The organism is Zongyangia acetica, from assembly GCF_038739695.1.
GTDB classification, from domain to species: domain Bacteria; phylum Bacillota; class Clostridia; order Oscillospirales; family Ruminococcaceae; genus Zongyangia; species Zongyangia gallinarum.
In genome coordinates this window covers 1-55,754 of the sequence record NZ_JBBEWN010000016.1, presented here as the reverse complement: position 1 = coordinate 55,754, position 55,754 = coordinate 1, and the positions used below count along the sequence as shown (strand labels likewise).

Annotated in this window: 57 protein-coding genes and 3 pseudogenes; 36 read left to right on the top strand and 24 right to left on the bottom strand. The window is 53.4% G+C overall.

What is annotated here, in order from left to right; translation table 11 throughout:
- Nucleotides 1-312: 312 nt before the first annotated feature.
- The 11 genes and pseudogenes from WGC32_RS13080 to WGC32_RS13035 all read right to left on the bottom strand — a co-directional run bounded on the left by WGC32_RS13080 (nt 313) and on the right by WGC32_RS13035 (nt 10,790).
- Entirely contained in the window at nt 313-1,146 is an 834-nt protein-coding gene (locus WGC32_RS13080; protein WP_342682514.1) for a KilA-N domain-containing protein, read from the bottom strand.
- A complete protein-coding gene (locus WGC32_RS13075; protein ID WP_342682513.1) occupies nt 1,147-1,626 on the bottom strand; it encodes a low molecular weight protein-tyrosine-phosphatase in 480 nt (159 codons plus the stop codon).
- Nucleotides 1,627-1,714: 88 nt separating this feature from the next.
- Nucleotides 1,715-2,029: pseudogene (locus WGC32_RS15145) on the bottom strand (DUF1016 N-terminal domain-containing protein); the annotation flags it as partial.
- A 167-nt stretch (nt 2,030-2,196) separates the two neighbouring features.
- Nucleotides 2,197-2,943: a metallophosphoesterase family protein gene (locus WGC32_RS13070; RefSeq protein WP_342682510.1), complete on the bottom strand. Its 747-nt coding sequence runs from the start codon at nt 2,941-2,943 to the stop codon at nt 2,197-2,199.
- Nucleotides 2,944-2,966: 23 nt separating this feature from the next.
- Nucleotides 2,967-4,601, bottom strand: a complete 1,635-nt coding sequence (locus WGC32_RS13065; protein WP_342682509.1) for a recombinase family protein — start codon at nt 4,599-4,601, stop codon at nt 2,967-2,969.
- A complete protein-coding gene (locus tag WGC32_RS13060; protein ID WP_342682507.1) occupies nt 4,598-5,341 on the bottom strand; it encodes a recombinase family protein in 744 nt (247 codons plus the stop codon). Before WGC32_RS13060 ends, WGC32_RS13065 begins: the two co-directional genes overlap by 4 nt.
- On the bottom strand, nt 5,341-5,673 hold the full coding sequence (locus WGC32_RS13055; protein ID WP_342682505.1) for a hypothetical protein: 333 nt from the start codon (nt 5,671-5,673) through the stop codon (nt 5,341-5,343). Before WGC32_RS13055 ends, WGC32_RS13060 begins: the two co-directional genes overlap by 1 nt.
- A gap of 67 nt (nt 5,674-5,740) precedes the next feature.
- Nucleotides 5,741-6,427: a class I SAM-dependent methyltransferase gene (locus WGC32_RS13050; protein WP_342682503.1), complete on the bottom strand. Its 687-nt coding sequence runs from the start codon at nt 6,425-6,427 to the stop codon at nt 5,741-5,743.
- Between the two features lie 186 nt (nt 6,428-6,613).
- The gene (locus WGC32_RS13045) at nt 6,614-8,353 is read right to left on the bottom strand and encodes an ABC transporter ATP-binding protein (RefSeq protein ID WP_342682502.1); all 1,740 of its coding nucleotides are present in this window, start codon (nt 8,351-8,353) and stop codon (nt 6,614-6,616) included.
- Complete coding sequence (locus tag WGC32_RS13040; RefSeq protein WP_342682500.1) at nt 8,350-10,101, bottom strand: ABC transporter ATP-binding protein; 1,752 nt, start codon at nt 10,099-10,101, stop codon at nt 8,350-8,352. The genes WGC32_RS13045 and WGC32_RS13040 overlap by 4 nt, the downstream gene beginning before the upstream one ends.
- A 68-nt stretch (nt 10,102-10,169) precedes the next feature.
- Complete coding sequence (locus WGC32_RS13035; protein WP_342682498.1) at nt 10,170-10,790, bottom strand: TetR/AcrR family transcriptional regulator; 621 nt, start codon at nt 10,788-10,790, stop codon at nt 10,170-10,172.
- A gap of 166 nt (nt 10,791-10,956) precedes the next feature.
- On the opposite strand from WGC32_RS13035, the gene WGC32_RS13030 reads away from it, so the two are divergent.
- From WGC32_RS13030 to WGC32_RS12965, 14 genes are all read left to right on the top strand, one after another.
- Nucleotides 10,957-11,586 carry a TetR/AcrR family transcriptional regulator gene (locus WGC32_RS13030; RefSeq protein WP_342682497.1) on the top strand — a complete coding sequence of 210 codons (630 nt, stop codon included), beginning with the start codon at nt 10,957-10,959 and terminating at the stop codon, nt 11,584-11,586.
- Between the two features lie 75 nt (nt 11,587-11,661).
- On the top strand, nt 11,662-13,407 hold the full coding sequence (locus WGC32_RS13025; RefSeq protein WP_006572685.1) for an ABC transporter ATP-binding protein: 1,746 nt from the start codon (nt 11,662-11,664) through the stop codon (nt 13,405-13,407).
- Nucleotides 13,404-15,134 carry an ABC transporter ATP-binding protein gene (locus tag WGC32_RS13020; protein ID WP_342682494.1) on the top strand — a complete coding sequence of 577 codons (1,731 nt, stop codon included), beginning with the start codon at nt 13,404-13,406 and terminating at the stop codon, nt 15,132-15,134. Before WGC32_RS13025 ends, WGC32_RS13020 begins: the two co-directional genes overlap by 4 nt.
- A gap of 192 nt (nt 15,135-15,326) precedes the next feature.
- Nucleotides 15,327-16,172, top strand: a complete 846-nt coding sequence (locus tag WGC32_RS13015; protein ID WP_342682492.1) for a class I SAM-dependent methyltransferase — start codon at nt 15,327-15,329, stop codon at nt 16,170-16,172.
- Nucleotides 16,173-16,233: 61 nt separating this feature from the next.
- The gene (locus WGC32_RS13010; protein WP_342682490.1) at nt 16,234-16,749 is read left to right on the top strand and encodes a hypothetical protein; all 516 of its coding nucleotides are present in this window, start codon (nt 16,234-16,236) and stop codon (nt 16,747-16,749) included.
- A gap of 165 nt (nt 16,750-16,914) precedes the next feature.
- Nucleotides 16,915-17,730 (top strand): class I SAM-dependent methyltransferase, encoded by an 816-nt coding sequence (locus tag WGC32_RS13005; RefSeq protein WP_342682488.1) that lies wholly within the window; start codon nt 16,915-16,917, stop codon nt 17,728-17,730.
- A gap of 41 nt (nt 17,731-17,771) precedes the next feature.
- Complete coding sequence (locus WGC32_RS13000; RefSeq protein WP_342682486.1) at nt 17,772-18,587, top strand: class I SAM-dependent methyltransferase; 816 nt, start codon at nt 17,772-17,774, stop codon at nt 18,585-18,587.
- A gap of 24 nt (nt 18,588-18,611) precedes the next feature.
- Nucleotides 18,612-19,436 (top strand): class I SAM-dependent methyltransferase, encoded by an 825-nt coding sequence (locus WGC32_RS12995; RefSeq protein ID WP_342682485.1) that lies wholly within the window; start codon nt 18,612-18,614, stop codon nt 19,434-19,436.
- A 137-nt stretch (nt 19,437-19,573) separates the two neighbouring features.
- Nucleotides 19,574-20,173 (top strand): MptD family putative ECF transporter S component, encoded by a 600-nt coding sequence (locus tag WGC32_RS12990; protein WP_342682484.1) that lies wholly within the window; start codon nt 19,574-19,576, stop codon nt 20,171-20,173.
- A 1-nt stretch (nt 20,174) separates the two neighbouring features.
- Nucleotides 20,175-20,870, top strand: a complete 696-nt coding sequence (locus WGC32_RS12985) for an energy-coupling factor transporter transmembrane component T (RefSeq protein ID WP_342682482.1) — start codon at nt 20,175-20,177, stop codon at nt 20,868-20,870.
- Nucleotides 20,864-22,246 (top strand): ABC transporter ATP-binding protein, encoded by a 1,383-nt coding sequence (locus WGC32_RS12980; protein ID WP_342682480.1) that lies wholly within the window; start codon nt 20,864-20,866, stop codon nt 22,244-22,246. The genes WGC32_RS12985 and WGC32_RS12980 overlap by 7 nt, the downstream gene beginning before the upstream one ends.
- Nucleotides 22,247-22,264: 18 nt before the next feature.
- On the top strand, nt 22,265-23,245 hold the full coding sequence (locus tag WGC32_RS12975) for an AraC family transcriptional regulator (protein WP_342682478.1): 981 nt from the start codon (nt 22,265-22,267) through the stop codon (nt 23,243-23,245).
- A gap of 100 nt (nt 23,246-23,345) precedes the next feature.
- The gene (locus tag WGC32_RS12970; RefSeq protein ID WP_342682476.1) at nt 23,346-25,103 is read left to right on the top strand and encodes an ABC transporter ATP-binding protein; all 1,758 of its coding nucleotides are present in this window, start codon (nt 23,346-23,348) and stop codon (nt 25,101-25,103) included.
- 2 nt (nt 25,104-25,105) lie between these two features.
- Nucleotides 25,106-26,851, top strand: a complete 1,746-nt coding sequence (locus tag WGC32_RS12965; protein ID WP_342682474.1) for an ABC transporter ATP-binding protein — start codon at nt 25,106-25,108, stop codon at nt 26,849-26,851.
- Between the two features lie 74 nt (nt 26,852-26,925).
- Here WGC32_RS12965 and WGC32_RS12960 read toward each other — a convergent pair whose 3' ends face one another.
- Nucleotides 26,926-27,891, bottom strand: a complete 966-nt coding sequence (locus WGC32_RS12960; RefSeq protein ID WP_342682473.1) for a helix-turn-helix transcriptional regulator — start codon at nt 27,889-27,891, stop codon at nt 26,926-26,928.
- A gap of 189 nt (nt 27,892-28,080) precedes the next feature.
- Here WGC32_RS12960 and WGC32_RS12955 point away from each other — a divergent pair, with 189 nt between their 5' ends.
- Genes WGC32_RS12955 through WGC32_RS12945 form a run of 3 tightly spaced genes read left to right on the top strand, consistent with a single transcriptional unit; the run spans nt 28,081 to nt 30,924 of the window.
- Complete coding sequence (locus WGC32_RS12955) at nt 28,081-28,692, top strand: MptD family putative ECF transporter S component (RefSeq protein ID WP_342682472.1); 612 nt, start codon at nt 28,081-28,083, stop codon at nt 28,690-28,692.
- Entirely contained in the window at nt 28,689-29,459 is a 771-nt protein-coding gene (locus tag WGC32_RS12950; protein WP_342682470.1) for an energy-coupling factor transporter transmembrane component T, read from the top strand. Before WGC32_RS12955 ends, WGC32_RS12950 begins: the two co-directional genes overlap by 4 nt.
- On the top strand, nt 29,398-30,924 hold the full coding sequence (locus WGC32_RS12945; protein ID WP_342682468.1) for an ABC transporter ATP-binding protein: 1,527 nt from the start codon (nt 29,398-29,400) through the stop codon (nt 30,922-30,924). The genes WGC32_RS12950 and WGC32_RS12945 overlap by 62 nt, the downstream gene beginning before the upstream one ends.
- 46 nt (nt 30,925-30,970) lie before the next feature.
- Here WGC32_RS12945 and WGC32_RS12940 read toward each other — a convergent pair whose 3' ends face one another.
- From WGC32_RS12940 to WGC32_RS12930, 3 genes are read right to left on the bottom strand one after another with little or no spacing between them, the layout of a single operon-like run.
- On the bottom strand, nt 30,971-31,723 hold the full coding sequence (locus WGC32_RS12940) for an alpha/beta fold hydrolase (RefSeq protein ID WP_087294367.1): 753 nt from the start codon (nt 31,721-31,723) through the stop codon (nt 30,971-30,973).
- Nucleotides 31,720-32,175, bottom strand: coding sequence for an AraC family transcriptional regulator (locus WGC32_RS12935; protein WP_342682465.1), 456 nt, complete (start codon nt 32,173-32,175; stop codon nt 31,720-31,722). The genes WGC32_RS12940 and WGC32_RS12935 overlap by 4 nt, the downstream gene beginning before the upstream one ends.
- Nucleotides 32,118-32,726 (bottom strand): hypothetical protein, encoded by a 609-nt coding sequence (locus WGC32_RS12930; protein ID WP_342682463.1) that lies wholly within the window; start codon nt 32,724-32,726, stop codon nt 32,118-32,120. The genes WGC32_RS12935 and WGC32_RS12930 overlap by 58 nt, the downstream gene beginning before the upstream one ends.
- Before the next feature lie 169 nt (nt 32,727-32,895).
- Between WGC32_RS12930 and WGC32_RS12925 the strand changes: the two genes are divergently transcribed.
- Both WGC32_RS12925 and WGC32_RS12920 read left to right on the top strand, forming a co-directional pair.
- Nucleotides 32,896-34,659, top strand: coding sequence for an ABC transporter ATP-binding protein (locus WGC32_RS12925; RefSeq protein WP_342682461.1), 1,764 nt, complete (start codon nt 32,896-32,898; stop codon nt 34,657-34,659).
- Nucleotides 34,652-36,361, top strand: a complete 1,710-nt coding sequence (locus WGC32_RS12920) for an ABC transporter ATP-binding protein (RefSeq protein WP_342682459.1) — start codon at nt 34,652-34,654, stop codon at nt 36,359-36,361. Before WGC32_RS12925 ends, WGC32_RS12920 begins: the two co-directional genes overlap by 8 nt.
- Nucleotides 36,362-36,535: 174 nt before the next feature.
- Here WGC32_RS12920 and WGC32_RS12915 read toward each other — a convergent pair whose 3' ends face one another.
- From WGC32_RS12915 to WGC32_RS12895, 5 genes are all read right to left on the bottom strand, one after another.
- Complete coding sequence (locus tag WGC32_RS12915) at nt 36,536-37,003, bottom strand: hypothetical protein (RefSeq protein ID WP_342682458.1); 468 nt, start codon at nt 37,001-37,003, stop codon at nt 36,536-36,538.
- A gap of 16 nt (nt 37,004-37,019) precedes the next feature.
- The gene (locus WGC32_RS12910; protein ID WP_342682456.1) at nt 37,020-37,640 is read right to left on the bottom strand and encodes a DUF998 domain-containing protein; all 621 of its coding nucleotides are present in this window, start codon (nt 37,638-37,640) and stop codon (nt 37,020-37,022) included.
- A 19-nt stretch (nt 37,641-37,659) separates the two neighbouring features.
- A complete protein-coding gene (locus WGC32_RS12905; RefSeq protein WP_342682455.1) occupies nt 37,660-38,268 on the bottom strand; it encodes an L-2-amino-thiazoline-4-carboxylic acid hydrolase in 609 nt (202 codons plus the stop codon).
- The gene (locus WGC32_RS12900; protein ID WP_058964285.1) at nt 38,255-38,488 is read right to left on the bottom strand and encodes an AbrB/MazE/SpoVT family DNA-binding domain-containing protein; all 234 of its coding nucleotides are present in this window, start codon (nt 38,486-38,488) and stop codon (nt 38,255-38,257) included. The genes WGC32_RS12905 and WGC32_RS12900 overlap by 14 nt, the downstream gene beginning before the upstream one ends.
- 209 nt (nt 38,489-38,697) lie before the next feature.
- The gene (locus tag WGC32_RS12895; RefSeq protein WP_342682451.1) at nt 38,698-39,672 is read right to left on the bottom strand and encodes a helix-turn-helix domain-containing protein; all 975 of its coding nucleotides are present in this window, start codon (nt 39,670-39,672) and stop codon (nt 38,698-38,700) included.
- Between the two features lie 188 nt (nt 39,673-39,860).
- On the opposite strand from WGC32_RS12895, the gene WGC32_RS12890 reads away from it, so the two are divergent.
- The 14 genes and pseudogenes from WGC32_RS12890 to WGC32_RS12825 all read left to right on the top strand — a co-directional run bounded on the left by WGC32_RS12890 (nt 39,861) and on the right by WGC32_RS12825 (nt 52,842).
- On the top strand, nt 39,861-40,463 hold the full coding sequence (locus tag WGC32_RS12890) for an MptD family putative ECF transporter S component (protein WP_144232783.1): 603 nt from the start codon (nt 39,861-39,863) through the stop codon (nt 40,461-40,463).
- Nucleotides 40,460-41,149: an energy-coupling factor transporter transmembrane component T gene (locus WGC32_RS12885; RefSeq protein WP_342682447.1), complete on the top strand. Its 690-nt coding sequence runs from the start codon at nt 40,460-40,462 to the stop codon at nt 41,147-41,149. Before WGC32_RS12890 ends, WGC32_RS12885 begins: the two co-directional genes overlap by 4 nt.
- Entirely contained in the window at nt 41,146-42,543 is a 1,398-nt protein-coding gene (locus tag WGC32_RS12880; protein WP_342682445.1) for an ABC transporter ATP-binding protein, read from the top strand. The genes WGC32_RS12885 and WGC32_RS12880 overlap by 4 nt, the downstream gene beginning before the upstream one ends.
- Before the next feature lie 45 nt (nt 42,544-42,588).
- A complete protein-coding gene (locus WGC32_RS12875; protein ID WP_195279696.1) occupies nt 42,589-42,984 on the top strand; it encodes a metal-dependent transcriptional regulator in 396 nt (131 codons plus the stop codon).
- A 2-nt stretch (nt 42,985-42,986) separates the two neighbouring features.
- Nucleotides 42,987-43,406: a winged helix-turn-helix domain-containing protein gene (locus tag WGC32_RS12870; RefSeq protein WP_342682444.1), complete on the top strand. Its 420-nt coding sequence runs from the start codon at nt 42,987-42,989 to the stop codon at nt 43,404-43,406.
- A 277-nt stretch (nt 43,407-43,683) separates the two neighbouring features.
- Nucleotides 43,684-44,067: a hypothetical protein gene (locus tag WGC32_RS12865; protein WP_342682443.1), complete on the top strand. Its 384-nt coding sequence runs from the start codon at nt 43,684-43,686 to the stop codon at nt 44,065-44,067.
- A 154-nt stretch (nt 44,068-44,221) separates the two neighbouring features.
- Nucleotides 44,222-46,015 carry an ABC transporter ATP-binding protein gene (locus WGC32_RS12860; RefSeq protein ID WP_342682441.1) on the top strand — a complete coding sequence of 598 codons (1,794 nt, stop codon included), beginning with the start codon at nt 44,222-44,224 and terminating at the stop codon, nt 46,013-46,015.
- Nucleotides 45,984-47,762: pseudogene (locus WGC32_RS12855) on the top strand (ABC transporter ATP-binding protein). Before WGC32_RS12860 ends, WGC32_RS12855 begins: the two are co-directional and overlap by 32 nt.
- Before the next feature lie 175 nt (nt 47,763-47,937).
- Nucleotides 47,938-48,933 (top strand): helix-turn-helix domain-containing protein, encoded by a 996-nt coding sequence (locus tag WGC32_RS12850; protein WP_204884442.1) that lies wholly within the window; start codon nt 47,938-47,940, stop codon nt 48,931-48,933.
- Nucleotides 48,934-49,066: 133 nt separating this feature from the next.
- On the top strand, nt 49,067-49,672 hold the full coding sequence (locus WGC32_RS12845; protein ID WP_342682438.1) for an MptD family putative ECF transporter S component: 606 nt from the start codon (nt 49,067-49,069) through the stop codon (nt 49,670-49,672).
- 104 nt (nt 49,673-49,776) lie between these two features.
- On the top strand, nt 49,777-50,550 hold the full coding sequence (locus tag WGC32_RS12840; RefSeq protein ID WP_342682436.1) for an energy-coupling factor transporter transmembrane component T family protein: 774 nt from the start codon (nt 49,777-49,779) through the stop codon (nt 50,548-50,550).
- A gap of 2 nt (nt 50,551-50,552) precedes the next feature.
- The gene (locus tag WGC32_RS12835) at nt 50,553-52,019 is read left to right on the top strand and encodes an ABC transporter ATP-binding protein (RefSeq protein ID WP_342682435.1); all 1,467 of its coding nucleotides are present in this window, start codon (nt 50,553-50,555) and stop codon (nt 52,017-52,019) included.
- A 14-nt stretch (nt 52,020-52,033) separates the two neighbouring features.
- Nucleotides 52,034-52,429, top strand: coding sequence for a metal-dependent transcriptional regulator (locus tag WGC32_RS12830; protein ID WP_342682434.1), 396 nt, complete (start codon nt 52,034-52,036; stop codon nt 52,427-52,429).
- Nucleotides 52,426-52,842, top strand: a complete 417-nt coding sequence (locus WGC32_RS12825; protein WP_342682432.1) for a winged helix-turn-helix domain-containing protein — start codon at nt 52,426-52,428, stop codon at nt 52,840-52,842. Before WGC32_RS12830 ends, WGC32_RS12825 begins: the two co-directional genes overlap by 4 nt.
- A gap of 199 nt (nt 52,843-53,041) precedes the next feature.
- Here the strand turns inward: WGC32_RS12825 and WGC32_RS12820 are convergent, their stop codons facing one another.
- Nucleotides 53,042-53,299, bottom strand: a complete 258-nt coding sequence (locus tag WGC32_RS12820; protein WP_342682431.1) for a helix-turn-helix domain-containing protein — start codon at nt 53,297-53,299, stop codon at nt 53,042-53,044.
- Nucleotides 53,296-53,898, bottom strand: a pseudogene (locus tag WGC32_RS12815) (type IV secretory system conjugative DNA transfer family protein); the annotation flags it as partial. The pseudogene WGC32_RS12815 and the gene WGC32_RS12820, both read right to left, overlap by 4 nt.
- A gap of 120 nt (nt 53,899-54,018) precedes the next feature.
- Between WGC32_RS12815 and WGC32_RS12810 the strand changes: the two are divergent.
- Both WGC32_RS12810 and WGC32_RS12805 read left to right on the top strand, forming a co-directional pair.
- The gene (locus WGC32_RS12810; protein ID WP_342682430.1) at nt 54,019-54,459 is read left to right on the top strand and encodes a DUF1492 domain-containing protein; all 441 of its coding nucleotides are present in this window, start codon (nt 54,019-54,021) and stop codon (nt 54,457-54,459) included.
- A gap of 105 nt (nt 54,460-54,564) precedes the next feature.
- Nucleotides 54,565-54,783 carry a hypothetical protein gene (locus tag WGC32_RS12805; protein ID WP_342682429.1) on the top strand — a complete coding sequence of 73 codons (219 nt, stop codon included), beginning with the start codon at nt 54,565-54,567 and terminating at the stop codon, nt 54,781-54,783.
- An 18-nt stretch (nt 54,784-54,801) separates the two neighbouring features.
- On the opposite strand, the gene WGC32_RS12800 is transcribed toward WGC32_RS12805, so the two are convergent.
- Together WGC32_RS12800 and WGC32_RS12795 are read right to left on the bottom strand one after the other, a co-directional pair.
- Nucleotides 54,802-55,011, bottom strand: a complete 210-nt coding sequence (locus WGC32_RS12800) for a helix-turn-helix domain-containing protein (RefSeq protein WP_342682427.1) — start codon at nt 55,009-55,011, stop codon at nt 54,802-54,804.
- Between the two features lie 163 nt (nt 55,012-55,174).
- Entirely contained in the window at nt 55,175-55,303 is a 129-nt protein-coding gene (locus WGC32_RS12795) for a hypothetical protein (RefSeq protein ID WP_342682425.1), read from the bottom strand.
- Between the two features lie 137 nt (nt 55,304-55,440).
- Between WGC32_RS12795 and WGC32_RS12790 the strand changes: the two genes are divergently transcribed.
- The coding region (locus WGC32_RS12790) for a helix-turn-helix domain-containing protein (RefSeq protein ID WP_342682423.1) at nt 55,441-55,754 on the top strand (314 nt) is incomplete at its 3' end.

The following is a 55,754-nucleotide window of genomic DNA, read 5'->3' as shown; positions in this document are numbered from 1 at the left end:
ACCATCTGGCTGGCCGCCGTTTTAATTTTGAGATGCTCAGCGGCTTGATTTTGTGTTGCCTTTTTCGCTTCCCTAAAAATCTGAAATTTCTACTTGACTTTTATTAGCAGGTCTTTTCTTTATTAGTATGTACTTACATTATATCACAATATGATTGCTTTTAGATACAGAAGAATTTTGAAGGATTTTAGTCAATTTGATGAAAAGCAAAAAACCAGATGGAATTTATTCCATCTGGTTTTTGCTTGGAACATCACAACACTATAGATGCAACGGCCTTCGCCCACTCGCAAACGTCTTGCCTATTATTTTTTACTCCACAGGAGATAGTTCTTCGCTATGAGCCTCCAGAGCTTCGATGCGGTGATCCTGCGTCAAGATCTCCATCTGGCTGATGGCGATGGCGTTGAGCTTTGTCAGCCGCTCGGCCTGAGACATTCCTTCGCTGATGAACACGGCATTCAGGTTCTCCAGATTGGAAAGGCAGACCAGCTGAGAGACATTGGCGTAGTCACGGATATTCCCTTTCAGATCGGGATGGCTGTCCCGCCACTGCTTTGCAGTCATACCGAACAGGGCCATGTTCAACACATCGGCTTCACTGGCATACACCATGGAAATCTGCTTTGCGGAAAGCTCCGGCGGAATCAGGTTCTCCTTGATAGCATCTGTATGGATGCGGTAATTGATCTTGGCCAGATTTCGCTTGATGTCCCAGCCAAGCTGTTTCATTTCCTCAGCCTTGAGTCGTTCAAATTCTTTGATCAGATAGATTTTGAACTCAGGGCTGATCCACATGCCGAACTCAAAGGCAATGTCTTTGTAGGCATATGTACCGCCATATCTTCCGGCCTTTGCCCGCAGTCCAATTGCATGCGTCTTTTCAACCCACTCTTTGACGCTGAGTTTGTAGCTGTTCAAACCAGCCTGACTTCTAATTGCGGCGAATTCGCCATAATTAAAATCCGGGTTGTGGATCTGTTCCCATATCCCGAGGAATTCAACTGTGTTTCGGTTTCGCAGCCAGTCGGAGATGAAAAAGTCTCCGTCTTTCGCCCTGAGCATATCAGTCAGGGAGATATAATCCTTGTCGTCAATGGTGGTGACCGAAATTTCTGTCCCATGGACAATCAATTTATTATTCATTCAGAAATCACCTCCATGAATTGCTGATTGCAACTGGATATGGTGCAACAGCCCCCGGCAGCCTTCCTCCACATCCCGCCAGGTCGTGTCGAAATCGTCGGTGTACCACGGACCGGCCACCTCTCCGGGACGGTTGGTAAAGTCCATCAGCAGGTGCATCTTGTCGGCAAAATCGCCGCCGCAGATCCGGTACATACTCCGCAGGTTGGCTCGATCCATGCCAATCAGAAGGTCGTACTTCTCGTAATCGCTGTTCAGAAGCTGCCGGGCTCGTTTGCCGGAACAGTCGATGCCATGCTCGGACAGCTTGCGGCGAGCCGGCGGATACACCGGATTGCCGATCTCCTCGGTGCTGGTAGCTGCCGACTCGATTTGAATGCTCTGCTCCAGACCGGCTTTCTTCACCAGATCCTTCATGATAAACTCGGCCATCGGGCTTCTGCAAATATTGCCGTGGCAGAGAAAAAGTATCCTGATCATGCTCCGTACACTCCAACTCATTACTATCGCACTCAGTATAGCACGGAACCTCAGATTCGTCGAGTTGGATTTCCAGATGGGCGTCAGAATCGATTTTTCTCTGGAGTTCCACCTTTGACCAGCTAAAACGACCAGCGGCACGAAGATACCAGCGCCGCTCCTCCGGCTCCATGTCTGCTTCCAAAATGACTACATTCTGGGTCCAACTGATCTCCATGGCCAGGGCCAGCAACTCGGGGGTGTCCTCATACATCCGATAGAACTCCCGCATCCGGCGAAGGTTGCGCGGGGAGAAGCCGGCAGCATCGGGGAAACGGCTGTGCAGGTGTTCGGCTGCGGCCACAGCCGCGCCTTTCTCCGGCCTGGAGCAGACGATGCGGCCCAGTTCGTAGCAGAGTTTCATCTGGGGCAGCTCAGCGTTCAGCGCGGCGTCCAGGGCTGCAAACATGGCGGAATAATCGATATTTTTGCGGATGTTCATGGCTTCTCCTTTCCGGCAGAACCTGCCTTATTTAGAAACAGGCCAAGGAGAAGCACAGGAGGCGCCTCCTGCGTTTCTCTTTGGCCTGTTCACACCACTTGTACCATCTGCTCCCAGAGCAGGACGAAGCGGTCGTCGATGATTTTGTTGTCGTGGTAATGTCCGAACAGCCAGTAGTGGAACTTGGCTCGTTCTTTGACTTCCTCCAGGAAGCCGGTCAGGTGGTCGTGAACATATCCACCGTTTCCCAGTATGTCCACGATGCTGTTTGGGGCGCAGTGTGTGATCACATAGTCCATCTCATAGTGAATGCTTTCCAAGCTGTGCCGAGCTTCCTCATACTCGGATTTATCGGGAAGCTCTTGTTTCCACCAGGAGTGGTGGTTGACCCGGAATCGGGCGCCCATTCTGCGAAGGGCCCAGTATTGTTCTTCGTAATCGGGTGCTTTGGGGTTCAGAATACCGTCCTCGATATCATGGCTTCTGGCACCGCCCATGGTAAAGAAGGAGTATCCTTGCAGGTCAAAGACCTGCCCGCGCATCAGGTGGATCACATGAGGCCGGATTCGCTGAATCTTTCCGCCGTTCCATTCCTCTGTCGGGTATTTTCTCAGCAGGTCGAAGTTTTCATGGTTGCCGCTGATGAACAGCGTGGTAAAGGGCAGATCCTCCAGCCAGTCCAGATTCCGCTCCTCCTTCTTGCCCCCATCCCATACGCCGCCAAAATCTCCGCAGATGATCATGTAGTCTTCCTTGGTCATTCCGGCCTGCTCGGGGAAGTGTTCGGGTGCGAACCGCTGGAAGTTGCCATGGGTATCGCCGGTTGCATAGATCATTTCGGTTCACCTTCTTTTGCTTATTATATCATATCCTGCTCCACCTGAACGCCGCCGCGGAGGAACACCGTGATTTTCTCCGCTGAGTTGACCTTGACCGTATCCACCAGCTGCCGGATGAGAGCTTCATCCCATTCGCTGATGTGGGTGGACGCCTGAGCCATCGCGGCAGCCGCATCTTCAATGCGCCGTACAGCCTGAGCGTTGCTCTGACGCTGTTCTTCGATCAGGGCCCGCTTTTCTTTCAGTACGGCAGCCTCATTCATGACAGCTCTCAGCTGGGCGGTGCAGGCGGAGGCGTCCTCCGCTCGGGCAGCTTCTGCTACCAGCTCACGGGTCTGGTCGTTCAGCTCGTCCAGCCGCCGCTCAATATCGGCAAGGCTCATGCTCTCTCCTGGGACCGGAGCCAGCTCCATCTCCATGGCAGAGGTGATCTGCCGGATCAGCGTACTCTTTTGGCTCATGACGGAGTTGATGGCGGCGAGGATTGCCCTCTGGAGCGGTTCCTCGTCCAGTGTTGGTGAGTTGTGGCAGTACTTGGTGCCGTAGTCCAGCCGGCTGACACAGCGCCACACAACGCGCTTCCTGCCTTGCTTGGACCAGGTGCAGCGGCGGTACAGGGTGCCGCATTCGCCGCAGACAAGGCGCTCCGACAAGGCGTATTTGCTGGCATAGGATGTCATCCCCGTGGGGGCATTCTTTTTGGAAGGGCTTTTCCCGGCACTGCGCCGCGCCATCTCTGCCTGTACCGCATCGAAGGTTTTGCGCTCCACGATGCCCTCATGATGGTTCTGCACCAGATACATGGGGAGCTGCCCCGTGTTGCGGATGACCTTGCGGCTGATGCAGTCGCTGATGTAGGTCTTCTGGAGGAGGACATCTCCGCAATACTTCTCATTGGTCAGGATGCTTCGGATCGCCGTGATCGTCCATTGGGAGCCGCCGGTCACATTGGGGATCTGCTCCGCTTCCAGCCTGTCTTTGATCATCCGAAGGCTGGCTCCGCTCAAATACTGGTCATAGATCGAACGAACCACATCTGCTTGCTCCTGGATGATTTTCGGCTTGCCGTCCTCGCCTTTTTCATAGGCGTACAGCCGATTATACTGTATGATTGTCTTTCCCTCGCGCATGGCCTGCCGTTTGCCCCAGCGGACATTGGCGCTGATGCTCTCGCTTTCTGCCTGAGCGAAGGCTCCAAGCATGGTGATGAGGATCTCGCTGTCGGCTTCCAGCGTGTTGATGTTCTCCTTTTCGAAGATGACCGCAATGCCCAATTCCCGCAGGGCCCGGATGTAATTCAGGCAGTCCACCGTATTTCTGGCGAAGCGGGAGATGGATTTGGTCAGGACGATGTCGATCTTCTTCTGCTTGCACAGCCGGATCATCTTCAGGAATTCGGGCCGCTTCCGAGCCGATGTCCCTGTGATGCCCTCGTCTGCGAAGATCCCGGCCATGGTCCACTCCCGGTTGGTCATGATCTTGTCGGTGTAGTAGTTCTGCTGCGCCTCATAGCTGGTGAGCTGCTCCTCGTCATCAGTGGATACCCGGCAGTAGGCAGCCACGCGAAGCTGGCGCTGGATCGCCTGCCGGCTTGCGACCTCCGGCTTTGCGGGTATGGTGATGACTTTGGGCGGCTTTCTCTCATGCTGTTTCACTCCTTCCCAATTATTTGACCACTTTTTAGCTGGATATTCAGGGTTCCATCGTTATGACAATGGATGGCGGATACGGAACTTTGAAGCAGTTCTGCATCCAACGCAGTCATGGGCTGACGCCCGGAAAACACTCTGCGCAGACGAACCGTTTCGTATTCGCGGGAGTCGACGGCACTATACTGAGCCGCAGCGATGGACAGGATCAACGCCTTTGCGGCATCCTCGTCGATTGGCTGACATCCCATCACCCTGTCCAGCTCACGCTGCAGGTTCAGTTCAGTGGATTGATCAGGCGGCGCTGTTGCCGGAAGCCGGAGCTGTTCCGGCGATACGATCAGGCTGTTGAGCAGATCCAGCACCTGCCGCTCCATGCGCGCTGTCGATGGCCGCCCGCTGAAGCGGCGGAGGAGCTTCTGCGTGTCCGTTTTGGGAGCTGCCGTCTGCTTTGCGCTTCGCTTTTCCAGTGTTTTCTCCAGGGCTTCTCGATCAATGACCGGCGGATAGCCGCGCTCTCCCGTATAGCGGCTGTCTTCCAGAATTCGGGCAACCATGTTTTTGTTCCATAGCTTTCCCTCGTCATAGGGAATTGACTGTTCCCGAAGCTCCTCTACCAAGGTGTTGTAGGTGGCACCCGCAAGGTATTGTTGGAAGATGTACTCTACCAGCTTTGATTCCTGCGGATGGATGGCAATTTCGCCCATAACCACCCTATAGCCAAACGGCTGCTTCCGATTGCCCATCAGCGCACCGTCCTTTCTATGGTTTCAGCCAGCTCCAGCTCGTTTTTCAGGCGGAAGCGGATTCGCTCATTGCTTTCCACGATGATCGTTTCAACGAGCTCACCGAACAGCTCTGCGTCAAAGCTGTCAAGGAAGTCCGGGCCATCATTCAAGATTTCCATCAGCTCTCTTGTTTGGGCGATGGTGTTGTCGCCATCGACGGTCAGAAGACGCTCCTTTTTCAGCTTTACAGCGCGGAGCTGCTCGGCCAACTCATTGCTCTGGGATATAAAAATGTCAGGATCAATGAGGCCCTGTTGTTTCAGCGTGGCCAACATTGCGTACGGCGTCATTGACATGAGCCTCGCACATCCCGCACATCATTCCGTTGACTTCCACTGTGTGCTTCCACATGTTCTCTCACTCCTTCTTGACTTTTGGATCATCGAGCTGCGCGGACCGGACGGTGGTCTGCCGTGCCGCAGTCCGTTCATCCGGGATCTTCCTGGCTATCAGACAGCACAGCGGCACCAACGAACTTCCGAGAAGCTGATGGCGAACGATGGAATAGCCGCACTCGGACAGGTATGCCATCAGCTCCCCGGCAGTCCAGACATGGTACACCCGAAAGCCGGACAGCCCCATGAACCAGAGCCGGAGTCTGGCGCTTCGACTTTTGCCCCAGACAAAGGTTGGGGCGAACAGCCATCCCCCTGGCTTCAGAACCCGCCAGGCTTCCGCCAGAGCTTTTTCCGGGTGAGGCATGACATGGAGGGCGTTGGAGATCACAACCGCATCGAAGCTCTCCGGGCCGTAGGGCAGCTGGGTAGCGTCCTGGACGGAGAAATGGAGCCGGGACGAGTGCACCTGCTTTTTGGCCTGACGGATCATTTCGGCTGAAAAGTCGGTTGCCTCCCAGCTCCGGACACACGGAGACAGAGGGACGGACAGTTGACCTGTTCCGCAGGCCAACTCCAGCACATCCATGTCCCGTTTCAGAAAAGGACGCATTGCTTTGCAGATCTGCTGATAGGTCGCCTGAGAGCGGCGCATGAAGCCGGCGTAATGCCGTGAAAACCGCTCCCAAAACTGCTTGTTGTCATCCATACAATATGGTCACCTCAATGATGCGGTTAGCGTTTGCTAACTACATCATACTCTTTGTCGCATGAAATTGCAAGATGCCACTATATTGGATTTGTATGCCCCCCGGGATCAATCAAGGGAAGAAGCTGGAACGAAGAATGACCGGGACACGCATCCCGGTCATTCTTTTCTTTCGCGCCTCTGCCTTTACCGGCACCAACTGGTGGGATTGGAGCGGGCGGTGATGAAGCGGCGATAAATGCCCTCCTCCTCCATAAGTGTGTCGTGGGCGCCGGCCTGAACGATGCGCCCCTGGTCGATAACCAGGATCTCATCGGCGTGACGAATGGTATTGAGCCGGTGGGCAATGACCAGCAGGGTCTTGCCCCGGCACAGTTGGGTGATGGCCTCCTGGATGTAGCTCTCATTGTCGGCGTCCACGCTGGCAGTGGCCTCATCCAGAATGACGATGGGAGCATCCTTCAGAATGCAGCGGGCAATGGAGATTCGCTGTCGCTCTCCGCCGGATAGGCTGGCTCCACCTTCGCCGATGACCGTGTCAAAGCCGTCGGGCAGCTCCATGATGAAGTCATAGCATCGGGCTTTTCTGGCCGCCTCATAAACCTCCTCCCGTGTGGCGTCTGTCCGCCCCATGGCGATGTTGTTATAGACGGTATCCTGGAATAAGTAGACCCGCTGGAACACCATAGAGATCTGATCCATCAGATCAGAAAGAGAAATATCGCGGATATCCCTGCCCCGCACTAAGATTTGGCCCTGTTTGACATCCCAAAACCGGGAGAGCAGGTTGGCTACCGTACTTTTACCGCCGCCAGAGGGCCCCACCAGGGCCAGCATCCGGTTTTTCTCCAGTGTGAAAGAGACATCATGCAGTACCTCTTTCTCCCCGTAGGCGAAGGTGACATTTCGAAACTCCACCTCCGGGGCACCGCCGGCTTTGGGTAAGGTCTCCCGGCCCCGGTCAGGTAGTTCTGGCTGGGCCAGTACCGCCTCGATCCGGTCCATGCAGGCGTTCATCACCGTCAGGCGGGTGGCTTGGCTGTAGAGTGCCTTCATGGGGCCGAAGAGGTCAAAGACGAAGAGCAGGACACCCAGCAGGAAGGTGATGGAGAGCGACCCCCGGCCATAGAGCCAGAGGGACAGGGGGATTATCAGCACCGAGCCCAGACCGCACACCAGATAGAGGGCCAGCATCCAGGGAGCCTGGCTCTCCTCGAACTCGATGCTGACCTTGCGGCTCCGGGCAAAATTCTCGGTGAGCTCCGCGGAACGCTCTCCCAGCAGGTTGAAGGTCTTTGCGATGCCGATGCCCTCCACATAGTCCAGCACTGCCCGTGTGAGAGCCTCGCTCTGCTCCTGTCGGACATCAGAGTGAGCCAGGGTGCTCCCCAGGGAAGCGCGGCCCAGCTGCCAAATGATCCCTACCACCACCAAGGCGGCCAGTCCCAGCCAGGGATTCAGGAAGGCCAGCCACAGCACAAGAATGGCTTGGGCAAAGGTATAGCTCATCATGTTGGCAATGTCGTGCATACAGTTCTCCTCAATGAACACCATGTCGGTGGACAGAACGGAACTGATTTTGCCGATGTTGCCCTCTGTGAAATAGCCCATGGGCAGGCGGCGCAGATGCCGTCCCAGCTCCATGCGCAGATCGGCGAATACCATATAGCCCGCCGCGGCCTGGAGCCGGTCGGCGATGTTCTGGCACAGGCACTCCAGCAGCACGCAGCCCACCGTGCCCACCGCCAGCCACAAGCACAACCGTGCCGTCATGGTTCCCTGGAGAAAGGCACTCAGGGCCAGGAAAGACAAGCCGATGGGGGCCTTGGACAGCATGGCCTTCAGGAACGCAAAGACAAAAGCCAGCTTGATCCGCCCCTGGTAGGAGCCGGATACGGACAGGATTCGTTTCATCAGCGCGATCATGCTTCGCCGCCTCCTTTCTTCGCGGAGACGCGCCAGGCAGCGGCTCCCTCGGCAGCCCGCCACAGTTTTTCATAGGCGGGGCAAGTCTTTCGCAATGTATCGTGGCGGCCGATCCCTGCCACATTGCCCTGGTCCAGCACTACGATCTGATCGGCACCTGCAATGGACTGAAGCCGATGGGCGATGACGATGACCGTCTTGCCACGAATCACCTCGGCAATGGCGGCGTTCATTTTCTCCTCATTCTCCGGGTCCAAAAAAGCGGTGGCCTCGTCCAGCACCACGATGGGAGCGTTCTTCAAAATCGCCCGGGCCAGGGCGATCCGCTGCCGCTCCCCGCCGGAAAGCCCTTTGCCGCCATCGCCGGCCATGGTATAGATTCCTTTTTCCAGCCGTTTCAGAAACTCTCCGCATTGAGCCCGTTCCGCCGCCGCCAGCACCTCCTCGTCGGTGGCGCCGGGTCTTCCCAGCCGGATGTTCTCCAACAGGCTGGTGTTGAACAGGAACTGCTCCTGCGCGACGAAGGAGATCTGCTCATTCAGAGAGGCGAGGGACATCTCTCGCAGGTCTTGCCCTCCCAGCGTGATGCGTCCGTCCGTCACATCGTAAAAGTGGACCAGCAGCTTGGCAAGGGTGGATTTTCCGCTGCCGGATTCTCCCACCAAAGCAGTGAGGCTCCCTTGGGGAACAGAGAAAGTGACGCCGTGGAGGACTTCGTCCTTTTCGTAGGAAAACCGCACATTCTCAAAGCGGATCTGCAAATCGTTTCCGCTGAACTCCGTCTTTCCTTCATTCAGAGGCGGAATATTGAACAGAGATTCCATTTGATCGATCTTGTAGCTCAGCTGGGGCAGCACCGACATAAAGTTCATAGCTCGGATCAGAGGCGGTCCCACGGAAAAGGACATGCACAATACCAGCGCGTAATCCGGCAAGGTGGAGGCGCCGGTGAGTACCAGATAGCCGCCGGCCGGCAGCAGCACCAGCGCCACGCAGGGCAAAATGCTGGTGTAGAGGGCCATCCACAGCCAGCAGGCCCGGAACCAATCCAGAGTAAAATCACGGTAGTTTTTTACATCGGTCTCAAAGCGGTGATAGGACTCTCCGTCCCGGTTGAAGACTTTCACGACTTCCATGCCGTTGATGTACTCCACGATGGTGTTGTTCATTTTCTGCCCGGCGGCGTAGTAGTCTCCCATCTTGCTCATGCCGGAGCGGTACATCATGCCCATGGCCAGCACGCCCAGCGGAAGGGAGCAGAGGGAAAGCAGACCCAGCTTCCAGTCCGTGAGGAACATGGCCGCAAATACCACCACCGGCACCGCCAGATTGGACAGCCCTTCCGGCAGGGCGTGGGCCAGCAGAAGTTCCATGCTCTCAATGTCGTCAATGAACATCTTCTTCCAGACTCCAACGCCCTTCTCCTGGATCGCGCCCAGGGGCTGCTTTTCCAGCTTGCTCTGGAGGTGGAGCCGGAGGTTTTCCAAAGTATGATAGGCGGAGCGATGAGACAGAGCCAGCCCCTCCACATAGAGAAGGCCGTAGAGGACCATGCACAGAGCCATGGCCCCGGCGTTGAACAAGGTTTCCTCCAAAGTGAGACTGCCCCCCGTCAGCAGGGGCCGCAGCAGGCGGTAGAGGAAGAAATAGGGCAGCACGCTCATGGCCACGCCGGCCACCAGCACCAGAATGGAGGCGTAGGTGGTCTTCCGGTGGCGTCCGGTGTAGCGCAGGACTTTTTGAAACACAGTATCACTCCTTTTGGTTAGTTATTGCTAACTTGTTAGCGAGAAAAAAGCCTCCGGAGAGGCGTTTTTCACCCCTTGGGGAATCCCAGGGCGGCGTACCAGTCAAAGAGACGGCAGACCAGCGTGCAGTGGCGCTGGATCTCCGGCCAGGCAAAGCCATGGATAAAGGGCTCGTAAATGGTGGTCCAGAAGGCGGACAGGACCACATGGAGCTCCTCCTGCGTCATATCCACCGTACACAAGCCCCGGCGTCTGGCCTCGGCGTAGTAGGTCCAGGTGCCTTCCGTCATTTTCTCCACCCAGTCGTGCTGGAAGTTGGCGTAAGCGGTGCCCTCCGCTCCGGTGAGCAGCAGCACAAAGCCATCCCGCCGCTCATTGAGAAAGCGGAACCACCACAGCATATATTCCTCATCCATATACCACGCCCGGATCAGGTCTTCGTCGGAGAGGGCGGATGCCGGCACCGCCGTCCGCTCCTCATAAACAGCATCCAAATCCGCCACAGTATCCGCCACCACAGCGCGAAACAGTTCCTCTTTTCCGGCGTAACGCTTATAAAGAGCCCCGGTTGTCACACCCGCTCGCTGGCAGATGGATTTCAGGGAAGCCCTCTCAAAGCCAAGCGCCAGGAACTCCTCTCTGGCACTGTCCATGATCCGAGGGTCGATGGAAGTATCCGGTCTTGCCATAACACCCCTCCCGACAAATGATAATTTGATTACCGATAATCTGATTATCAATATAGCATCCCTTTCTGCCCCTGTCAAGGGGAAATCCTCTCTTGACAAACTCGCTTTTTGGTTGTATATTCAAAACATCGTTATAAAACACTGTTTTGGATTGTGAGGCGATACCATGGCAAAGCAGATCGAAGGGGTCTATGAAAATGTACTCCGCTGCGCCCGTCAGGAATTTTTGGAAAAAGGCTTTGCTCTGGCCTCCCTGCGGGACATCGCCAAAGCGGCGGGAACCAGCACCGGCTCCATCTATACCCGCTTTACTGACAAGGCGGGATTGTTCCGGGCCCTGGTGGAGCCTGCCGCGGGAGAGCTGAAGCGCCGTTTTTTGGAGATACAGGAGTCTTTTCACCAGTTTGACGGCCAGACCCAGCAGGAGGAGATGGGGCGTTACACCGCCCATGCTCAAGAGGGACTGTTTGACTACATTTATGAGCACCTCCCGGAGTTTGAACTGCTCCTTCGCCGGGCCGCCGGGACGGAATATGCTCACTATGTGGACGAGTTGGTGGAGATCGAAGTCAGTTACACCTACAAATACATGGAGGTCATCGGCTGTGAGAGCGTCCGCTCCGGTCAGGTCACCGAGGACTTGATCCATATCGTTACCACCGCCTACTTCAACGGAATGTTTGAGCCGGTGCGGCACCGCATGGATAAGGCCCGGGCGCTCCACTATGTCCGCCAACTCAACCGCTATCACATGGCAGGATTTGAGACGATTTTTCATCCCGAAAACTTCCAGTAGTGCAAAAGGCCGCTCTCTCGGCGGCCTTTTCATAAAACCAAAGGTTAGCAAACGCTAACCAAAGGAGGCTTATTTATGCAGCAAACACAAAGCCCACTGCTGCGGTTGTGGCAGCTGGGCAAGGATCATCACGGTGGCCTGATTGCCGCCATCTTCTGCGCGGTGGCGGGTGTCCTGCTGGGTCTGCTGCCGTATCTCTCGGCAGGGCGTATCCTGGTAGCGCTTCTCACCGGGCAGCGGGACTGGAACTTCTATCTTCTGTGGTGCATGGTGGCCCTTGGTGGCTATCTGGCCAAAACTCTGCTTTACAATCTGGCGCTCTCCCTCTCCCACAAGGCCACCTTCCAGATCCTGCGGGACATCCGGAAGATGGTTCTGTCCAAAATGCCCCGCTTACCCTTGGGAGACATTCTGGACACCTCCAGCGGACGGCTCAAACAGATCGTGGTAGATCAGGTGGAGAGTATGGAGACGACACTGGCCCACCTGCTGCCGGAGATGACCTCCAATCTGCTGGCGCCGGTATGCGTTCTCGTGTATCTGTTTACGCTGGACTGGCGCATGGCATTGCTGAGTCTGGTGTCCATTCCTGTGGGCATGGCTTTTATGATGGCCATCATGGGCAGCTATGGCAAGGACTATCAGGGTGCGGTGGAGACGACCCAGGCCATGAACGAGACCATTGTGGAGTACATCGGCGGCATTGAGGTCATCAAGGCTTTCAATCAGGGAAAGAACTCCTATGAGAAGTTCTCCTCCCGGGTACGAGCCAATGCTGCCTACTACTACAACTGGATGAAGAAATGCCAGTTTGGAATGGCGCTGGCCTATGCCATCGCTCCCACCACGCTTATTACGGTGCTGCCTGTGGGCTGGATCTTCTACACGGACGGCAGCTTGTCCGCAGAGGTATTTCTCACCACCATCATCCTGTCCATGAGCATTGTGGGACCTCTCATTGCCGCCATGGGCTTTGTGGATAATCTTGCCAAGGTGGGTACCATCGTAGGTTCGGTGGACGAGATCCTCCTGAAGCCGGAGCAGGATCACGGAACACAGCCGGCACAGCTGGGAAGACCGGATATCGCCTTGGATCATGTCTCCTTTGGGTATGCCCAGGACAAGGAGATCCTCCACAACATCTCCCTCACCATTCCGGCCGGCAGCCTCACCGCTTTGGTTGGTCCCTCCGGTTCGGGCAAGTCCACCATTGCCAAGCTCATCGCCGGTTTCTGGGATGTGACCGAGGGCCGCATTACCCTGGGCGGCGTGGAGGAAAGCCGTATCCCGCTGGAACAACTCTATGACCAGGTGGCCTTTGTTTCTCAGGACAATTACCTCTTTGACGATACCATCCGGGAAAATATCCGTATGGGCCGGGTAAATGCCACTGATCAAGAAGTGGAACAAGTCGCCAAAGCCGCCGGATGCGACGGTTTCATCCGCCAGTTGGAGCATGGCTATGACACCCGGGTGGGCGGCGGAGGCGCCCATCTCTCCGGAGGAGAGCGGCAGCGTATCGCCATCGCCCGGGCTATGCTGAAAAACGCCCCCGTGGTGATTCTGGACGAGGCCACCGCCTATATTGATCCGGAGAATGAAGCAGTGGTCCAGCGGGCAGTGGCAAAACTGGTGGAGGGTAAGACGGTCATCGTCATTGCCCACCGCCTGTCCACCATCACCGGCGCTGATCAGATCGTGGTGGTGAAGGATGGAAGCATCGAGGCGCAGGGCAGGCATGAAGACCTGCTGCGCCATTGTCCGTTGTACGCCGATCTGTGGCAGGCTCACATGGGCGCAAAGGAGGGAGAAACGGTATGATCGAGACATTCAGAGGTATCTGGCGGTTTGCCGGTGAGGAACAGCGCAACATCCGGCGCTCGGTGATCGCCTGCTTTTTCAATGCGGTATTCCATATGTTTGAGATTGCCGCCATCTACTACACCATCCTGGCTCTGCTGGATGGAAAAACCGGCCCTGCCACGGCGTGGCAGGCGTTGGGTCTGTTGGCAGTCAGTATTCTGGGCAGCGCCGTGACCAGATATTTCTCCCAGCTTGAGCAGACCCACGCCGGGTACTTCATGGCGGCAAATAAGCGCGTGGCCATCGGGCAGCGGATGAAATCCGTCCCCATGGGCTACTTCAACGACAACAGCCTGGGAGAGCTCACCGGGGTCTGCACCACTGTACTGGACAATGTGGAGACTGTGGCCCCCATGGTGTTGGTGACCATGCTGGGCGGGATGCTCAACGCTCTGGTCTTTACGGTGATGATCCTGATTTTTGACTGGCGGATCGGTCTCATTGTGGTGGCGGCCACAGCAGTTTATTTGTTCATCACCTCGGCCATGGAGCAAAAATCCGCCGCCCTCGCCCCGCACCGTCAGAAGTCCGAGGCCAAGTTGGTGGAGGCGGTGCTGGAGTATGTGCAGGGCATGAGCGTGGTGAAGTCCTTCAACCTCACCGGACGGGGTGACCGCACCTTGCAGGAAGCACTGGAATACAACTGCCGCAGCAACCTGAACATCGAAAAGATGTTCACCCCTTATATTATGGCGCAGGGGATCGCGCTCCAGCTGGGAAGCGTGGCCATGATGCTTGCGGCGGTATGGTTCTATCTCTCCGGAACGATGATTCTGGCCAACGCTCTGATGGTGGTCATCATGTCCTTCCTGGTCTTTGCTCAGATCTCCTCGGCGGGCAGCGGCATGTCCCTGCTGCGTATCGTCAGCAGCTGCATGGCCCATGCCGATGAGACGGACGCCATGCCCCAGCTGGCAGAGACCGGTCGGGCCGGCACGCCCAGGGATCACGGCATTACCTTCGACCATGTTTCGTTCTCTTATGACCAGCGGCCTATCCTGCGGGATGTATCCTTCTCCATCCCGGACAGAACCACCACCGCCATCGTGGGTCCCAGCGGCTCCGGGAAAACCACGCTGTGCAATCTCATCGCCCGGTTCTGGGATGTGGAGAGCGGCGCCGTCCTGGTGGGCGGTCAGAATGTGAAGGACTATACCCTGGAGGGCCTGATGGATCAGATCTCCATGGTATTCCAGAAGGTCTATCTCTTTGCCGACACGGTGGAAAACAACATCAAGTTTGGATGCCCGGGCGCCACCCACGAGGAGGTGGTGGCCGCGGCGAAGAAAGCCTGTTGCCACGACTTCATTCTCACCCTGCCCCAAGGCTACGACACCGTCATCGGCGAGGGTGGCTCCAGCCTTTCCGGCGGCGAGAAGCAGCGCATCTCCATCGCACGGGCTATCCTGAAAGACGCTCCCATCGTGATTCTGGATGAAGCCACCGCCAATGTAGACCCGGAGAATGAGGACCGGCTGCAAAAGGCCATTGAAGCCCTGACTCGGAACAAGACCATTCTGATGATCGCGCACCGGCTGAAGACGGTCCGCAATGCGGATCAGATCCTGGTGCTGGACGATGGACAGATCGTTCAGCGGGGCACCCACAGCCAGCTCATGGCCCAGGAGGGCCTGTATCAAGCGTTCGTATCCGGTCGTAAAGAGTCCGGCCAGTGGAAGCTCTGAGCGGGGAAACGCCCAAATCATCAGGAAAAAAGGAGTGCCGTCACCGGGTACATTCCGGCGGCGGCACTCCTGTTGTGTCCGGGAGATTGCGCTTGAGAGGGTAATTGATACTTCAAAGCGAAAATGACTTGACCGGTTAGCGATTACTAACTATAATCAAACATAGAGTACCGTTCCTTTTGAGGAGGGCCTATGGAGAAGTACAAAATCGAGAAGGACTCCGTGCAGGAGACGCTCATCATCCCGCTGTATGGCCGGCGGCTCTGCTCGCGGCGGTTTCCCGGACTGTATCAGGATACGACGGCGGCCATGCTGATGGAGAAGGTGGACTACGACTTCTCCCCTTTGGAGCGGCAGGCAAACGGCCTGATGCAGACCTTCGGTGCGCTGGAGGTAGCCATGCGCCAGAATGACCTTGCCTGGGAGGTGCAGGACTATCTGAATGCCCATCCCAGAGCCGCTGTCATCAATCTGGGCTGCGGTCTGGACAACACCGGGCGGGCCTGCGACAACGGCCGGTGCAGCATCTGGAACATCGATCTGCCGGATGTGATCGAGCTGCGGGATCGCCTGCTTCCCGCCGGGGAGCGGGAGAAAAACCTGGCCTTTGATCTGAAAGACCCGCGCTGGATGGATGCCGTCCGCACTGATCCTGAGGATGGAGCGGTGCTGTTTGCCGCCGGGGTCTTCTACTACTTCACGACGGAAGATGTCAAATCTCTGACCACAGGCATCGCAAAACGCTTCCCAAGAGGGCGGCTTGTCTTTGACGCGGCCGGGAAAACGGCTGTCCGGCTGATGCTGAAAACCTGGGTGAAGCAGGCGGGCATCCGGGATGTGGGTGCCTATTTTTCCGTCAAGGACGCCAAGGGGGAGCTGGAGCCCTGGTCGCCGCTTTTTTCTGTTTCCAGCCGGGGCTATATGCTGGGCTATCAATCGCTTCATGATCCGGCGGTTCGGCCCGTCCACCGGCTGCTGGCGAAGCTGGCCGACGGACCGATGCACCTGCAGATCGTCCGGATCGACTTTGCAGAATGATGATACCTAACCGACTTTTTCCACCCGGAATACGAGCAAATGATCGTGATAGGAGATGTGTATGAACTGGACGCGCACCGTTTTGGACGGGTTTGCTATGGCGGCCTACTTTAACCTGTTTGCCGGACTGGTGGCGCTGTATAAACCCCGGCTGATGTTCCCTTGTTATCCGCCTGCCATCATCAAGGCGGCAAAAGATCCGCCCACCAGTGCGGAAAACCGCTTTTACTGGCTTTGGATCTGTTTTGGGGAGCTGCTGCCCCTTCTGCTTTATGGCGCGGTCAGTACCATGGAGGGTGGGACAACAGGGTTCTGGCCTCTGGCCCTGACCGGGTATATCCAGTGGATGATGGTCAATTTCTGCGACCTGTTCTTTCTGGATTTCTGGCTGATTCAGAGGAAGGCGAAAAGCCGGTTTATCATTCCGGGGACCGAAGGGCACCCCGGCTACGGGTTCAACGCGTGGATGAAAGACTACGCTCTGCCGGAGCACCTGCTCCAGTGGCCGTTTTTGATGTGCCCCATCCTGGCGGCGGCCCAGGCAGGGCTGGGGCTGCTCATCGATATATTTTGGTGAATGGTAAGAAAACAAGATGTGCCGCATGAGTGTTCCTTTTCAAATCGTCAGTCCGGCAGTCAAGATGATGGGGTACAAAAATTGTTTCCCATACCCCCAGAGGGGCCGCTGGAGGAAGGGAAAAAAGATGAATGAAGAGTGCGGCTTTCAGCGGCATTCGATGGAATGATTCCGAAGATATCAGTGAAAAAGCGCTCCAATGTGGGGCCCGCACTGTTTGGTACCAGTTCTGCCCTCATGATGACGCTGGATGTGGCGCTGGGTGCTTGCGTGAGTGAAGGTGAAAAAATGGGACAAGAAGAGCGGATTCAAAACGCCTACCGGGGATTGGGAGGCAAACGGACATTTTATGATGGCATGATCACCTGTTCCACCCTGTCAGGCCGGGCGGTGTGCAGTCTGGTATGGGAAATGGGCCGTGCGGAAACCCAGGACTACCTTTGCGCCGCCCTTTCCGGAATACCGGAGGGGTTTTCCGGAAGACTGCTGGAAGTCCCCGTGGGTACCGGGATACTGACCATGCCCCTCTATCGGGAAATGCCGGAGGCGGAGATCACCTGCCTGGATTACTCGCCGGAGATGCTGGAGCGGGCAAAATCCCGGGGCGAGGGACTTGCCCATGTGCGCTTTCAGCAGGGGGATGTGGGGGCGCTGCCCTTTGGGAACAGCAGCTTCGACATCGTGCTCTCGCTCAATGGCTTTCATGCGTTTCCGGACAAGGAGGCCGCCTGGCGGGAGATCTTTCGTGTACTGCGGCCCGGCGGAGTTTTCTGCGGCTGCTTCTATGTGCGGGGACAAAACCGCCGCACGGACTGGCTAATCCGCAGGCTGTATGTGCCAAAGGGCTGGTTCACCCCGCCCTTTGAGACGGCGGAGAGCCTGCGGCATCGTCTGGAGGAAACATTCGGGCCTGCAAAGGTCCGCACCGTTCAGAGCATTGCCTCCTTTGTCTGTCGGAAGACGAAGGAGGAACGCCCATAAACGAGTTGCACACAAATATTGAACAACAGGAGGAAAATCAAATGCAGCAAAAGCGTAACAAACAAGCGGAAATCCGACTCGGCAGTCACGGCGAAAACTACGGAAGCTGGATGTCCAATCCCGTGTTCTACATGATTGGCGGCATCACGGCTCTGGCCGTGGTTCTGGCCGTACTCTCCTTTTTTGTGTTTCACATCACGGTTCTCGGCGTTCTGTTCTCTGTTGCTACGGCGGCGCTGGCAGCCCTGCTGGTCTGGATCACATGGATCAGGCGCCAGTATGCCTTTGGCGGCGGCGGGATCATGGAACAGGTTCACCGGGTCGTTCTCTCTCACCTGGACTATGACGGCCAGGGCAGTCTCCTGGAAGTCGGCTGCGGCTCCGGGGCATTGTCGATCCGTGCGGCCCTGACCTGGCCGGAGGCAAGGGCCACCGGCGTGGACTACTGGGGCGCCGTGTACAATTACAGCAAGGCCCTCTGTGAGAAAAACGCCGCCAGCGAGGGCGTGGCCTCCCGGTGTGTGTTCCGGCATGGCGACGCCAATCATCTGGATTTCCCCGATGAGAGTTTTGACGCGGTCATCAGCAACTATGTCTACCACAATATCATGGGAGCCGATATGCACAAGCTGCTGCTGGAGAGCCTGCGGGTGCTGAAAAAAGGCGGCGTCTTCGCTCTGAACGATGATATGAAGCCCAAGCTGTACGGCGATATGGATGCCTTTGCCCAAAAACTACGGGAGATGGGCTATCAGGATGTCCGGCTCATTGATACCGCGGAAGAAGCCTTCGGCTCCCACCGCCGGGCTGCCATGATGATGCTGGGCTCTTCCCGGCTGCTTGTGGGCAGAAAGTAATTCGTCCAAATAGGAGGGTTGACCATGTCCAAGTTGGGTGTTGTAGAGGACACGCTGTTTGTCCCCATGCTGGGCAGGATCTATGCCAGCGAGTACTGCCCGCAGATCCTGTACGATCCAAAGGCGCTGGAACTGAAAAAGAAACTGCCTTCCAGCCTGCCGGAGCAGGACGGACAGAGCCAGTATACTCTGCTGGCCTCCGCCGCCCGGTCCGCCAATATGGATCGGTACATCCGGGCGTTTCTGGAGCACAGGCCAGACGGCGTGATCGTCCAGCTGGGCTGCGGTCTGGAGACGGCCTATTATCGCTGCGACAATGGAAGGTCGCGCTGGTATGCCGTGGATCTGCCCCATGTGGTGGAGTACCGGCGGGAGTTGCTGCCGGAGCCGGAGCGGGAGACCTATCTGGCCGGAGACGCCTTTGCCGGGGACTGGATCAGGCAAATCCGCGCCGATGTGCCGGATGCTCCTATTCTGGTCACCGCCGGCGGCCTGTTCCACTATTTTGAGGAAAATAAGGTTGTGGAACTTTTGCGGATGCTCACGGGGGTTGGAGAGATCGAAATCGTCTTTGATACCGTGAGCAAAAGCGGTATGGCCATGATGCGGAAAAAGTACATGAAGCAGGTGGGCCACGGGGATGCGCAGATGTTTTTCTATGTGGATTCGGCGTCGGAGTTGGCCGGAAAAATCGGCAGTGGGGTCAGGGTGCTGGCTGAGGAGCCTTATTACCGCCATATCACCCGAACCGGATTGAAGCTGTCCACCAAGGTCAGCATGGCAGTTTCGGACCGATTCTGTATGGTGAAGATGGTACATCTCTGTCACAACGCTAAATTCCATGACTAAACGGGATAAAGCCGTCCAATCGGAGCGGAAAGAACAGCGATGTGCCGCTATACTCAGTAAGAAGGGGCGCGCTGAGCGCCTTTTCTCAGAAATAACGGTTAGCATAATCTAACCGCATTAAAGGAGAGCGGTACATCATGAATACGCAGAAAAAAGGGATGACGGGAAAGGACATCATTACGGTGGGAATTTTCTCTGCCATCTACTTTGTCATTAACTTTGCTTTTATGCTTCTCAGCGGTCTGCATCCTCTGCTTTGGATCTTGATGCCTGGCCTGATCGCCATATTTGCGGGTATCCCATTCCTGATGATGTGCGCCAAGGTGCCAAAGACCGGTGCGGTGATTCTGATGGGCTTTATTACGGCCTTGATCTATTTTGTTACTGGGCAGTTCACGGTGGTGATCCTTATCGCTTTTGCAGTGAGCTGCGCTCTGGCGGAGTTTATCAGAGTTCGGAGTCATTACCGGTCTTTCCGTGGCAACGCTTTGGCATACGTATTTTTCTCGCTGGGGATGATCGGCTCCCCGCTGCCTATCTGGATCATGCGGGACAGCTTTCTGGCGCAGATCAGCCAGCAGGGAATGCCGGAAGCCTATGTCTCCACCTTGGCGGCATTGACTTCTCCGGGCATGATCGTGGTTCTGGTGGGGGCGCCTATCGTGGGAGCTATTCTGGGTATCCTGCTGGCCAGGGGAATGTTCCGCAAGCACTTTGAGAAGGCGGGGATTCTGTAACATGGAGGAGGCACGGCGCTGTTTGGTGTTCGACCCCAGGGTGGGTCTTGCTCTGCTGGTCTTCGCCAATCTGGCGGCCTTCAGTGAGCAGCCTTTTTGGATGGAAATGACATGGATCGGTTTTCTCCTGCTCCTGATGTCGCTCCATCGCTGCTTTACCATGGCGGGGAAAAGCCTCTTGATCTTTGGGGGAATCCTGTGCCTGCAATACTGGATTCTGCCGGCCGCGCCGGGATGGGCTGCTACCAGCTTTTCCATTTTCGCTAACTATGCCCGCCGGATGCTGCCCTGCCTGATGATCGGCTTTCTGATGCTTCGCCGGACGCCTATGCCCTATCTGGTGGCTGGAATGCGGAAGATCCACTTCCCTCAGCGGCTGATCGTGGCCGTCTCGGTGACGCTGCGGTACTTTCCCGCCATTCGGGAAGAGACAGGCTATATCCGGGATGCGATGCGGTTGCGGGGCATCCGGGGATTGGCAAAACTGGAGGGGATCATGGTTCCCCTGATGGTCTCCGCCACCGGCACCGCGGAGGAGCTGTCCGCGGCGGCAGTGACACGAGGGATCGAGGACCCGGCGCCTAAGACCAGTTTGGTGGAGCTGCGGGCCTCGCCGGTGGACGGCGCCGCGTTCCTTGTGGGCGTGGGGTTGACCGCTGCCCTCCTGGCGGTCAAATTGGGGGTGTTTCCATGGTAAAGCTGCAGGATGTATCCTTTTCCTATACAAAAGATGCGGGCACCCTCACCCATGTGGATCTGACCATCAAACCGGGCGAGTGTGTCCTGCTCTGCGGCGCTTCCGGCTGCGGAAAAACCACCATCACCAAGCTGGTCAACGGCCTGATCCCGGCATTTACAGAGGACTGCACGCTGACCGGACAGGTTCTGCTCCACGGCGCGCCGGTGCGGGAACAGCCTCTTTACCAACTGGCCCGGCAGGTGGGGTCTGTTTTCCAGAACCCCAAAAGTCAGTTTTTCAATCTGGATTCCGACAGCGAGCTGGCTTTTGGCCTGGAAAACCAGGGTGTGGCCCGGGGCGAGATCCTCCGTCGGCTGGATGATACCACCGACCGCCTGCATCTGAAGCGGTTGAGGGGGCGGAACATCTTTGCCATGTCGGGCGGGGAAAAGCAGCTGCTGGCCTTTGCCTCGGTCTATGCCATGAGGCCGGAACTCTATATTCTGGATGAACCTACGGCTAATTTGGATCGGGATACCATTGACCGGCTCCATGATCAAATCGCATACCTGAAACGTCAGGGGCACACCATTCTCATTGCGGAGCATCGGCTATACTTTCTGGCGGACCTCATAGATCGGGCCGTTTATCTGCGGGATGGGATTGTGGAGCGAAGTTGGAGCGGAGCAGAGTTCCGGCGGCTGGCTGAGACAGAACGGATCGCTCTGGGTCTTCGCACGCTCACGCCTACTCAGGTGACTCTACCGGCCGCCCGCGCTGCGGGGGAACAGAATGGATTGTCTGTGGAGGGCCTGTACTGCCGGTACAAGCGGGAGCCGCCGGTATTTCAAAACCTTTCCTTCTCCGCCCGCCCGGGGGAGGTGCTTGCCATCACAGGCGACAACGGCGTTGGAAAGAGTACTCTTTCCCGCTGCCTGTGCGGCCTGATGCCGGAGAGTGCCGGAACGATCCGACTCAATGGCCGCGTCCTTGGTCCGAAGCAGCGGCAGCGGATCGCCTACTGCGTCATGCAGGATGTGAACCATCAGCTCTTTTCCGACAGTGTGTGGGGAGAGTGTCGGCTGGCTGCGGAAGGGCCCTCCGACCAGCGCATTCAGGAGGTATTGGACCGACTCCATTTGCTTGCGTTCCGGGAAAAGCACCCTATGGCCCTCTCCGGCGGGCAGAAGCAGCGTTTGGCGGTGGCTACCGCCATGCTGTCCCAAAAGCCGCTGCTGGTATTCGACGAGCCCACCAGTGGTCTGGACTATGCAAGAATGCAGGAAGTGGCTCGCTGCGCACGGGAACTGGCGGACGAGGGGCGGGTGGTTCTGGTGGTAACCCATGACCGCGAATTTCTCCAGTGTGCCTGTGATCGAGTCCTGGAACTTTGAGAAAGGAGCTGAGCCGCAGTGGCATTGTTACAGGACAGCCAGCCGGATCTGCGCCTCTTGGCCAAGAGCGGTGGGTGCAGCGTTTATCAGCTGCGAAATGAGAGCGGCGAGGGAACCATGACCGTCTACGAGGTGTTCCCCGGTACTACCATCCTGTATAACGATTTCCACATGGCCTATTGCGACTCCTCTTTTGAGACCCGGCAGGATCTCCTCTGCATCGACTATTGCCGGGAGGGCCGGATGGAATACGCTGTGGGCGACGACGCGTTCTCCTATGTGGAGGCAGGTGACCTGAAAGTGGATCGCCGCCTGAAGCACAAAGGATACTTTTCTCTCCCGTTGTCCCACTATCATGGCATCTCCATGTGCTTTGACCTGTCCATGGCACCCGTGGAACTGGCTCGTCTGGCGGGAGACTATCCTTTGGATCTGGCCGCCATTCAGCGGAAATTCTGCCCGGATGCCCGGCCGCAGGTCATTCACGGAGCACCCTCGGTGGATCACATTTTTCAGGAGTTGTGTGCCGTACCGGAGCGGATCAAAATGCCCTACTTCCGGGTAAAGATTCTGGAGCTGCTGCTGTATCTCGACGCCCTGGAATTGGGAAGCGGAACGGAAAAACCGTATTTTTACCGTTCCCAGGTAGAAACGGTAAAGGCCATCCGCTCCTATCTAGTGGAGCATCTGGAGCAGCATATCACATTGGAGGCTCTGTCCAGACAGTACCAGATACCTTTGACCACCATGAAGGCCTGCTTCAAAAGTGTATATGGCAGTCCGGTGAACACCTATATGCGGGCACTGCGGATGGATCGGGCGGCTCTGCTGCTTCGAAAAGAACCGGAGACCAGTGTCACAGAGATCGCCGGGGCGGTGGGCTATGACAGCGCAAGCAAATTTGCCGCGGCTTTCCGGGCGGTGAAGGGACAAACTCCGTTGGAATATCGACGGGGAGGCGGGAACCCCGTTCTCTCTTTTCCTGACGAAACGGAGTGATGCCGGCCGGGCGGAGCGGCAAGCATGGGCAAGAACCGATACAATAGGGCATGGTGAGAGACATCTCACCATGCCAATTTTTTTTGAGAGGAGTGGTTTTGTGAAACAACGCAGCTGGCTGGCCATCCTGCTCTCTTTTGCCGGTCCCTGCCGGGGAAAGCTGGTCTTGTCTGTCTTGTGTGCTGTTATCAGCGTAGCAGGGGGCTTTGTGCCGTATCTGGGGGTCTATGAGATCCTTCGCCTGTTTATCCATCAGTCGGCCTCCGGCATGGAGCTTCTCCGATGGGCTGGAGTGTGTCTTGCGGGATATGCGGTCAAGGTAGCTTTTTACGCCTTTTCAACCATGCTGGCCCATGTGTCCGCCTACACCATTCTGGAGGGCCTGCGCCGTCAAGTGGCCCAAAAACTGATGCACGCTCCCTTGGGGAGTGTGTTGTCAAAGCCCATCGGTTCCCTCAAGAGTACCATTGTGGATCGGATCGAGGACATTGAGCCGCCGCTGGCCCACATGATACCGGAATTGAGTTCCAATGTGCTGCTGCCCATCGTGGTGGTGATTGCCCTCTTTGCCATGGATTGGCGGATGGGCCTTGCCTCCCTTGCCACGATTCCGGCCGCGCTGATCCCCATGGCGGCGGGCCTGCGGACTTACAACGAAAAATATGCCGCCTATATGTCGGCCAATGCTCAGGTCAACAGCATTATTGTCGAGTATGTGGAGGGCATCGAGGTGGTAAAGGCCTTCAACCAGAGCGGCGCCTCCTATGAGAAATTCGTCCGGGCGGTGACCAGCTTCCGTGACTTCACACTGGATTGGTTTCGCTGCACCTGGAAATCCATGAACCTGTGCCTGTCCATCCTGCCTACCACGCTGCTGGCTACCCTGCCGGTTGGGATCGCCCTGTATCAGACCGGCGTCCTGGACCCGGCCCGGCTGGCTCTGTGCCTGATGCTGGTGCTGGGTATCGTGTCCCCGCTGGTGCAGGCTGCAGCCTTTCTCAATTCCATGAAGAGCATGGAATTTGCCGTCCGGGACACTCGGCATCTGCTGGATCTGGAGGAGCTGCCCGAGGCGTCCGAGCCCGCCCGCCTCTCCGGCAGCGGTATCACTTTGCGGGATGTGTCCTTCTCGTATAGCGGGAAAGAAGAGGACACTGTGCTGCGTCACATTGATCTGGAACTTCCCGCCGGTACCTTCACCGCTCTGGTGGGTCCCTCCGGCGGCGGCAAATCTACGGCAGCCCGGCTTATCGCCCGGTTCTGGGATGTGACGGATGGCCACATTGCCATAGGCGGTGTGGATATTCGGAATCTCACACTGAAGCAGCTGGCGGATCAGGTCAGTTTCGTGACACAGGACAATTTCCTCTTTGACTGCTCTCTGAAAGAAAACATTCGATTGGGGAAGCCGGACGCCACGGAGGAGGAAGTTTGGGCGGCTGCCCGGGCCGCTCAGTGTGAGGAGTTTTTAGGACGGCTGGAGCATGGATGGGATACCCCAGCGGGTGAAGCGGGCAAGCAGCTCTCCGGTGGGGAGCGGCAGCGGATCGCCATCGCCCGCGCGATTCTGAAGGACGCCCCCATTGTCATTCTGGACGAGGCCACCGCCTTTACCGATCCGGAGAATGAGGACAAGATCCAGCGTTCCCTGATGGCGCTCTCCCAGGGGAAAACGCTGCTGGTTATTGCCCACCGGCTGAGCACGATTCAGAACGCCGACCAGATCGTGGTGCTGGAGAAAGGCCGTATTGTGGACAAAGGCACACAGCCGGAGCTGCTCAGCCGATGCCCGCTATATCAAAAGCTATGGCAGGCCCATGTGGGTGCCCAGAATTGGGCAGTTGGAAAGGAGGCTTGACGATGTTTCAGAGTATGAATCGGATTCTGCGTTGGACAAAGGGGTACCACAGACGGCTGTATCTCGGAAGCCTCTGTTCGTTTCTTGCCACCTGGGCCGCCGCCGGGCCGGTGATGCTGGCGGCCTGGGCCCTTGGGCTGGTCATCGAGAGTGCCCAGGAGGGGACGGCGCTGGACGCCAAGCTCCCCTGGCTGTGCCTGGGCGGGATCATCCTGCTGATCGTTCTGCGCTTCGTGTGTGCTTACTGGAAAAACCGGCTCCAGGAGAGTATCGGAACAGAGCGAGCGGCGCAGCAGCGACTGGAACTGGGTGACCTGCTCAAACGGGTTTCCCTGGGGTATTTCTCCAAGAATAACCTGGGCGACATTCTGGCTGCTCTGACCACGGAGCTGAGCACCCTGGAGCTGCAGAGCATGAAGATGGTAGATGCGGTCATCAACGGCTATCTGCAGGTTCTGGTCATCGTTTTGTGCATGGCTTTCTTCTGCCCAGAGGCGGCGCTGGTGGCAGTAGTGGGCGTGCTGCTGTCCGCCTTTGCCCTCCGCGGCATCGGGCGGCAGAGTGCCCGCACCGCCCCGGTGGGACACCGGGCCCAGGAGGCGTTGTCCGGGGCGGCCATTGAATACATCCACGGCCTGTCCGTGGTCAAATCCTTCGGACAGGAGGGGGTGTCCTCCCAGCGGTTTTTTGAGGCGTGCCGGGCCAATAAGGACATCCGGATCAAAAACGAGTTTGGATTTGTGCCCTGGAACTGTCTGCACCTCATTTCCCTGAAGGCTGCGGCTGTTGGCCTGGTGCTTACCGCCGGCTGGCAGACCATGAACGGAACCCTGGAGCTGCCGGTGCTCCTGATGGCTGCCATGTTCTCCTTCACGATCTTCGGCAGTGTGGAGTCCATCAACGACGCCGCCCATATCCTTTCTGTCACGGACTCGGTGCTGGACCGTCTGGAAGAACTGGAGGGAACGGAACTGCCGGATCAGGATGGGAAAGACATCTCTTTGGAGCATTACGACATCTGCTTCGACCATGTCTCCTTCGGTTACGGAACACGGGAGGTGATCCACGATGTTTCCTTCCAGCTGCCGCAAAACAGCGCCACCGCCATTGTAGGGCCGTCCGGCAGCGGGAAGAGCACCCTCTGCGCACTGCTGGCCCGGTTTTATGATGTGGATCAGGGACGCATCATCGTGGGCGGCTATGACATCCGGAAGATGACCTGCGACAGCCTTTTGCGCAACATTGCTATGGTATTTCAGAATGTGTATCTGTTCCACGACACCATCCGCAATAACATCCGTTTTGGCCGTCCGGATGCTGCCGAGGAGGATGTAATCGCCGCAGCCAAAGCGGCCCGCTGCCATGACTTCATCATGGCGCTGCCCCAAGGGTACGACACCATGGTGGGAGAAGGCGGCTCCAACCTTTCCGGCGGAGAAAAACAGCGCATTTCCATTGCCCGGTGCCTGCTGAAGGACGCCCCCATCATCATTCTCGATGAGGCCACCGCCAGCGTGGACCCGGAGAATGAGCATGAGATCCAGGCGGCGCTCTCTGCTCTGGTGCGGGGGAAGACCATCATCACCATCGCCCACCGTCTGGCTACAATCCAAAACGCAGACCGGATTTTAGTGGTGGAGGATGGTCGCATTGCTCAGCAGGGCACCCATCAGGAGCTGATGAGCCAAGAGGGAACTTACCGGAACTTTATCGAGATCCGACAGCGGGCTGAGGGCTGGCGGATATAAAATAAGTATGTGGGGAGGCAGATCTGCCTCCCCACATACTGTTTTGGGATGATTCTTTGGATTTTGGCTTTGTATCACTTTCGCTTTGCCATTTTCCTGTACTCCAGCGGGAGCAAGCCGGTGCTTCTTCGAAACAGTTCCGCAAACCGGCTGGATGTAGAATATCCTATCGTTTGAGCAATCTGACCAATTTGCAGATCGGTATGAGCCAGCAGATATTCTGCCTGACTCATGCGGCGCTGCTGTATATACTCTGTGATCGTGCAGCCATAGACCTTCTTGAAGCTGCTTTTGAGTTTTGTCGTACCCATGCAGGCGATTTGTGCCAGACGTTCTATGGGTACTTCACCAGCATAATGATCACTCAAATAGGCCGCTACGGTTTGAATCCGTTCCAAATCCTGAGAAGCCAGTTTGTGATCTGAAACTGAACGCTTTTTTTGATATTCAACCACAAGAGAGAGCGCCTCGGCTACCTTGCTCTCATAATAGAGTTTGGCTGCAATTCCGGTTCCACGGTAGCTCTGTAGTTCTGATAGAAGCCGGTACATTTCCGGGAACTCTGTTGTTTGGTCGATTTCCCGAAAAGCCTCGATGGGATTCAGATATTCTTCCGGATACTGTTTTTTCAGATAATCCTCATAATATGCGGGGGTGATCTCGATGCCGATGGATCGAACCGGTATATTTTTGTGGACGATTACTTGATATGGCTTGTATCCGCCCACATAGGTTTTGATGCATCCGGCTGACAACCGGCGATACGGCGACAACTCTTCACCGGAGATAGAATCGTAACGGGTAATACTGAGACATTCCGGGAGATCAAATTCCAGCATAAAATCCTTATTGAAAGAGAAGTTGTGTATCTTGATGTCGAATAGATCCCTTTGTCCGTAGGTCCAATAGGAACCTTCGCCAACTTCCGGAGATAGCTTCCAGCAAAGCCCCAGAGGACCATACTGATCATTATCTGGTTCCGGTACAAAACCGTGCTTTTTCAGTAATGGCGCATAGTATTGCTCGATGATACCGGTCATTACAATAGATACGCCTCCCTTGTTTTGCAATGATTAGACGAATTTTTGAAATGATAGGACGAACCTCGCTCCAAACGATTGAAAGTAGGTTGTGCATGGTGTAATTATATATAACGGTTAGTCATATCTAACCAAAGGATAGCATACCTATCCCATAAAGTCAACGCATTACAAAATAGGAGGATCAACATGAGCAACCAAATCAATCCCGCAAAAAAGAGTCTCACTATCAAAGATCTTGTGACAACCGGCATTTTCAGCGCAATTTTCTTGGTGTTTACCATGATTGGCGGTATTTTCTTTGCACCAAACCCAGTTTTGACATTCTATATGCCGATGGGTGCAGCATTGCTGTGCGGCCCTGTATATCTTCTGATGATCGCCAAGGTGCAGAAGCGGTGGAGCGTCACCATTCTTGGTATCATTATGGGGATCATCTGGTTCGTTACCGGAATGCACTGGGCTTTTTCTTTAGGCTATATCGGAATGGGAATTATCGCCGATCTGGTAGCTGGCGCGGGAGATTACCGCAATAAGGCGGTCAATCTGCTGTCCTATATGCTGATGTCGCTGGGCGGCGTTTACACCTATGTGGTGTTTTTTATTGATCCGCAAGGCTGGGCCAGCACGATGCTGGAAAACGGCACGGAACAGTCCTATATTGACACAATGAGCGCATCTGCGCCTTCCTGGCTGTTGGCTGTCATCATGATCGGAACGCTGGCGATTGCTGCGTTCAGTGGTTGGATTGGTGGGAAGCTGCTGAAAAAGCAGTTTGAAAAGGCTGGGATCACCGCATGATTGGCGGAGCGTTATTCAGGCGTGGACTGTGGCTGGACCCCAGAACGAAGATATTATTGCTCCTGTTGTGTATCCTTTCTGCCATGATGGCTCCATCCTTATTCTACGAACTGGGCCTTGTGGTGCTGATCGGGCTACTCGGCATTTGCTTCGGAAAGTGGAAGTATGCCTGGAAGGGAGTACTGTTCTATGCGCTGATCGTTCTGCTCACCACCTGGATCATGGATACCATGACCGGAACTTGGCGCACCATGTTTATCGCTTTTTTGGGGTTGTTCCATAAGGTCTACCCCTGCGGGATGCTGTCCGGCATTGTCATTTCCACTACAAAGGTCAGCGAATTCCTCTCGGCGATGAATCGCATCCATGCACCGCAAAAGCTGGTAATCCCCTTGGCGGTCATGCTGCGTTATATCTCTACCATTCAGGAGGATTGGCGGTTTATCAAGGACGCAATGCGGATGCGGGACGTCTCGCCCTCGCTTAAGGGGTTCCTGACACATCCCGGAATAACGGTGGAGTGTATCTATGTTCCGTTGATGATGGCGGCATCCAAAGCGGCGGATGAACTGTCCATCGCTTCTATCACCCGCGGCATTGAAAACCCAAAGCCTCGAACTTGTCTGGTGCAGATCCATATCGGGTTGATGGATATTGCGGCAGTCTTTTGCTTTGCAGGCGCACTGGCTGAAAGGGGATGCTGGGATGATCGAGTTAAAGCATGTATCATTTACTTATCAAGGACAAACAGGAGACGGGCTGCATGACATCAACCTGACCATAGAGGACGGAGAATGTGTTCTGTTCTGTGGTCGGAGCGGCTGCGGAAAGACCACCATCACGAGGCTTGTAAACGGCTTGATCCCACAATTTTACGCAGGAGAGCTGGCGGGCAGCGTACTGGTGGATGGTCAGGAAGTCCGTGATTTTCCTATGCACCAGATTGCCGCAAGGGTTGGATCGGTGTTTCAAAACCCAAGGACACAGTTTTTTAATGTGGATACAGACAGCGAGATCGCTTTTGGTATTGAAAATCAAGCACTTCCAGTTTGCCAGCTGAGAGAACGCGTGGATCGGACATCGGTAGAACTTCACATTGAAAATCTCCGTAATCGCAACATTTTCGAGTTGTCCGGTGGAGAAAAGCAAAAGATAGCGTTTGCCTCGGTCTATGCGATGAATCCTCAAATATATCTTTTGGATGAACCGTCCTCTAATTTGGATATGCGTTCCATTCAAGAATTGGGAGAACATCTCAGGCTGATCAAATCACAGGGAAAAACCATATTGATTGCAGAACATAGGTTATACTATTTGATGGATCTGGTGGACCGGATTGTGTATTTGGAACACGGGAAAATCATGCAGGTCTTTACGCCGGAAGCATTTCGACAGCTTTCGGAGGATACCCGGGAACAAATGGGCCTTCGAGCGATCGATTTGCATCGTGTTCTCCCACCGCGGAATCATTCCCTTGCGCCTGTTTCAGATCCTATCTTGGAACTTAACAATGTAGCCCTTCACTATAAGAAGAGGACCATTTTGCACGACATCAGCCTTACAGCAGCAAAGGGAGAGGTAATTGGCGTCGTTGGCCACAATGGGGCCGGAAAAACGACCTTTTCCCGTGCTTTGTGCGGGCTTCACAAGGCCTGTGATGGTCAATTCTTTTGGAACGGTCTTTCCTTGGATCACAAAGATCGCCTGCAGCATTCCTATATGGTCATGCAGGATGTGAACTACGAGCTTTTTGCGGATAGTGTGGAGTCAGAATGTACATTCGGTATCCGCAATCCGAAACAGACGCTCGTTGACGCAACACTGGAAGAGTTGGCCCTGGCCCCATTCAGAGACCGCCACCCCAATACCCTGTCCGGAGGTCAAAAGCAGCGGGTGGCGGTAGCGGTCAGCATGATTTGTGAGAAAGACCTGCTGGTGTTTGACGAACCGACCAGCGGGCTGGATTTTGATAGCATGACACAGGTTGCGGGTCTGATCCGGCGGCTGTCTGATATGGGAAAAGTCATCTTTATTGTCACACATGATTTTGAATTTGTCAGTCGTACCTGTTCCCGCATCCTCCACTTTGATGAAGGAGAAATGCCTGACGATGTGCCTGTTACCATGGACACTCTCCCTACATTGAGAGAATTGTTCTCCATTTCAGAAAGCAGGCCGGAAGGACAGAACACAGGAAAAGCCGATTCTGTTCTGCCGATTGCTGACGATTGAAAAAGCCGCATGGTGGAATGTTCCCCATGCGGCCTCTTGGGTTCTATTAGTGAAGTTCCCTGGCGAGGTATTCCTCCAATACCTTGGAATACTGCTCTCCCAGAACGGCGGGATATTGGCAGTGAACATAGCCTTCCCGGATTGTAAAGGAAGCAGACGGATAGTGCTTTGAGACAACCCTGCGCGCGGTCTTGGCGCTGATGTCCTCACTGCCATACTCAAAAAACAGGTGAGCTTCCAACTCCTTTGGATAGTTGGGAAAGGTGCAGTCCGAACAGGCGGCAGCGATGGCTTGCAAAGTTTCCGGACGAATTTGTTCAAAGGTGTGCCCCATGATAAGGCCGAGCGTCTCCCCATAGATTTTCGTCATCCGCTGTGCAGACAAACCGGGATGTTGCTGTGCTTTCCGATGTTTTGACAGAAACATACGGGTCGCCATCATCCGTAGAAAAGCAGCATTGGAATGGAGGGGGCACCCCTCTAAGACTGCGGTGTGAACTTTGAATGTGGGCATGGCAATCAACTGCATCGCCACCACGGCACCGATGGATGCACCAAACACTAACTTCAGATCAATCCATCCCTGCGTTGTCAGCCAGCCGGCCAGCGTTGCTGCCTCTTGTTGGGCGCTTTGAAAGATCCCAGTATCTGTTCCATGGCCTGTCAGATCCGGCGCGATCACACAATGACTGTTCCGCAGTTCGCCCAGCAGAGGCAGCATACTTTTCCCGTCCAGAAGCATGGGGTGCAGAACAACGATTTTGGGATTAGATGGATCTCCAAAATACTGTATTTTCATAAAGAATCTTTCCTTTCCATATCGTTTACCTCCGTGAAGGAACTCCAGCATGCTCTGCGGTATTCCGCAGGGGAGCGTCCGGTGTTTCGCCGGAAGATCTCCGCGAAACGGCTGGGATTCTGATACCCAACAATGGCCGCCACCTGGCTCACCGGCAGGTCGGTTTCCCGCAGTAGCCGCCCAGCCTGCTCCGTGCGCTGCCCCTGAATGTACTGGGTAATCGTGCAGCCATATCGGACATGGAAGGCATCCTTCAGCTTGGAAATACTCATGCAGCCAATACGGCTGAGACGTTCCAGCGGCAGTTCATCCGCACAGTGGGCCGTGATGAAGGCTGCCACATCGGCCAGCCGTACCATATCCTCCGCACTGACAGAACGGCGGTTCTTGCGCTTCAGGTGCCGCTCTGCCACCAGCGCCACCGCCTCCGCCACCTTCCCATCATAAAACAAACGGGCGGGAAGCCCCTCCCCCGGTAGTCGCGCACCTGTTTCAAGAGCTGCACCATTTCCGGGAAGTGTTCTGTCTGATCCAGCGTTTGAAAAGACTCCAGCAGGCTTTGATACTCCTGGGGAAACTGGCGGCGCAGATAATCCCGGTAGTAAGCCGGGGTGATCTCCACGCCAATGGAAACGATGGGGATCTGCCTGTGGATGAGTGCCCGGTATGGTTCCCGACCTCCGATAAAACTTTTGACACAGCCTGGAACAAGACGGCGACAGGGGGAGAACTCCTCACCGGAAATGGATTCATACCAGGTGACACTGAGACTCTCCGGCCAATGGAACTCCAGCAGCTGATCCTCATGGAAAAAGAAATCATGGATCTTGATGGTATAGAGATCCTGCTGCCCGTAGGTCCAGAAAAAACCGCCGCCCTGCTGGGAGGTGTGCCGCCAGCACAGCCCCATGGAGCCGTAACGCCGGTTCTCCGGATCTGGAAGAAACCCGTGTTCCTCCATCGCCCGGCCATATTGCTGCTCCAAGTCTTTGTTTGCCGCCATAACCTGTCACCACCTCGATCAGCCACATCTCCACCCCAATCAGCCGGAACCGCGTCCAAAGCCTTGCGATACCGCTGTTTTGCCGGTAGGATGGATGCTGGTTAGTATCTGCTAACTAAAATATCACTTCCCGGCGCTCTCGTCAAGCCGGGGGAAGGAGGAACAGACGATGAAAGAAAAACGGCCATCACCGGTGATGCGGCTGCTGCAGTGGGCCGGGCCGGAGCGGAAATGGCTGATCCTGTCCGTTTTGTGTGCCTTTGGCAGCGGTATTCTGGTCATCACATCGTATATCGGCATTTACCGGCTGATGGATGCGGTGCTCTCCGGCGCCTGTACCAAAGCAGTTATCGCCGACTGCGCTTTACTGGTCACGGCGGGTACCGTGGGAAGGCTGGTGCTGCTGGGTACTTCGGGTGTGCTGTCTCACAAGGGAGCCTATGGGGCACTGTTTCGAGTGCGGTGCATGGTAACGGAGCATCTTGCCAAAGTGTCTCTTGGAGCCTTGGACGAGCGGAGCACAGGAGCGGTCAAGACCGTTCTCAATGAGGACATCGAGAAGTTGGAACTGTTTCTGGCCCACAACCTGCCGGAATTTGTGGCCTATCTCACAGGACCGGTTGTGATTTTCCTGTATCTGCTCTCCGTCAATGCCCCTCTGGCCCTGGTTTCCCTGATCCCGCTGCCCCTGGCCGGCATTGTGATGGCGGTCATCTTCCAAAGAATGAAGGGGGTCTTGTCCGATGTCAACCGCTCCCTGGTAGGCTTTAATTCCGTGATGATTGAGTACATCTCTGGTATGCGGCTGATCAAAGCGTATAACATGGGTAGCCGCTCCTTCCAGAAGTTTTCCCATGCCATTGAGGAGGAGAACCGGATCTGGAACCTGGTCACACACAAGACGGCTCCGCCCTATGCCGCCTTTCTGCTGCTGGTGGAGTGCGGAATGGTGCTGATGGTTCCAGTAGGCGGCCTGCTTTTCCTCCGGGGAAGCGTTACCGGCAGCGTATTTCTGCTTTTTGCCTATGTAGGCGGGATGTATCTCACCGAGATCCTGCCCCTGCAAAAACTGGCCACCACCTTTGCTCAGGCGCTTTCCGGCGTGAAAAAGGTGGAGGAGATCCTGGATCTGCCCACCTTTTCCGGCGGCGCGGCCTTTCCGGAGACCTGTGGCATTACTTTGGATCATGTCTCCTTTTCCTACGATGGAAAGACCGATGTGCTCATGGATTGCTCCCTCACTGTGGCGCAGGGGGAAAAGGTTGCGCTGGTGGGGGTGTCCGGTGCAGGCAAAAGCACCGTGATCCAGCTGATGGCCCGCTCTTACGATGCGACCCAGGGAACGGTCCGCATCGGCGGCAGAGATGTGCGGGAGTTGGACTACGAAGACCTGCTGGACCATATCTCCCTGGTGTTCCAAAAGACCTTTCTGACCCGAGGCAGCGTGCTGGAAAACATCCGCATGAACTCGGGAGCAACACTGGAGCAGGTGCGCGAGGCTGCCAGGCTGGCGCAGATCGATGATTTCATCCAATCGCTGCCCCAGGGCTATGAAACCAAGGTGGGTACTTTCGGCTCCCGTTTCTCCGGTGGGGAGCGGCAGCGGATTGCCATCGCCCGGGCCATTTTGAAAAACGCCCCCATTCTGATCCTGGATGAAGCCACCTCAGCGGCTGATCCGGAAAACCAGGTGGAGATCGACCGGGCCATTGAAAACCTGTGCCGGGGCAAGACAGTTGTGATCGTGGCCCACCGGCTGGGCGCCATCAAGCTGTGCGACAAGGTGGCAGTAGTGGAGAACAACACCATTACCTGCTGTGGTACCCATGAAGAGGTGCTGGAGAAAAATGAATACTACCGCAGGGCTTGGGCGGATTACCGGGCTGCCCGTGCCATTGCCTATTCCGTGGAAGGGGGTGTGCAGCATGCGTGAGGCGAATGTGTTCCGTAAAAATCGGGCCTTCTATTCCGGTGTGATCCTCACGGTAGTGGAAGGGCTGCTGTCCGGGTGCAGCTACTTGTCCATTTATATGGTTCTGTCCGGGCTGTCTGAGGATAACCTGAGTTCGCAGCGGCTCGGGCTGCTGACTGCATTTCTTGCGGGCATCTTCCTGATTCGACTGGTCATTTACGCCGCCGGTTACACGCAGGTTCAGCTGGGCGGAGCTGCTGTTTCCAAAGGTCTGCGGCTTCGGATGGGTGACAAACTCAAACAGATCCCTCTTTCCCGCTTCACCCAGGGACAGGTGGGAGAGTATGTGAATACCATGACCAGCGATGTGGGCAGCTACGAGAAGATCCTGACCCACTCCAGCGGCAACATCACCAAAAACGCGGTGCTAGCCGCCATGCTGGTAGGCTTTGTATGCAAAGTGTATCTGCCGGCGGGGTTGATTCTTTTCTTGGTCGTAGCGGGATTGATCCCAAATCTGTGGCTCTCCTTCCGCGTTGTGGCCAAATACGGCGTGGCCAAGCATGAGGTCAGCGCCGAGACGGTCAGCAGCATCGTGGAGTACATCGACGGCATCCAGACCTTCCGTGCCTATCATATGGGTGGTGTCCAGAATCAGGCCACTACCGAGGCGATGCGGAGGTTCAGCCGGGTGTGTTATCTGTACGAGGCAAAGGGCATCCCTATTGGCTTCGGGTATAACATTCTCAGCTGGTGCAGTGTACCGGCCATCATGGCACTGGCAGCCGGTCCCTGGGCAGCCGGTACGCTGAGCAATGTGGATTATCTCATGGTCTCCATGCTGCCCATTCTGCTGACCAAGCTCACTACTGCCATTTCCATCGATCTCTTTGAATGGAAGCACCTGATGGTCTCCAAGAACAATATCCTCCAGGTGATGGCAGAACCGGAGGAGAGAGGTTCCATGGCGCCCTTCCATCCTGCTGAGCAGAGCATCACCTTCCGCTCGGTCTCCTTCTCCTATGTGCCGGGAGAGCCGGTGCTGAAGAAGCTGTCCTTTACGGCACCGGCAGGAAAGCTCACCGCCATTGTAGGAGACTCCGGCTGCGGCAAATCCACCATTCTCAATCTGATCGCCAATTACTACGAACCGCAGAGCGGCGAGATTTCCATCGGAGGGCAGTCCATTGAGACCGTGGCGGCAGAACGGGTGCTGGAGCAGATCTCCATGGTGGATCAGCAGGTGTTCCTCTTTGACGATACAGTTCGGGAGAATATCCGCCATGCCCGCCCCTCGGCCACAGACCGTGAGGTGGAGGCCGCCTGCCGTGCGGCTGGATGTGACGGCTTTATACAGAAGCTGGAGCATGGCTATGACACCCCTATTGGGGAAAACGGAAACTTTCTCTCCGGCGGGGAGCGTCAGCGTCTGTCTATCGCCCGGGCTATTTTGAAAAACAGCCCCATCCTGCTGCTGGATGAGGCCACTGCCTCTCTGGACATTGAAAATGAGCTGGCGGTCAAGCGGGCGATCCTGGGGCTTTTGTCAGAGTGGAAGACAGTAATCATGATCGCGCATACCCTGTCTATCGTCCGAAACGCGGATCAGATCCTGGTGGTGGCGGACGGGAACATTGCGGAGTCCGGCACTCATGAGGAGCTCCTGGCCAGAGGCGGAAAATATGCCGCTATGTGGGCAGCTGAGCAAAGACTGTCCAATTAAGTGGAGATGCTTCCCCGGCACTGCCAACGATTCTTTCTCCTTCTATCCCAATAAAGAAATCAACCGGAGTGCAAATTGCTACCCAGTTGATTTCCTTGCCAGAATGTTCATGGCTGCAGACAGAGAAGCGGCCGCCGATAGAATATCCTGTCAACGGCCGCTTTTTGTCATAATTCAGAATTCCGGAATCACGCCATTATAGCGATCCGCCTTTTCCAGAAGCGGCCCTCTGGCGCCCATGGTAAAGGCAATGTCGCTGCTGCGGATGGATAAGAGCCGCATCCCTGGGGTAATGCGAAGAAAATCCATCATTGGCTTCGTCAGACGGATCAGCCCGTCTGCTGTCACAGAGAGCCAGCAGTAGGAGCGGCCCTTATAAGGAAGAAATGCACCTTCTTCGGCGGTATAGTCCCGCAGCTCTGGCAGAGCGGCCAGAATATGGCCCAGCTTGGATGGCAGGAGCAGCCCTTTTCTGGTCACGCAGAATCCACCGGTCACCTTGCTTCCGGTAAAGAGATAGACCTTGCCTTCGGCGGTGATCTGGTATTCCACCATAGCCTGGATGGGAAACTGAACTTTGCCGGATTCTTGAATGTTGGATTTCCCAAAAACAAACTTTCCGCCTTTGTTCATCTGCGGCATTGGAATCGCTCCTTTCTTATTGTGCGCCTCTGACACAGAGCAGCGCCAGGGGAAGATACATAAACAGCAGGGTCAGCCGCTGCCACAGCCCCTCCCATGCGATCACGGTGTGGGCAAACCGGGGCTTGTCCGCCATAACGAACAGCACGAAGAATACCAACGCCAGGAGAAAGCACGCCAGCGCACACAGGGCAAGGCCGGTCTGCCTGCCCTTGAAATAAAACAGTGCAACGACCAGCGGAGCGAAGGTCAGCGCCAGAAAACCAAACACCGACCCGAAACCGTGAATCTTTGCGGACAAGGTCTCCATCGCCTTGGTTTCTGACACAGGAAACAATCCTGACAAAATGCAGCCGCCCAGAGCGTAGATGATCAAGATTGCCGCCAGAGCCAGACTGAGACCGCCGGACCGACTCCGAAGGAGAGGACACAGCTGGGTGGAGGCCAGCAGGATGGCTGTCCCCAGGAGGAGCAGCCATAGAGTATAGACTGTGTGGAAGGGGGCGCTTCGGTTTCCCAGTACACTCATGACCTGCCGGGTGTGGCGGTAGCCCGGACAGGTGGTCGCCAGCAGAAAAAGAATGACCAGGTCCAGCAGCAAAAACAGGGGCAGAAGGGAGTAAAAGGTATGTTTCATAGGTAGTTTTCCCAATTCCTCATTGCGCCTTGATGAAATGGAAGTCACAGCAGTCCGCTCCGCTGCCCAGCGTTCCGTTGCGCAGGAAGTTTATTTTGGGAGCCAGTCCGGAGAAGGAGATGTCATCACTTTCGCAGAATACACAGCACAGCTCCGGGCACCCGAATTGTTTCGTAACATCCCAGTAGAGGCAGCGGTGCAAATTGAAATGGATCTCTTGGCAGTCACAGCGCACCCACTCTGTCTGCCATCCCTCCGGAGGAAAGTGGTTTTTCATGTGTCGTTTGACGCCCATCCGGAAAATGAGATAAGCAAAAGGAAGCGTACCTAATTTTTGCATTTCGGCTTTTTTATCTATGGCAGCTTTGTGTGCTGTTTCTCGTACCAACAACAATGCCTGATCTTCTTGAATACCATGTTTCAAAAGCGCTTTGTAATATGCCATCAAAGGAAACTGCCTGCTCTGGAGATGCTCCTCGATCACATGATTGCCCCGGTCATTCCCGTGCTGGCACAAATCCTGGTAAAGTTCCTCCGCCTGTTGAAGTAAGGTACAGCCTGTTTCCTGACCAAAGGCACGGATGCAATCGTCTTCCAAAAAGAAATGAGCTGTGTTACTGATCTGCATCCGTCTGTCCCTCCGAGATTTTTTTGAATACATCATAAGCGTGCTTCTCCAGCACATCTGCCTTTGTGACGGCAATGCCCCATTTCTCGTCGCCCAACACAATCAAAGTGTCTCCGGCTTTAATATCAAAGACCTGTCGAGCCTCCTTGGGGATAATGATCTGCCCACGCTCCCCAACCTTCACCGTTCCGAAAATATAGTGTCCCTTTGTGGTTTCCATGCGTATGCCTCCCGTGATACATATAAATATGAAATACATACTTGTATGTATTTTAGCGTTATCAAGGAAAAATGTCAAGGGGCGGAAGTGTGCGGTGACTGGATTTTGGAAACAGGAACTCAAGCCTTCCGTTTTCAAAATAAGAGATACCCGCAGTTCCTTATGTTTTAGAACTGTGGGTATCTCAGAAAGGGCAAAGTATATGGATGTTAATTGTCATCAGCAATCGAAAGGTGTGCCCTGCGGCGATACTCCAGCGGCGGGCAGCCGAAGTGCCGAACAAAAACTGCGGCAAATTTGCTCTGATTTTCGTAGCCTACCTGTGCTGCGATCTCCGCCACTCGTAATTCACTGCTCTGCAGCAATTCTGCTGCCCGGCGCATCCTCACCTCCCGCAAAAATGTGGAGAGGTTTTCTCCAAACACACCGCGAAAGTAATTCTTGAGACTGGTTTCGGCCACCTGGAACCGATCCGCCAACTCCCGCGCCGTGTGGTTCTGGCTCAGGTCTGCGCACAGGATGTTCCGTGTCTCTCTGGCGATGGACACTTGGGAGCTGGTAAAATAGCGGACTGTGGGACTGGTTTCAAGAGGCTGGCGTTCTACCTTCCAAAGCAGCTGGGCGGAGAGAAGTTTCAGCAGTCCCACTTCCTCCGAATCTCGAAGCTGCCACAAGTCATCCAGCAATGTCTGTACACAGGCAGGCGTGGGTCCCAAATAGAGTCGGCGGGAGGTATGCAGGTGCTCCATGATCCCCTCTGGGCTTACTTCCCCCTCCTGAAACAGTGGATAAGGACGATGGGCCAACATATCCAGATCCAAAAACAACTCGACACCCTCATAGAGACCGCTGGGGTAGCGATACTCCTCCTGAGCCTGCTGGGTTCCTACGGCCATGTGTCCTTGAGAGAGGAAGGCAAACTGTCCATCCTCCAGCGCCACTTCACAGCGCCCCTTCCGGCAGAAGTTCAGCAGCAGAATGTTGGCCGCTTCATTCTGTGCCAAGGGCCAGACCTGAGTATAGATCCGGTTGAAGGAAAGAACTGCGCCCTCCCACAAAGAAAACAGTCGCAGGCTTCCGTTCTCTGAACCATAGAGGGTCATCACCGTAGCCTTGCCGTTGGCTCGAACCTTCACGTCGCTTGGGAAACGGCTGGCATCAAAAAGTTGCGACATATTGGACATGGGCAGTGCCTCCGTTGTTGATTTGGTTTGATTGTAACTGACTGGAGAGGAGTCGTCAATGATTGCTCAAAAATTGCAAGCTATTTGGAGCTAAAATGCCTGTATGGAGTTGCCGGCAGGCAGTCAGCGATGCTATTCTGTTTTTTAGTTAGCCAAGGCTAACGATTATAGACAGGAGGGATTTCAATATGTCTCAATCATTGGAACAGGGAAAACGCAAACTGACTGCCAAAGACGCCATCACCGCCGGCGCACTGGGGGCGGTGTGCATCGCCATCCGCTTTCTTTTTATGCTGGTGGGCGGCGTCAGCCCCTATGTATGGTTTGCTACCCACTTTATTGATGCCATTCTGATCGGGCCAGTGTTCATGCTGATGGTAGCCAAGGTGCAGAAAAACGGCCCCTTCCTGCTCACCAGCCTGATTACCGGCGTGGTGCTGGTGGCCGCTACCTGGATGTTCCCCATCACGGGACTGGTGGGAGGAATTCTGTGTGAGCTGTGCCTGCGGGCTGGACAGTTTCGGCAGAAAGGCTGGCTGATGCTGGGCTTCTTCTGCTTCAATCTGGGCTTTATCGGAGACTTTCTGCCCCTCTGGTTTACCAAAGAAAGCTATTTGGAGTATGCCGCCCAGATGATGGACGCTGGCTATATGGCCACCATGGAGGGCCTGCTGACCTGGCCGGTGTTCGGGGTCATTGTACTGAGCATTCTGGTAGGTTCTGTTCTGGGCTCCTTGCTGGGTATGAAGCTCATGCGTAAGCATTTTGTCAAGGCCGGGCTGGCCCAATGAGGAAGAATATTCGCCCTTCTTTTCTTGATCCTCGAACCAAGATCCTGATCTGGCTGTTGGCCAATGTGGTGGTATTCACCTGGAGCCCTGCGGTTTTCCAGCTCAGTGTCATGGTAGCCTATTTGATTCTCTTTCTGGTAGAACGGAAAGGAACCATGCTGGCAGGGCTGCTGGCGACATATCTGGCTATCCTGGCGATACAGTACTGGCTGTTGCCGTTGCTGCCCGGTTCTTTGGCTACGGTCTTTGCTACGGTAACCTACTTCATTCTGGTGTTCCCCTGCATTGCCGGCGGCGCCTATCTGATTGCCACCACCAGCGTCAGCCAGTTCATAGCTGCTTTGGAGGGGATGGGCGCTCCCCGGAGTTTTTCTATTACCCTTGCGGTGACGCTGCGCTTTTTGCCTTCACTTCGGCAAGATTTGCGTCATATCCGGGATGCCATGGCCCTTCGGAATATCCGTGGTTTTGAGGAGAAACTGGAGTGCATTTATGTACCAATGCTTATGGGGGCAGCCCAGACAGCAGAAGAACTCAGCGAGTCCGCCACCGCTCGGGGCATCGAGTCCCCAGGGAAGATGTCCTCCTGGCGGCCTATCGGATTTCACATTCAGGATGTGGTGGTCACACTGCTGTTTCTGGCGCTCTGTGTGGGCGGGATCTGCTGCAAGGGGGTGCTACCATGATTATCTTTGACCATGTGACCTATGCTTATGAGGGCAAGGAGACGCCAAGCCTTCAGAACTGTTCCTTTTCTGTGAAACCGGGGGAACTCATCCTGCTCACCGGTGAGAGCGGCTGCGGCAAGACCACGATCATCAAGCTCGTCAATGGTCTGCTCCAGCATACTGGAGGTGGGACGCTGGCGGGAACTGTTATGGTCGGTGGCCAGGATGTGGCACAGACCCCGCTGTGGGAACTGGCGCGGACGGTGGGCTCGGTGTTTCAGAACCCCAAGTCCCAGTTCTTCAATCTGGACACCACCAGCGAGGTGCTTTTTGGGCTGGAGAGTCGTGGAGCGTCCCACGATGAGATGGAACAGGCGCTGGAATCCGCCGTCCAAGTCTGCGGAGTGGAGCCGCTGTTGGAGCGGAGCATTTTTGCTCTGTCCGGCGGGGAGAAGCAGCGCATTGCCTGCGCCAGTGCTTGGGCCATGGGGCCGGAGCTGTTTGTACTGGACGAGCCCTCCTCCAATCTGGATGGGGAGGGTATCCGCCAGCTCCGGGATATCCTGAAACAGCTGAAAAAGGCTGGGAAGACCGTGCTGATGGCAGAGCACCGCCTTTGGTACGCTGCGGATCTTGCTGATCGGGTGTTCCATCTGCGGGGCGGGCAACTGGAACGGGAATATAACGGGAAAGATTTCCTCGCTCTGCCCGAGGAGGAACGCCGCTCCATGGGACTGCGGAGCATTGCGGAGGTACGGGTGTCCTCGCCTGAGCCAAGCCCAGCGGCTGGAGCAGACGGTTTGACGGTGCGGGAGCTGCGGGCGGCCTATCACGGTGCGACTGTATGGGAGGGCGTATCCTTCCATGCGCCCAGAGGGCAAATTACCGCAATTACCGGCCAAAACGGGGCAGGCAAGACCACCCTGGCCCGGTGTCTGTGCGGTTTGATGAAGGAACAAAGCGGTACAATTTTTTGGGATGGAAAGCCTCTGCGCCGAACGGAAAGAAGGCGGAAGGCGTTCCTAATCATGCAGGATGTGAACCTCCAGCTTTTTGGAGACAGCGTGCTGGCAGAGATCCGGCTGGGAAATACGGCCACAGAGCAGGAGGCTTTGACAACCTTGGGCCGAATGGATCTGGCTCAGTATGCGGATACTCACCCCATGGCTCTATCCGGCGGGCAGAAGCAGAGGCTGGCCGTTGCAGATGGCTGTCTCAGCGGAAAGGAGCTGCTGATCTTTGATGAGCCTACCAGCGGACTTGACTATGGCCACATGCTGGAGGTGAGCCGACGCCTCCGGGAGTTAGCGGAGCAGGGGCTATGTGTGGTGGTTATCACCCATGACGGAGAATTCCTGCGGGAGAGTGGGGCTTGGACGGTGGATTGGCTGCCAAATGACAAGCAGCCATGAAGTGTCCAGGAAATAGCCGCCTACATAACGGAAGGGGGACTGTCTATGCCTTTACGCAAATCGGGTGAAGATTATCTGGAGGCCATCCTTGTCCTCAAAAAGAAAAAGGGCATGGTGAGGTCTGCGGATGTGGCCCGACACTTGAAGGTGTCCAAACCCAGTGTGTGCCATGCGGTGGCTACACTAAAAAAGGGCGGCTTCCTACTCATGGATGGAGATCACTTCCTGCACTTGACTGATCTCGGCCGTGAGGTTGCCGAGGATACCTACGAAAAGCATCTCTTTTTTACAGAGATACTTGTGGCAGCTGGTGTCGATCCTGTTACTGCCGAACGGGATGCCTGCCGGATTGAGCATGTAGTCAGCAAGGAAACCTTTGAGCGACTGAAAGCAACTCGTAAACTGAGTGGGAAAGCGGTGATATCATCGGACGAGTCATAATTTTGGATCTGCACGAAAGAGATACGGAAGTTTTGGAGCAGATTCTGTCTATCCTCAAAAACCACCCTGAGATAGAAAAATTCGAGATTGATGAGGAACCGATGGTGTCGCTCCCTGGTCTTGAGATATTTCCAAGCAAGCGGAAGGTGTTTCGGGATCGCCAGGAGATTCAGCTTACCGCAAAAGAATATCGGATTCTCCTGCTGCTGGCCGCCAATAAAGGCCGTGTGCTGACCTACGCACAGATTTACGAACAGGTCTGGGGCGATTTCACTACAGGAAATGAGAACAATACGATAGGATTTCATATCTGCAACCTGCGCGAGAAGCTGTATCGGGCTAATCCAGATGCCCCGTTCTACATTCGCTCCGTGCGGGAAGTCGGCTATTGTCTGGAAGCATTTACTGAACGACTTGAGTAGCTAACCTGTTGTAAGATTTTTGCGCATTTTCTGTAATTCCAGTCAAAGCAATTACAATATAACGGAAGGCCTGATAATCATTGTTCTCTGAATAATTTTTGTGAACCATTGCAAAATGACCTAAATACAACAAAAAAGAACCGGTCGAGATCTCGTGCATGAGATCTCGACCGGTTTTCTGTTATTGGGGAATTAACTTAGCATTACTTCGACTCTTTGCGGAAGCACATGAACCAGTCCAGGCAATTCAGAAATCTGGACCTATTTTGAGCGGGAAATGCTGGAGCACTTTTCCTTTATCGGAGGGGACAGCAGCAGCGGCACCAAGAATCTGACCGGCTGCATGTTCTTTGTGGCTGTCGGTGTGGTAGGCAAGAAATACGGCCTCTCCACCAACGGCTGGGGACTGCTGGCGACCACTCATTTTGATTGGACGCCCCTCCTTCTGCGCCTGCTGGCAGGCGGGCTGCTTAGTCGCTGCCCCGGCCTTGTCACAAGAGTGTTGAAGAAAAAGGACAAAAGAAACGCGGAAAACGCTGCGAAGAATCCTGACAGCTTTTTGACGCAGACCATGGAATCCAAAGTGGAGTATTCCATACTTTTCACAATTTCTACTATGATTTGTACCACAAGTCGTAGGTTGAGAGATAGAAGAAAGTGAAATTGACCGATTTGTAAATGGTTTTAGAATTTTTGGGCTAAAGAAGGTATATTTTGGGTTGGAACAGATAAAAAGAATTGCTAATCTATATGTGTTATATGATTAGCCTAAGTTAACTGTACAAGTTGCATTTGAAAAGCGAGGAGGTAATCCTATGTCTGTAGTAAAGGAACAAGACCACCAAAATAATCAGGCTGGGCAAACTGCGATGAAACGTCTGTCCAAGCCAATAAAAGTATGGGTGACAATAGCTCAGGTATTGACAATTTTTTCGGCGCTATTGGCTTTTGTCCCTTATTTAGCCTTAGTGTGGTTAGGCGATATTTTTTTGTCGGTTCAAATGGCAGGAGAACAGCTCCGTGCGGAGCAAGTACATGAAGTTGTTGAACTGCTGATCATGGCATTCCTTTCAAGATTGTTTTTCCATGCATTGTCATTAATTATCACACACTTTGCAGATATGAAGTTGCGTTTTGTCATACGTCAACAAATTGTAAGTCGTTTAAGTCGTGTCCCGCTGGCATGGTTTAGCCAAACGGATTCCGGCAAAATTCGAAATGCAGTGCAGGACGATACGAAGACGGTTCATACAGTAGTGGCCCATGCGCCGGTTGATGTGCTCAATGGCGTTTTGTCGCCGCTGGTGCTGCTTGTTTTTATGTTTGTGGTAAACTGGCGGCTGGCCCTGGTTGGTGTTGCAACCATCCCGCTGTATTTCTTTCTACAAGGACTATCCATGAAAGATATGGGCCCCAAGACTGCGGAAATGAACCGGCATCTGGCTAAGGTTTCTTCCAGTATGATTGAACTGGTAGCAGGCATTAAAGTGGTAAAGGCTTTTGGAAAGACAGGAGAAGCCCATCAGAACTATCAAGAAGCTACAAAAGATTTTTCCCAGGCCTATTGGGAGTGGTGTGCACCGTTGATTGGGCTTTGCTCTGTGGCGGGAGAACTTATTTCAGTTCCATTGCTTTTGCTTATAAATCTCGGTGGAGGGGCATTGCTCTTTGTAGCCGGTTTTGCAAGTCTTCCTCAGGTTCTGGCTTGTACGCTGATTGCAATTGTATTACCGGTAGCAATCAGCTCTGTTGCAAATACAACATGGTCTTATCAGATGGCAGGAGCCGCCGCAGTCCGTCTTTGCAACATCATGGACACTCCTGTCATCCCTGAGACAAACTCTCCAAAACAGCCCAATGGTCTTACGGTACAGGTTCAGAATGTTACATATTCATACGGAGACACCCGAGCATTAAATGATGTCACCCTTACTCTGAAGCCAAATACCATTACGGCTTTGATTGGTCCCTCCGGATCTGGCAAGTCTACCCTTGCTACTCTCATCGCGCGATTCGACGATCCACAAAGCGGTTCCATTTGTTTGGGCGGTGTTGATTTAAGAGATATTTCCTCGCAAACGCTCTATAACAATATTGCTTTTGTGCTTCAAGATCCTATGCTTATGAACGCCAGTATCCGACGCAATATATCGCTTGCAAAACCGGATGCAACAATGGATGATGTGCGCAGGGCGGCAAAAGTGGCCCAAATCGATGACTATATTATGTCTCTGCCAAAGGGATATGATAGTGTATTGGGAACGGATTGTTTGCTTTCGGGAGGCGAAAGTCAAAGGATCAGTATTGCACGTGCGATTTTAGCAGATGCACCGATCTTAATCATGGACGAAGCTACGGCCTTTGCTGATCCGGATTCTGAATTGGAAATTCAAAAAGCTCTCAGCACATTGATTCAAAACCGAACAGTTTTGGTCATTGCACACCGCCTAAATGCTATTTTAGGTGCAGATCAAATCGCGGTGATGGAGAACGGGAACATCGTTGCAGTTGGAACGCACCAAGAACTGCTGCATCATCCGCACTATCAGGCTCTACTGAGACAAGGCGGTTTCCCTGATGATAAGGAGGGAGAGGAAAATCATGAATAAGTCAAAGCGGCTTTTGCCAAGGTTTCATCGGTATATGGTTAATGATGATAGAAAAATGCACCAAAAGGGAACCGGCCTTTGTATTCTCTCAGGAATTTTGATCGGGTTGGCACTTGGCATAATGATGCCGGCTGCCATGGCTTTGCAAACGATGAATCCGCAGTGGGGTCTGTCTTTTAGGGACTGGGTAATTGTACTTGCAAGTGTGGCTCTTCTCGCTTCTGTTTTTTCTTTTTGGGGGACAAAGCTCAGTTATGCTGCCGGCTTAGGCTTTATGAAGAATGTGCAAAAAATCGTTGGCAATAAGGTAGCACGCTTACCATTGGGCTGGTTCCAGGCAGATAGCGCAGGGAGACTTTCCCGTATGGTAACCCAGGAGATGCTTTCAACCGGACAGACTGCTGCCTTCTTTATTGGGCAGCTGGTTAAAAATGTGTCGGCTGTCATAGTTTTTTGCATTGCTATATGGTTTTGGAATTGGCAACTTGGTATCTTGTTAACGCTTGCGATTCCAGTCCTTTTCCTGCTCATGAAAATTTCGCAGGTCTGTGTGGGAAAAGGAAACAGTCTGGAGGATGCGGCGGAACAAGAAATTGCCTCTCGTGTAGTGGAATTCTATCACTGCCAGGGAGCTTTACGCGCCTGCCATACCGGTGCAGATTACGAAGAATTGAAAAGCAGTTTTGTAAACAGCAAAAGGCAATCTGTTCGCGGGTTATGGTGGAGTGCTCTGGGGCAGGTTCTTTCCGGTATGGGTGTGCAGATGCTTGTTGCAGGGATGATTACATTTATCAGCCTTTTAGGTGTTGCGGGAGATATCGAAGCATTAGAGACCGTCGTAATGATTGGTGTTACTCTACGATTTACCACTCTCTTAAATGATATTGCTTCTTCTCTTTTCGGAATGGAAGACCGTCGTCAAATGCTGAATAGTCTGGATGAAGTTATGGGTGCCCCTGAGATGTCCGTCGTTGCAAAGACAAAAGGTCAACCTAAAAATGCTGATATCACATTAAACTGTGTGTCCTTCTCCTATACGAAGGATAAACCGGTGATACAAGACATCAGCTTCACAGTCCCTGCGCATAAAATGTTTGCCGTAGTCGGGCCTTCTGGATGCGGAAAAACAACGATTATTAAATTGATTGCTCGTTTTTATGATGTGGATGAAGGAACAATCCATATTGGCAATATAGCTTTACGAGATTATACAACAGAAGATTTGTTTCGTCAGATATCTTTTGTGTTTCAGGATGTTTATCTATTCAATGATAGCTTAAAGAACAATATACTTATTGCAAAGCCAGATGCAACGGATCAGTAACTACATGCCGTCGCGGATCTTGCCGGAGTAACTGAGATTGTACAGCGGCTCCCTGATGGATGGGATACCATTTGCGGTGAAGGCGGGCGTTCACTTTCGGGCGGTGAGCGCCAGCGCGTCTCTATTGCGCGTGCACTGTTAAAACATGCACCGATCGTCTTATTGGATGAAGCAACATCGGCACTGGACGCTGAAAACGAAGCAAATATTGTTCGATCCATAGAAGTTCTCAGAAAGAATTCTACTTTGGTTGTTGTTGCACACAAACTTGAAACGATCCGAATGACAGATGAAATCATTGTGCTGGATCAAGCAGGTCGTATTACGGAAGCAGGCAGTCACGAGGAACTTTTGAAACAAAACGGCCCATACAAGGAGTTCTGGGCCAAACGCAGTGCAAGTGCTCAATGGAAATTGGCATAGATTTTCAAGTTATCAGCATCGGGTGCAGGGAATCTCTCTGCACCCGATATTTATAATATGCCAAGACAATATTTGCGGATAATCACATTGATTGTTTTCGGTTGACCTTTGCACAAAAATACGGTATTATAAGTTAGCAAAAACTAACCGACTATGAAAAAAGGGGGTGGGCTAATTGTCTCGCGGCAATCAATATCTTAATACGCTTTATAAGCTTTATCATGATATAACATTCAATACTCCTCAAACAATGTCTATGGATATTCCGCCCGAATTGGGTAGAGGCAGAATCACACAAACGCAAATAAAGCACGGGATCATTCTTTCTGATTGGAAGATGAGTTACCAGGCCGACAATGATTTAAGTGTAAAAGGTCCTGTCAGAAAGGAGTATGTGCAAATTATTTTTTGCTTGCAGGATGGCGTTTCATGGGAAAACATGAAGGAACACCGTTCTGTTGTCATGCATAAAAAAGAATCCTGTTTCTATGTCGGTCAAGGAGAAACAGAATCAATCTGCTATCCCAAAAACGGAGATTTCTTTTTTAAGAGCATTAAAATACCAGTAAACTATTTTATGGATCTGCTGACAGACTATTTTGACGGCCAAGAACTTACTGCCTATAGAAAGAAGCTTTTAAGCGGTATTTCAAAGGTTTCGGTTACTCCCATGCTGGAGCAACTCTTGTCTGAGACGAGTAATTTTTCTCAGTATCGTGGTGGATTAGGATATCTGTATCTGGATGGAAAAGTGCTGGAGCTGTTGTCGGTCTATTTGGGAGAAATTCTTGAAGTAGATATTCTGATGGGGAAAGAGACTTCTTTGTCCCGGACAGAGAGAACCGCTATTTTGGAAGCAAAACAGGTGATTGATGAACAGCTTGCATTTGCCCCTTCCTGCGAAGAACTATCCCGCATAGTTCATTTGAGTGTACCAAAGCTGTCTAAAGGGTTTTCTTCGTTTTACGGGATGTCTATTCATCAGTATATCATCGACCAACGCTTGATACAGGCGGCACGGTTACTTTTAGACGGAGATTGGAATGTGAGTGAAATAGCTACTATGGTAGGATATGGGAAACCAAGTAATTTTGCAGCAGCCTTCAAAAAAAAGTATGGCGTTGTCCCCAAAAATTACAGGCAGACCTATTTGTGCGGCCCCCAAAAATAAAGTTGGGTAGTTTTTGGGTGGAAACGGATTGCTTTTGGGTTGTTTAAGTACAAGGTAATTGGTATTCTATGTCGTGTAGTTAGCGTATTCTAACTGCACGACATTTTTATTATACGGAAGGAGGAGATAAAGTATGCAGCAAAGGTTACATGCAAAAGACTTTATTCTCATCGGTGTTCTTACTGCCCTCATGTGGTTCATCTGCATGCTTCTCAGTGGGATTTTAAGCTTTGCTGGGCCTGTCACCAATGTATTCTATCCATCTATTGTACCTGTTGTAAATGGAATCGTGATGATGCTGCTTTTAGCAAAGGTTCCGAAAAAAGGTGTGTTTACTATTAGCGGCGTGATTCAAGCTGTTCTCTTTTTGCTTGTAGGCGCATTTTGGTTTATCCCCATTGCCGTGGTGGCAGGCAGTCTGCTTTGTGACTTCCTGTTTATGGCTCGTAAGGAGATTACACGCAGAACCATGACCGTCGCTTACACACTGTACTGTGGTATTTATGCGTTCGGCGCAATCTGCCCCATCAAGTTTTTGCAGAGTGCGTTTGTTGGAGCGATGGAGAAAAATAATATTGCACAAGATTACATAGATGGAATGCTGAAAATCACTTCAACGCCTATGCTTTTTGTTATTGTTGCAGGAGGCCTGCTGGGAGGATTGGTTGGATCTATTATCGGTCAAAAACTTCTGAATAAACACTTTGTTAAGGCTGGACTGGTATCTGTAAATAATTGATACAGCCCCTATACTTCATCAGATAAGCGCAGGCAAGAGGGCTGTTTGGTTTCAAATGCGGGGCTGATAACAGCTCCGCATTTTGATTTATTGGAGGCAACAAAATGGAAGAACCACAAATCAAACAAATCATTAAACAGAGAGCCTTTCAAGGAACTGCACTTTTGGACCCACGATGCAAACTTCTGCTTTTAATTGGTATTGGATGTGTCAGCTACTTTTTGGGTGGGGAACTTGTCAGTTTTATGCTTGTACTGGCCTATGGCCTATTTATCGCTGCAGGAAGTGGTCTGGGATGGGCTGTAAAGATGAATATAATCTACATAATAGTTGCGTACCTTAACGCCTTATTGAGATATGTTCAAGTTCCAATATTACTTATGCTTACCAGTATCATTGGCGTTGCGGCTCTAAAACTTATCCCAGTCATAATGGTAGGATTATGGGTTCTGCGAACAACATACATGGACGATCTGATTGTAGCCTTCCAACGGATGCGCTTTCCTCAAGCTGTCACCATTCCCCTGGTAGTAATATTCCGTTATGTTCCTACTTTACGAATTGAATACCGGCAAATCCGCAGCACGATGGATATTCGGGGTATCAGCGATACTCTCTGGAAACGGCTATCCCATCCGCTGGCAACGATAGAGTATATTCTGATACCGCTGCTGATGCGGTGTCTGAAGGTCACGGACGAACTGGCAGCGTCCGGCACAACACGCGGATTAGAGCTGGAATGCAAGCGGTACGCGCTGAGGCCGATCCGTTTTGCATGGCCGGAAATCGTGGTATCTCTGCTGGGTGTCCTCTTTTTGGCTGGTTTGCTTCTTATCGATCAAACTCAAATCGGGGAAATCATTTTGTGGAGGGTATGACGATGATCTCATTTCAGAATTTTAGCTTTCGTTATGAAGAAAGCCAGGATTTTACTCTCTGTGGTATTGATATGACCGTACAGACCGGCGAGTTTATCCTTCTGACAGGAAGAAGCGGCTGCGGAAAAACGACGCTGATCCGCTCCCTCAATGGTCTTATTCCGCACTTTTATCCTGGCGAAATCAAAGGAGACTTGCTCATGGATGGTCAGTCTCTGTTAGACATGAAGCCCTCCGAGTTGGCCGGACAGGTAGGAACTGTATTCCAGGACCCCCGTTCCCAGTTCTTTATGACAGATACAACGAGGGAATTAGCTTTCGGTTGTGAAAATCTTGGGCTTACCCGTGAGGAAACCATCAGTCGCATTGCAAAATCTGCAAAAGAACTGGAACTGGTGGACTATTTGAATCGAAGCATTTTTGCTTTATCCAGTGGTGAAAAGCAACAGATTGCAATCGGTTCTGTGTATGCGCTTTCCCCGAAAGTCTATATTTTCGATGAGCCATCTGCAAATTTGGATTATGCCGCTACCAAGCGGCTTGCCGAAATTATGGGAAAACTCAAATGTGCCGGATACACTATTTTTGTGGTAGAACACCGCTTTTACTATCTGCGCGATCTGATTGACAGAGTTTTTCTTATTCAGGAAGGTAAAGTTGAGCGTGAGTTTTCGAGAGAGCAATTTTGCTCACTGTCTGATGAAATACGCATTTCTTACGGCTTGCGGACAGCATACCCGGAGCGTGATGCGGAGCATTATCAGGGAAAGCAGCGCCCGCATAATGGCACACACCGGATGGAAGTACATGATTTGGGATTTTCCTATAAGAAGGGGCCAGATGTGTTTCACAATGTCAGTTTTGAAGCTCATGCAGGTGATGTGATTGGCATCCTGGGGCACAACGGGGCTGGAAAAACGACTATCTTATCTATCCTTACCGGCCTGTTAAAGCAGCGGCATGGAGAAGTCAGCTTTGATGGGAAGAACCTTACTCCCCGGCAAAGGCGGTCTCTTTCTTATCTTGTTATGCAGGATACAGATTATCAGCTCTTTGCCAGCAGTGTGGAAGAAGAATTGTCCCTGGGAATGAATGAAGATTGTAGAGAAAAAGTAGAAGCTACATTGGAGGCTTTGGAGCTTTCAGAATACCGTGAGCGTCATCCAGCCTCTCTTTCGGGCGGCCAAAAACAGCGTGTAACCATTGGTGCGGCAATCGTAAAGGGCAGTCCGGTAATCTACTTTGATGAGCCTACCAGTGGTTTGGATTATGATTCGATGGTGCGTGTCAGCAATCTGATTGAGCAGCTTTCAAATTCCGGGGTAATTGTTTTTGTGGTATCCCATGACTTTGAATTTATCGTCCGCACCTGCACGGAGGTGGTTCAGTTAGACGATCACGGGGCCATTCAAAATCATAGGCTTTCGTCGGAAACTCTGAAAGCTCTATCGAAAAAATATTTTATGTAATGGTGGTGCGAACAATGGAGATTCATGCATCGGGCGAAGATTACTTGGAGGCCATTCTGGTTCTCCATAAGAAGATGGGCACGGTGCGCTCCGTAGATGTTGCCCGACACATGGAGGTATCCAAGCCCAGTGTGTGTCATGCGGTGGCTACACTAAAAAAGGGCGGCTTCCTACTCATTGATGTAGATCACTTCCTGCACCTGACTGATCTCGGCCGTGAGGTTGCCGAGGATACCTACGAAAAGCATCGCTTTTTTACAGAGATGCTTGTGGCAGCTGGCGTCGATCTTGTTATCGCCGAGCGGGATGCCTGCCGGATTGAGCATGTAATCAGCAAGGAAACCTTTGAGCGACTGAAAGCAGCTCGTAAACTGAGTGAGAAAGCGGTGATATCATCGGACGAGTCATGATTCTGGAGCTGCACGAAAGAGATACGGAAGTTTTGGAGCAGATTCTGTCTATCCTCAAAAACTACCCTGAGATAGAGAAAATCGAGGTTGACGAGGAACCGATGGTATCGCTCCCCGGTCTTGAGATTTTTCCAAGCAGACGAAAGGTTTTTCGGGATCGACAGGAGATTCAGCTTACCGCAAAAGAATATCGGATTCTCCTGCTGCTGGCCACCAATAAAGGCCGTGTGCTGACCTACGCACAGATTTACGAACAGGTCTGGGGCGATTTCACCACAGGAAACGAAAACAATACGATAGGATTTCATATCTGCAACCTGCGCGAGAAGCTGTATCGGGCTAATCCAGATGCCCCGTTCTACATTCGCTCCGTGCGGGAAGTCGGATACTGTCTGGATGTCGATGAACCGTAATTCCACCACTATTTTCTTTCGCATGGATGTCTTTTCTCTGACCTAAATCTCTGATAGAGTGAGTCCTTCTGGGTGGTTCACAATGGACCGCCCCTGGGTCCAGCGAATGGGTGCAGTTCTCCCTTGGCGGAAGATTTTGAAATTACCATTCATTCAGAGAGTGGTTTGTACTACATTTTGGTACAAACCACTCTCTCTTTTATTTCACGGTATAGAGGTTGGAGGTGCTGCTCCCATTCGGCCTGTGCCGGGAATCTTTTTGGAGATAGCCGTGCTGCTCCAGATCGTGCAGCGCCCGCTTGACCGTGGAGCGGGACAGCTTCATATCCGAGGCAATGGTCTTGATGCCCGGCCAGCACTTTCCCTCGGCATCCGAGCGGTCCCGCAGGTACATATAGACCGCCATTGCTCTGGAGGGCAGCTCGGTGTCGGCGTAAATCGTTCCGAAGTAACTCATCGTTCCTCCTCTCCGAATGTCTTCATCTGCTTCTCTCGCTTTACAGCTCTCTCCTGGGCCGGGGTATGGGCGATGCCGCCCCGGCTGGATACCGCATAGCCGCGGCTTTCATCCATCTCCTCCGGTTCACTGAGCTGCGGGAGATTCCGCTCCAGATCCACCCGGTTGGCATAGGCCACTGCTCGGTTGGCTCTCTCCGGCACCACATACGGCTCCCCGAAGGTGATGCCCCAATTGAGGAAAAGCTGGAGCCGGGTTCGCATAGGATGTGTGCCGGTTTTCATGACAATGAAGCTGCCCTTGGGAATGGATTTCAGCTCGTCGGGCGTCAGCAGGGCACGCTCCATCATCTGGAGGCTCTGGCTGGGATCGTTCTTGCCCCGGCTCACCGAGCCGGAGAGGACGGTGCGGCTGCCCAGGGCTTTGGACAGTACCTCCGCAGTCTGGCTGTTGGGGGCGAAGCCGCCGAAGATGGTGTCCTGGCAGTTGTCCTGAATGATCTCGCAGCCCTCTTTTCCGTAGTTTTTTTCGAGCTGCGCTAAGGACTGGATGATGGGCACCAGCGTCAGCCGGCGGGAACGGCCTGCGGAGAACAGGGGCAGGATATGTCGGAGTCGGAGAGGGCAAAGAAGCGAATTGATGGTTTGAGTTCAGAGGAAAGCAGGTACATCCGGGGAAAATATAATCTCAGGAACGCATACCGTTAGGAGGGTGATGGAGTGACCAACAAAGACAAGAAAAAGTGGCTGCTGGAATACAGGAAATTAGACCAAGACATCGAGCGAGACATGGAAGAACTACAACGCCTGAAGTCCCGAGCAGAAAAGATCACATCTTCGGTTAGCGGCATGCCTAAGGGAGGAAACCAAGGAGACCGGCTACAGCTGGCGGTAGATAGGATATGCGAGCTGGAGGAAAGACTCAATGGAAAGATTGATGCGGCAGTAAAACGGAGAAAAGAGATGGAGGCTGCCATTACAACGGTGGAGGATAAGACACTGCAATTATTATTGCAGTACCGGTACATAGACGGCATGACATGGGAACAAATTGCGGTAAAAATGAACTATGATTACCGTTGGACTTTACGACTCCATGGAAGGGCTTTAACGAGATTGACCATAGAAAGCCACATAAAAAGTATGATAACATTAAACTAGAGCAAGTACAAAAAACTGTTCTCACCCTCAACATCCTCCTTTTCACGGGCGCCTGCTGGAAATACCGGTGGGCGCTTCGTTATGCTCAGAAACCAGAGGTGACCCATGCAGGATATAGATAAGCTAATCAAAGAATATCAAGAATCCCTTGGTCAGGTGATAGCCCGCCGGGAAGAATTACAGGCAAAACTGCCGAAGAAAGACCCGTGGGAAAGAGATCCCGCTTTATGGAGAAGATTCATGATACTGAGCCGGGAGGAAGGGGACTTGAGGTGGTCCCTATGCCAGATGCTGAGGTGGAAAGAGGGAAACACGAAGCTTTAGCCAAAAAGAAAGCCGGGGTTATTCCTCCCCGGCCTTTGGTTCTCCATATTCTCGGATCATTGCTTCTTTAGTAACAACCCATTGTTTCCCAAATTTTTTACAATCGACGTCTGGAACTAGTTTTCCATACACGACAGCTTTTCTGAGTGTGCTTTCATTCAATCCCCATAACGATGTAGCTTCCGCAAACGACAAGAGCCCATCGAACGGATTTTTCTTATTGGTCATGGCGATTCCTCCGCAAGATACGCACACATAGAATGATGGTGCATACAGATAAAACAATAGATATAAGCGATAGTACGATCTGACAAATGGTAAGGAACATATTTGGACACGGGAAAAATATTATGATATAATCAAATCGAGAAAGGGGCTTGCGCCCCAATCTCTATTTGCCTGTCAGCCACGATATAAGCGTTGTGAAGAATGTAAGTATCGAGCTGATCAGGGTGACGATAGCGGTGACAAGCGCGAGTTTAGCGACTTGCTTGTCATTGCTATCTTTTTTATTTCCCATGTCTATCACCTCCTTTCATTGTCTATATTATATCACGATATAGTGATAATGTCAATAGATTTTCTAGAGCTTTTCAAAAATATTTTAAGGGTCAGCACGAATCGGTGTTGGCCCTTTTTGTTTGAGAGGTGGTGATTATGGCCAAAGGAAAATATGAATATTGGCTGACCGAAGAAGGCCTTTTGCTGCTGGAAGGATGGGCAAGAGATGGCCTAAAAGATGAACAGGTCGCTGCTCGATGCGGAATTTCTAGCTCTACGTTTTATGAGTGGAAAAAGAGATATTCGGAGATTTCGGAGTCCCTAAAAAAGGGAAAAGAGGTTGTGGACTATGCGGTGGAAAATGCTCTGCTCAAAAATGCGCTCAAAGGAGACACCACCGCTCAAATATACTGGCTGAAAAACAGACGCCCTGATAAGTGGAGGGATAAGCCAGGCTATGAAGATACGAG

What these genes read in the sequence shown, in the direction of transcription:
- WGC32_RS13010 (WP_342682490.1), top strand. Translation starts at nt 16,234, where the DNA reads ATGAACTGGACGCGCACCGTTTTGGACGGGTTTGCTATGGCGGCCTAC.
- WGC32_RS13000 (WP_342682486.1), top strand. Translation starts at nt 17,772, where the DNA reads ATGCAGCAAAAGCGTAACAAACAAGCGGAAATCCGACTCGGCAGTCAC.
- WGC32_RS12930 (WP_342682463.1), bottom strand. Translation starts at nt 32,726, where the DNA reads ATGGCGGCAAACAAAGACTTGGAGCAGCAATATGGCCGGGCGATGGAG.
- WGC32_RS12895 (WP_342682451.1), bottom strand. Translation starts at nt 39,672, where the DNA reads ATGTCCAATATGTCGCAACTTTTTGATGCCAGCCGTTTCCCAAGCGAC.
- WGC32_RS12830 (WP_342682434.1), top strand. Translation starts at nt 52,034, where the DNA reads ATGGAGATTCATGCATCGGGCGAAGATTACTTGGAGGCCATTCTGGTT.
- WGC32_RS13005 (WP_342682488.1), top strand. Translation starts at nt 16,915, where the DNA reads ATGATTCCGAAGATATCAGTGAAAAAGCGCTCCAATGTGGGGCCCGCA.
- WGC32_RS12835 (WP_342682435.1), top strand. Translation starts at nt 50,553, where the DNA reads ATGATCTCATTTCAGAATTTTAGCTTTCGTTATGAAGAAAGCCAGGAT.
- WGC32_RS12950 (WP_342682470.1), top strand. Translation starts at nt 28,689, where the DNA reads ATGATTGGCGGAGCGTTATTCAGGCGTGGACTGTGGCTGGACCCCAGA.
- WGC32_RS12955 (WP_342682472.1), top strand. Translation starts at nt 28,081, where the DNA reads ATGAGCAACCAAATCAATCCCGCAAAAAAGAGTCTCACTATCAAAGAT.
- WGC32_RS13015 (WP_342682492.1), top strand. Translation starts at nt 15,327, where the DNA reads ATGGAGAAGTACAAAATCGAGAAGGACTCCGTGCAGGAGACGCTCATC.
- WGC32_RS13035 (WP_342682498.1), bottom strand. Translation starts at nt 10,790, where the DNA reads ATGGCAAGACCGGATACTTCCATCGACCCTCGGATCATGGACAGTGCC.
- WGC32_RS12965 (WP_342682474.1), top strand. Translation starts at nt 25,106, where the DNA reads ATGTTTCAGAGTATGAATCGGATTCTGCGTTGGACAAAGGGGTACCAC.
- WGC32_RS12920 (WP_342682459.1), top strand. Translation starts at nt 34,652, where the DNA reads ATGCGTGAGGCGAATGTGTTCCGTAAAAATCGGGCCTTCTATTCCGGT.
- WGC32_RS13060 (WP_342682507.1), bottom strand. Translation starts at nt 5,341, where the DNA reads ATGGGCAATCGGAAGCAGCCGTTTGGCTATAGGGTGGTTATGGGCGAA.
- WGC32_RS12900 (WP_058964285.1), bottom strand. Translation starts at nt 38,488, where the DNA reads ATGGAAACCACAAAGGGACACTATATTTTCGGAACGGTGAAGGTTGGG.
- WGC32_RS12800 (WP_342682427.1), bottom strand. Translation starts at nt 55,011, where the DNA reads ATGACCAATAAGAAAAATCCGTTCGATGGGCTCTTGTCGTTTGCGGAA.
- WGC32_RS12995 (WP_342682485.1), top strand. Translation starts at nt 18,612, where the DNA reads ATGTCCAAGTTGGGTGTTGTAGAGGACACGCTGTTTGTCCCCATGCTG.
- WGC32_RS13075 (WP_342682513.1), bottom strand. Translation starts at nt 1,626, where the DNA reads ATGATCAGGATACTTTTTCTCTGCCACGGCAATATTTGCAGAAGCCCG.
- WGC32_RS12865 (WP_342682443.1), top strand. Translation starts at nt 43,684, where the DNA reads ATGCTGGAGCACTTTTCCTTTATCGGAGGGGACAGCAGCAGCGGCACC.
- WGC32_RS12985 (WP_342682482.1), top strand. Translation starts at nt 20,175, where the DNA reads ATGGAGGAGGCACGGCGCTGTTTGGTGTTCGACCCCAGGGTGGGTCTT.
- WGC32_RS12910 (WP_342682456.1), bottom strand. Translation starts at nt 37,640, where the DNA reads ATGAAACATACCTTTTACTCCCTTCTGCCCCTGTTTTTGCTGCTGGAC.
- WGC32_RS12845 (WP_342682438.1), top strand. Translation starts at nt 49,067, where the DNA reads ATGCAGCAAAGGTTACATGCAAAAGACTTTATTCTCATCGGTGTTCTT.
- WGC32_RS12860 (WP_342682441.1), top strand. Translation starts at nt 44,222, where the DNA reads ATGTCTGTAGTAAAGGAACAAGACCACCAAAATAATCAGGCTGGGCAA.
- WGC32_RS12905 (WP_342682455.1), bottom strand. Translation starts at nt 38,268, where the DNA reads ATGCAGATCAGTAACACAGCTCATTTCTTTTTGGAAGACGATTGCATC.
- WGC32_RS13020 (WP_342682494.1), top strand. Translation starts at nt 13,404, where the DNA reads ATGATCGAGACATTCAGAGGTATCTGGCGGTTTGCCGGTGAGGAACAG.
- WGC32_RS12805 (WP_342682429.1), top strand. Translation starts at nt 54,565, where the DNA reads ATGCAGGATATAGATAAGCTAATCAAAGAATATCAAGAATCCCTTGGT.
- WGC32_RS13080 (WP_342682514.1), bottom strand. Translation starts at nt 1,146, where the DNA reads ATGAATAATAAATTGATTGTCCATGGGACAGAAATTTCGGTCACCACC.
- WGC32_RS12980 (WP_342682480.1), top strand. Translation starts at nt 20,864, where the DNA reads ATGGTAAAGCTGCAGGATGTATCCTTTTCCTATACAAAAGATGCGGGC.
- WGC32_RS13070 (WP_342682510.1), bottom strand. Translation starts at nt 2,943, where the DNA reads ATGATCTATGCAACCGGCGATACCCATGGCAACTTCCAGCGGTTCGCA.
- WGC32_RS13045 (WP_342682502.1), bottom strand. Translation starts at nt 8,353, where the DNA reads ATGATCGCGCTGATGAAACGAATCCTGTCCGTATCCGGCTCCTACCAG.
- WGC32_RS12840 (WP_342682436.1), top strand. Translation starts at nt 49,777, where the DNA reads ATGGAAGAACCACAAATCAAACAAATCATTAAACAGAGAGCCTTTCAA.
- WGC32_RS12875 (WP_195279696.1), top strand. Translation starts at nt 42,589, where the DNA reads ATGCCTTTACGCAAATCGGGTGAAGATTATCTGGAGGCCATCCTTGTC.
- WGC32_RS12925 (WP_342682461.1), top strand. Translation starts at nt 32,896, where the DNA reads ATGAAAGAAAAACGGCCATCACCGGTGATGCGGCTGCTGCAGTGGGCC.
- WGC32_RS13030 (WP_342682497.1), top strand. Translation starts at nt 10,957, where the DNA reads ATGGCAAAGCAGATCGAAGGGGTCTATGAAAATGTACTCCGCTGCGCC.
- WGC32_RS13055 (WP_342682505.1), bottom strand. Translation starts at nt 5,673, where the DNA reads ATGACGCCGTACGCAATGTTGGCCACGCTGAAACAACAGGGCCTCATT.
- WGC32_RS12945 (WP_342682468.1), top strand. Translation starts at nt 29,398, where the DNA reads ATGATCGAGTTAAAGCATGTATCATTTACTTATCAAGGACAAACAGGA.
- WGC32_RS12915 (WP_342682458.1), bottom strand. Translation starts at nt 37,003, where the DNA reads ATGCCGCAGATGAACAAAGGCGGAAAGTTTGTTTTTGGGAAATCCAAC.
- WGC32_RS12885 (WP_342682447.1), top strand. Translation starts at nt 40,460, where the DNA reads ATGAGGAAGAATATTCGCCCTTCTTTTCTTGATCCTCGAACCAAGATC.
- WGC32_RS12825 (WP_342682432.1), top strand. Translation starts at nt 52,426, where the DNA reads ATGATTCTGGAGCTGCACGAAAGAGATACGGAAGTTTTGGAGCAGATT.
- WGC32_RS12960 (WP_342682473.1), bottom strand. Translation starts at nt 27,891, where the DNA reads ATGACCGGTATCATCGAGCAATACTATGCGCCATTACTGAAAAAGCAC.
- WGC32_RS12795 (WP_342682425.1), bottom strand. Translation starts at nt 55,303, where the DNA reads ATGGGAAATAAAAAAGATAGCAATGACAAGCAAGTCGCTAAACTCGCG.
- WGC32_RS12940 (WP_087294367.1), bottom strand. Translation starts at nt 31,723, where the DNA reads ATGAAAATACAGTATTTTGGAGATCCATCTAATCCCAAAATCGTTGTT.
- WGC32_RS13025 (WP_006572685.1), top strand. Translation starts at nt 11,662, where the DNA reads ATGCAGCAAACACAAAGCCCACTGCTGCGGTTGTGGCAGCTGGGCAAG.
- WGC32_RS12990 (WP_342682484.1), top strand. Translation starts at nt 19,574, where the DNA reads ATGAATACGCAGAAAAAAGGGATGACGGGAAAGGACATCATTACGGTG.
- WGC32_RS12820 (WP_342682431.1), bottom strand. Translation starts at nt 53,299, where the DNA reads ATGAGTTACTTCGGAACGATTTACGCCGACACCGAGCTGCCCTCCAGA.
- WGC32_RS13050 (WP_342682503.1), bottom strand. Translation starts at nt 6,427, where the DNA reads ATGGATGACAACAAGCAGTTTTGGGAGCGGTTTTCACGGCATTACGCC.
- WGC32_RS12890 (WP_144232783.1), top strand. Translation starts at nt 39,861, where the DNA reads ATGTCTCAATCATTGGAACAGGGAAAACGCAAACTGACTGCCAAAGAC.
- WGC32_RS12880 (WP_342682445.1), top strand. Translation starts at nt 41,146, where the DNA reads ATGATTATCTTTGACCATGTGACCTATGCTTATGAGGGCAAGGAGACG.